This window comes from Streptomyces sp. So13.3 (genome assembly GCF_005860785.2).
In the GTDB taxonomy this organism is placed as follows: Bacteria; Actinomycetota; Actinomycetes; order Streptomycetales; family Streptomycetaceae; genus Actinacidiphila; species Actinacidiphila fildesensis.
On sequence record NZ_CP048835.1, the window covers coordinates 8151928 to 8209598 of the forward strand.

The following is a 57671-nucleotide window of genomic DNA, read 5'->3' on the forward strand; positions in this document are numbered from 1 at the left end:
TGCTGATGGCCCTCGGGCTGGCCCATCTCCTCAACTACAAGCTGCGCGGCAGGACGTTCCTGCGGGTCGCGGTGCTGCTGCCGTACGCGACCTCCGTCGCGGCGGCGACCCTGGTCTTCGCCCAGCTCTTCGGCCGTGACTTCGGCCTGATCAACTGGGTTCTCGGGCTGGTCGGCCTCTCCCCGGTCGACTGGCAGTCCGGCACGGTGGCCTCGCAGATCGCCGTGTCCACCATCGTCACCTGGCGCTGGACCGGCTACAACGCGCTCATCTATCTCGCGGGCATGCAGTCCATCCCCGGTGAGCTGTACGAGGCCGCGCAGATCGACGGGGCGTCGCGGTGGCGGCAGTTCCTGCATGTGACGTTGCCCGGCCTGCGTCCGACCATCCTGTTCACCGTCGTCGTCTCGACGATCGGCGCGACGCAGCTGTTCGGCGAGCCGCTGCTGTTCGAGGGCAGCATCTCCGGCGGTATCTCGCACCAGTACCAGACGCTCGGCCTCTACATGTACGAGCAGGGCTGGGGCTACTTCCACCTCGGCCGCGCCGCCGCCATCGCCTGGATCATGTTCGTCCTCATCCTGCTGCTGGTCAGCGTCAACGCCGCCGTCGCCCGCCGGCGCACCCGTAAGGAGGCCGTCCGATGACCTCACTCGCCGCACCCGCGCGCCGACCGGGCCCCGAGGACGACAAGGACCGCCCGGCCGCCGGACGGCGCGGACACGCACGGCGCCACCGGTCCACCGGCGCCGGCCGCCAGCACCACGCGGGCCGGCTCGCCTACGCGATCCTCATCGTCGCCGCCCTGCTGTCGGCCTTCCCGTTCTACTGGACCATCGTCGCGGCGACCCGCTCCAACGCCGAACTGGCCCAGAGCCCGCCCTCGTTGCTGCCGGGGCCGAACCTCATGCACAACTTCCAGCAGGTGCTGGACCAGGCGGACATCGGCAAGGCGCTGCTCAACTCCTTCATCGTGTCCGGCTCGGTGACCATCGGGACCGTGCTGTGCTCCACGCTCGCCGGTTTCGCCTTCGCCAAGCTGCGCTTCCGGGGCCGCAACCCACTGCTCGCCATCACCGTCGGCACGATGATGATCCCGCCGCAGCTGGGCGTCATCCCGCTGTTCATGCTGATCGCCAAGTTGCACTGGATCAACCAGCTGCAGGCGGTGATCCTGCCCGGCCTCGTCTCGGCCTTCGGGGTGTTCTTCATGCGGCAGTACCTGGTGCAGGCGCTGCCGGACGAGCTCATCGAGGCCGGCCGGGTGGACGGCGCGTCCACCGCGCGGATCTTCTGGAGCATCGTCGTGCCCATCGCCCGGCCCGGGATGGCGGTGCTCGGCATGCTGACCTTCATGGCCTCCTGGAACGAGTTCTTCTGGCCGGTCATCGCCCTCACCTCCCAGGAACCCACCGTGCAGGTCGCGCTGCGCCAGCTGGGCGGCGGCTATGTGCACGACCAGTCGGTGATCATGGCCGGCACGCTGCTCGGCACCCTCCCCGTACTGCTGGTCTTCGGGCTGCTGGGACGGCAGATCGTCGGCGGCATCATGCACGGCGCCGTCAAGGGGTGAGCCGCCCGCCGCCCCGCCCTCCGCTCCGTGCCACCACCCCGAATCCTTACGACCGTGTTGGGAGTCTTTCCTGATGACCGCCATCGACGCGCGCCCGGAAGCCGCCACCGCCCTCACCTTCCCTCCGGGTTTCCGATGGGGCGCGGCCACCGCCGCCTACCAGATCGAAGGCGCGGCTCGGGAGGACGGCCGTACCCCGTCCATCTGGGACACCTTCAGCCACACCCCCGGCAAGGTCCGCAACGGCGACACCGGTGACATCGCCGCCGACCACTTCCACCGGATGCCGGAGGACGTCGCCCTGATGTCCGGCCTCGGCCTGACCGACTACCGGCTGTCGGTGTCCTGGCCGCGCGTCCAGCCCACCGGGCGCGGCCCCGCCCTGCAGAAGGGCCTGGACTTCTACCGCTCCCTCGTCGACGAGCTGCTGGGCAAGGGCATCCGACCCGTCCTGACGCTCTACCACTGGGACCTGCCGCAGGAACTGGAGGACGCGGGCGGCTGGCCGGTCCGCGAGACCGCCGAGCGGTTCGCCGACTACACGGCGATCGTCGCCGGCGCCCTCGGCGACCGGGTACCGACCTGGACGACCCTCAACGAGCCCTGGTGCAGCGCCTTCCTGGGGTACGCGGAGGGCGTGCACGCGCCCGGCCGCGCCGAGCCCACCGCCGCGCTGCGCGCCGCGCACCACCTGAACCTCGCGCACGGCCGGGCCGTCGGAGTGCTGCGGGACCTGCTGCCGTCGACGGCGGAGGTCTCCCTCACGCTCAACCTCGCCGCGGTCCGGCCGCTGACCCGGTCGGCGGCCGACCTGGACGCGGCGCGCCGTATCGACGCGCTCGCCAACCGGGTCTTCCTCGACCCGGTGTTCCACGGCAGCTACCCCCAGGACCTGCTCGACGACACGGCCGCGCTCACCGACTGGCACTTCGTCCGCGACGGTGACCTCGCCGCGATCTCCCGGCCGCTCGACTCGCTCGGCCTGAACTACTACACCCCCACCGTCGTCGCCGCCGGCACCAGCGCCATCCCGTCGGCCTGGCCGGGGGCCGAGAAGCACGCCCGGTTCGTGGCCGCTCCCGGCCCGCGCACCGCGATGGACTGGCCGGTGGACGCGGGCGGGCTGCACGAGATCCTCACGCGGCTGCGCGCCGAACTGCCCGACGTGCCCATCCTCATCACGGAGAACGGCGCCGCGTACGACGACTACCGGGACCCGTCGGGCGACGTCCACGACCCGGAGCGCATCTCCTACCTGCGTGCCCACCTCGCCGCTGTCCACCGGGCCATCGCCGAAGGCGCGGACATCCGCGGCTTCTTCCTCTGGTCGCTGCTGGACAACTTCGAATGGGCGTACGGATACAGCAAGCGTTTCGGCATGGTTCACGTCGACTTCGCCAGCCAGCAGCGCACCCTGAAGGACAGCGCGCGATGGTATGCCGAGGTCATCCGCGCCGGCGGGCTGCCGGCCGACGGGGACGAGGAGGCACCGGCAGCCCGGTGACGCGGGGCGCGCGGGACGGCGTGAGTTACCTGCCGTAGACGGCCACGAAGTCGCGCGTCGCCTTGACGTAGTAGCGGTCCGCCGGGTTCTCGAAGTCGAGGAGATTGGTGGGGGTGGGGTTGGCCGGGTTGCGGCTGCCGTTGTAGGCCATGAAGGAGGGCCAGGCGCGGTTCATGTCCAGCGGCATGGCACGGACCGCGCCGGCCCGCTGCATCAGATCCGCCAGCGTGCGGGCGGTCAGCGCCTGTCCGACGACCATGATGATGTCGCCCGAGGAGGTGACCCCCACACCGGACCGCTCCACGTACATCCTGCTCTGGTCGGTGACGCCCCACTTGGAGTCGTTGCCGATGTCCGGTACGACCTGGCCGCTGTCGACCATCAGCTCCAGGCACTGCCGGACGCCGACGACATCCGGAGTCATGGAGACGTCGCGGCCCCACACACCGATCCTGATGGAGCCGTCGCGGTAGAAGACCTCGGAGGCGGCGCCGTCCCGCAGTTCGCCGGCGGTCCGGCCGTTGAGGTAGAAGCCGCCGTTCGACCCGCCGTCGGTGACCCGGAAACCACCGTTCCAGGTCGCGAGGAGTCCGGTGCGCTGGCCAGGGGGAATGGTCGGCGGAACGGAGAAGGTCCCGCCCGGCTCGCGGAAGCCCGGGTGGAGCTGGAAGCGCGCGTGCTTCGCGCTGATCCAGGCGATCGCCGCCTGGTACGAGGTGTGTGCGTCGTCGGGGCGGACATACGTCGCCTGCACGATCGGCAGCCCGTGGGAGCTGGCCACCGCGCGCCAGACGCCCTCGCCCGGCAGCCCGGGGCTGACGACGGGCTCCATCGGCTCGCGCAGCGGCAGCCCTGGTTGATGGGCGGTCGCGGGAGTGGTCGCCTTCATACGGGCCAGCGCGTCGGGCGGCAGCGTGCCGCCGACCTCCGGCGGGTCGAGCTGGTACTGGAGGTCCTCCAGCTTGTCGACCACCACGCCCATCCGGTGGTCGCGGCTCCATTCGGCGAGCCGCGCCATCACGCTGTCCTTGCCCGGGTAGGTGAGGGCCTGCCCCACCGACCAGCCCACCGTGCCGACACACACCAGCCCGACGGCGAGGCTGCCCCGGGTGACGGCCTGTCTCCGGCGCAGCTGGGCGGGCGTCAGATCCCGCTTGTGCTTCCACGGCAGCAGACGCCGTCGGCGGGCACCGTTCGCGGCCACGTCGTCACCGGCGATGTCACCGTGCTCCGTCGTTTCGTGAAGGTCCGTGATCTGTCCGCCCGCCCCTTGCGTCATGACGCTCCTTCTCCCGGCCGTTCCGTGCGGATCGCGTCACGCCGGAACGGTCACGTTATGAGTAATTTAATACGCTTTAACCTTTCGCTGGTCGGCCTAACCGCAACGGCGGGGAGAAACACCCGCCCGCCTGCGTCGGCCCACGATCGGCCCAGTAACGAGGGGCGCTGACCCGGCGTCATGCGGTGGGCACCGCGCGCCCTGACCGCGACCTTCTCCGGAGTGGGTACGAACATCGCACAACCACTGGCACAGAGTGTGTATGGACCACTACTCTGAGCGCCTGAACGGCAGGGACGTGATCATCAAGAGGGCCACATGACCTACCCGGAACCCACCATGCCGCGAGACGACTTCAACGACCGGACCCCGTCCGACCACCTCGACGGGTTACTGGCCCGCGCGGGCCGGCCGGCACCGGTCACCGCGGCACTGCTCGCACGGCTGCGCACCGCCATCGTGCACCGCACCGAGCTGGTCTCGAACCGCTGCAGCAGGGAGCCCGGCCGGCTGCTCAGCCGCCGCACCCTGCGGCATGTCTTCCTGCTGCCGGACGGCACGACGCCGGTCCTCTGGGAGCTGGAGCACGACACCGGCCCCCGCGAACACCTGGTCCACGAGGTGTTCGCGGACGAGCCGGCACTGCTCTCGGCCGAGCTGGCGGTGGACATCCGGTTCGGCGACCTGGAGCACAGCCGTGCTCTCGGGGACCCGCCGGAGAGCCGGTTCGACCTGCACTTCACGCCCTCCGCCACACGCCGCCGGCGGAGGTACGAGGCGGCCGACTCCGCCGACCACGCGGTGCGGCTGCTGCGCCGGGCGGTCAACCCCGACCTCCCCGGCGAAACGGTCCGCCTGCGGGTGCTCTCCGCCGTCGGCCACGACATAGCGTTCGCGGGCAACAACAGCAGGATGATCGAAGAGCGCTGCGCCGGCTGGACCCTGTACGAGCACGCGTTCCTGCTCCCGGGCGGCGAGGAGATCAGCCTCTGGGAGGTGGACCACTCCATGACGCCGGACCGGCACCCCGTCTGCGAGGTCTACGACCGCAGGGACACGGCCCGCGACTCGGCGGAACGGCGCCTCGAATCGCTCTGATCCCACCGAAGGGCCGGACAGTCCCTAGCGGGTGGGCTCCTCCTCGTCGACGAAGAAACTGTCGTGCCGGACCAGGAAGTCCGCGAACTCCTGGCCGCCGCGCTGCGCCATCTCCGCGACCCGCTCGAAGTACTCCTCGCGTGGAGCGCCGGGGGAGAAGAGCAGCAGCATGGACGAGGGCTCGTCGGAGTCGTTCTTGAACGCGTGCAGCCCGCCGACCGGGACGTACAGGAAGTCACCGGCGCCGGCCGTGATCCATTTCTCGCCGTTGTACAGGCCCACTTCGCCGGAGAGCACGAAGAAGGACTCCGAGATCGACTTGTGGAAGTGAGTCTTCGGGCCGGGCGACTTCGGGCCCATGTCCACCTTGTAGAGCCCGAACTCACCCCCCGTGGTGGCGTGCGTCGCGAGGTAGTGGGTGCGGTTCCCCGAGGCGGAGGTCAGTTCCGCCTCGGTGTCCGAGGGCCGGAACACCGCGTTGATCTCACCCTTGTCCCCGAGGTAGCGGGGCTCCGGGTACGACATGGTCAGCTCCTTCGAGAGTGGATCACAGCATTGTCACCCCGGAGTCCGCAGCTCCGGGGCCGGATCGCCGCAACATCCCCACCCGCACACACGAGTGCCGCCGGGAGCGGTCAGGTCTCCCGGCGGCACTCGCGTCCAGCTGACTGGCTCTCTGCTCCTTACGGGTTCTGGACGATGGTGAAGGTCGAGGTGGTGTTCTTGATGTTCTGGAAGTTGTCGCTCATCCGAAGGTTGTTGAAGGTGACGGTGCCGACGGCCGGGCCCTGGCCGGGCTCGGGCAGTTCATTGGCCCAGATGCCGTAGCCGGACTTGGCGTCGAAGGCGTCGCCGCTCTTATGGGCGCCGGTGATGGAGATGTTGGTGAAGATGGTGTCCTTCACCGGGAACTGCGGCTGTCCGCCGACATAGTTCGTCTGGAACATGATGCCGCTGTAGGTCGGATCCACGATGTCCACATCACTGACGCGGATGCCCTGGAAGATCTTCGAGGCCGAGAAGACCCAGATGGCCGGGAAGACCTGACTGCCCCAGAAGTGCCCGCCGGCCCGCACGATCGAGATGTTCTGCAGGTTGGTCGGGTCGGTGCCGAAGCCGTTCATCGGGTAGCCGAAGTCCAGCGAGCTGATCGTGATGCCCGAGTAGACCAGGGTGTCGGCGATATAGATGTTCCTGAAGGTGTTGGCGAAGCCGCCGTAGACCGCGACACCGGCGGCGCGCCAGGTCAGGATCGACGTCAGGTTCTCGAAGACGTTGTTCTTCTCGTCCGCCCCGCCGGCGTCGATGGCGGAGAAGAGCGCGAAGCTGTCGTCGCCCGTCGACCTGGCCTCGATGTTGTTGAGGTGGTTGTCCGTGCTGCCGTTCGTCATGTTGATGCCGTCGGCGAACGTGTCACGGATACGGCTGTTCGTGATGGAGATGTTGTCGGTGTTGGCGCCCCAGTACAGGCACACCGTGTGCTCGTTCCAGACGTTGTCGATGGAGATGTTGGCGACGTTGGAGAAGTCGAACACCTTGCCCGGGCCGTCGATCCGCGACGTGTAGTTCCCGAAGTAGGCGAAGCCCGAGAACGAGGAGCCGTTCGCGGAGGCCTCCGCCCGGAAACCGATGTCGGTGTTGGCCTGGGTCGAGGGCGCGTTGAACCGGGTGAACCAGGGACCGGCGCCGACCACCTTCACAGCCTTGCCGTACACCTGGAACTTGCTGGCCGTCTGGTACTCGCCCGGGGGCAGGTAGACGCCGACCAGGGTGCCCGTGGTGTCCATCCGGACCTTGTCGAGCGCGTTCTGGACGTCCTGATGCGTGACGCCCGCCGGCACCGTGTACTTGGCGGGGTCCGGGTTGGCGATAGCGGTGGCCTGCTCGAGGTTGATGAAGTCGATCGCGTAGGTGCTGGTGTTGGCGGCATCCTTCTGGAGCTTGATCTTCGCTCCGGCCGGGACGGTCGTCCCGAGCATGATGTTGGCCTCGTCGTAGATGTGCCGCGGGCCGCCGGCGCCGGGCGAGTTGCCGGGACCTGTCTCGTTGCCGTACAGCCAGGCGTACTTGGACGTCAGGTCGATGGCCTTGAGGAAGCTGCCGTTGACGTAGATGTCCAGGGTGGAGTTGATGCCGTCGCCGCCCGCGGCGTCCGGGATGGAGAAGCGGGTGACCAGGGTGTTGGTGCTGGCCTTGGTGGTGAACTCGACGGATGAGCCGGTCGAGTTCAGGGTGACGGCCTTGCGGCCGGATGCCTCGCCGGCCACGTCGCCGACGGTCCGGTTCGGTCCGACGACTGCCGCGCCGCCACCGAGGACGCCGTCCTCGGCCTCGTACATGTCGTACGGTATGTTGGCGCCGCGTCCGACGAACAGCGACTGGGTGCTGGTGTTGTTGGCCTGCTTGACCGGCAGCTCGTTGGCGTCGTTGGCCAGGACGGTTTTGACGCTGTACTTGCCGTTGCCGGCCGTCCACGTGCCCAGGTTGACCGGGCTCGCCGTGGCGCCGGCCGCGATCGCCCCGTTGTACGCCCCGGTCAGCGTCTTGACGACGGATCCGGACGTGGTGTCGGTGACCGTCAGGGTGATGCCGTGGGCGCCGCTCGCGGAGGCCACGGTGCCCTGGTTCTTGATGGCCACGGAGAAGGTCACCGTGTTGCCGGCCGCCGGGTTGCCCGGGGTCCAGCTGACGGGCGACGCGATCAGGTCGGAGCTGGCCACCGGGGTGACGACCAGCGGGCTCGGGCTGCTGAAGCTGTTGTTCGCCTCGTTCTGCTCGATGACCGTGTTGGCCTCGTCGACCTTGGCGCTCAGCGGGTAGGAGCCCGCGTTGCGTACGCCGATGTTGGCGGAGACGGTGGCGGACGCCCCGGCCGCGAGTGCGGCCACCGGCGCGGTACCGGCGAGCGTGGTGCCGAGGTAGAGGTTGACGTTGGTCGCGCCGGCGGCCGCGGGGCCGATGTTCTTGACCGTCGCGGACAGTGTGATCGGGTCCGTCTCGACCGGCGAGGCGGGCGAGGCGGTGAGTGCCGACACGGTCAGGTCCGGGTTGGGAGCCGGTGTGCCGATCACCTGGAACTCGGCGACCTGGCCGCCGCCCGCGCCGGAGTTGGATGTGATCTTGAGCTGGACGTCCGCGACCCGTCCGCCGACCGGGATCGTCACCGTGTTGCCCGAGGCCGGGTTGAACGTGTAGACGGTCGGTGAGGTCAGGCTGGTGAAGGTCGAGGAGCTCTGCTCACGTCCGAGGACCTGGATGGTCTGGGTGCGCGTCGACCAGGCGCCGTCAGGGTTGAGCTTCACCACGACCGAGTTGACGTCGGCGTTGGAGCCCAGTGCGACGGTCAGCGTGTTCGGGTAGCTGCCGCCGTTCGCCTCCCAGTAGGTCGCCACGTTGTTGTCGTTCGCGTTCGTGGCGACGAAGTTCTGGATGGTGGACGAGGCGGTGATGTCCTTGCCGACCGCCAGGTTCGAGCCGCCGCCACCGGTCCCCGTGCGGGTGACGGTGTTGCTGTTGCCGGACTCGTTGCCGGCCGCGTCCTTGGCCTTGACGTAGTAGGCCACGGTCGCGGAGTCGGGCTGGCTGTCGGTGTAGGTGAGTACGTTTCCGGCCACGCTGGTGCGCAGCACGTTGTTGGCGTACACGTCGTAGCCGGTGACGCCGACGTTGTCCGTCGAGGCGTTCCAGGTCAGCTTGATCTGGCCGGACGCCGGCTGTGTGTAGGCCAGGCCCGTCGGCGCGGTCGGCGCCTGCGTGTCACCCGTCGTCGGTCCGTACAGCTCGAACTCGGACAGCTGGGCCGCGGGCCAGGCGGTGTTGGCGGTGATGTTCAGCCGTACGTACCGGGTGTTGATCGTGTTGAAGTCGACCGTCACGGTGTTACCGGCGGACGGATTGAAGACATAGCCCTTGGACGCGGCGATGTCGGTGAAGGACGAGCCGTTGGTGCTGCCCTGGACCGACAGCGTCTGGGTCCTGGTCTCCCACCCGGCCGGCAGCTTCAGCACCAGCTGGTTCACGCCGACGGTGGCGCCCAGGTCGGCCTGGATCCACTGCGGGAAGGCGTTGTTGTTGCTCTCCCAGTAGCTGGCCTGGTTGCTGTCGTTGGCGTTGCCCGCCACGTAGGGGGAGTTGGAGCTGCTCGCCGTGGTGGTCTTGGAGATGGCGAGGTTGACGGTCGAGGCCGCCGCCTCCGAGACCTGCAGTTCGGAGATCTGAGCGGCCGGCTTGGCGGTGTTCGCCGTGACGGCGACGCGGACGAAACGGGTGTTGGCCGCCGGGAACGTGATCTTCACGGCGTTGCCGGAGCTGGGAGCGAAGACGTACTTGGCGGAACTGACGATCGTCTCGTAGCTCGTGCCGTCCGCGCTGCCCTGCACGGCGAGCGTCTGGGTGCGACTCGACCAGCCGGCCGGGACCTTAAGAGTCACCTGGTCAATGGTTCTGCTGCGCCCGAGGTCGACCTGCGCCCACTGCGGGAGGGCGCTGCCGTTGCCCTCCCAGTACGTGGACTGGTCACCGTCGTTGAGGTTTCCGGCCGTGCTGCCGCCGCTGGAGGCGCTGGCCGAGGCCGTCTTCCCCGCCGCCACATTGGGGGCGGCCTCGGCCGCCGCGGCCCGGAGCACCGGCCCGCCGAGAAGCATCAGACTGGCCGCGAGCGAGCCCGCGACCAGCTTGGGTATCCGCTTCGATCTCACTGCGTTCCTCTGTCTCTCGTCCGGAGTGTCAGGAATGGGGGGCGAGTGAGGCCACGGCCACGCTCTCGCCGTCGAAGTTGCGGAGAATGGTAAGGAATGAACATCACTCTGCAATGAATTTGCGTTGGGTTAGCAGAGTGTTACAGACGTGCTACAGCCACGTCTACGCCCCCGCAAGATCGGCTTGTGGGTGTCCGGAACCGAGTGGTCCGGCAGGGACCGGTGGGGCGGTCGAGGGGTAAACGCTGGACGGAATGCTGCACTCCACCCGTTGCGAGCTGCAAGTGGGCCTAATTTGCAGATCTCTTCACATATATTGCTCATCCTGCGTGCTCTATTGCGGCAGTGTTTCGCCGTGGCTACGATCTGCCGCTGACCGGTCAACGGCGCGCAACCGTGCACAACGGGAGGAGTCCACATGGGGATCTCACGCCGGGTGTTCATCGGATCGGTGACGGCGGGAGTCGCCCTCGGCGCCCTGCCGGCCACCGGGACGCTCGGGGCGGCGGCCGTTGCCGCGAGCCCTCCAGGAGACGTGGTCGGGAAGATCACCGTCGGCTATCAGGGCTGGTTCGCCGCCCCCGGTGACGGAGCGCCCATCAACGGCTGGTGGCACTGGAGCCAGAACTGGTCCCAGCCGCCGTCCCCGTCCAACAACGCGATCAGGGCATGGCCCGACATGCGGGACTACACGGGCGCCTACCGGACCGCCTACGGCAACCTCGGCAACGGGCAGCCCGCGACGCTCTTCTCCTCCTACGACCAGCAGACGGTCAACGCCCACTTCCTGTCGATGCGGCAGAACGGCTGTGACACCGCGGCCCTGCAGCGGTTCAACCCGAACGGCGGCGAGGGCGCCACCCGCGACGCGATGGCCGTCAAGGTCAGGGCTGCCGCGGAGGCCAACGACCGCAAGTTCTACGTGATGTACGACGTCAGCGGCTGGGCGAACATGCAGCCGGAGATCAAGGCCGACTGGACCGCCAAGATGTCGGCGCTGACGTCCTCCGCCGCGTACGCGCGGCAGAACGGCAAGCCGGTCGTGGGCATCTGGGGCTTCGGCTTCGCCGACGACAACCACCCCTGGTCCCCGGCGGCCTGCCTCGACGTCGTCAACTGGTTCAAGAGCCAGGGCTGTTACGTCATGGGCGGCGTCCCGACGTACTGGCGGACCGGGGTCAACGACTCAAAGCCCGGGTACCTCGACGTCTACCGCGCCTTCCACATGCTCTCCCCGTGGATGGTGGGCCGGATCGGCAACGCGGGCGACTCCGACCACTTCTACGACCTGTGCACCGTGCCCGACCAGGCCGACTGCAACGCCCACGGCATCGACTACCAACCGTGCGTGCTCCCCGGCGACGTCGGCGGACGGCAGCGGGCGCACGGCGACTTCATGTGGCGGCAGTTCTACAACGTGGTCCGGGCGGGCGCCCAGGGCATCTACATTTCGATGTTCGACGAGTACAACGAGGGCAACCAGATCGCCAAGACGGCCGAGACGTCGGCGACCGTCCCGGTCGGCTCCGGCCTGCTGGGGCTGGACGAGGACGGGACGGCCTGCTCGGCGGACTACTATCTGCGGCTCACGGCCGACGGCGGCAGAATGCTCAAGGGGCAGCTCGCGCTGACCCCGGTCCGCCCGACCGCCCCGGTCACCAGCGGCGGGCCCCCTCCCGTCGACACCAACCTGGCGCTGCACCGGCCGACGTCGGAGAGCAGCCACACGCAGGGCTACGGTTCGGGCAACGCCGTCGACGGTGACGCCAACAGCTACTGGGAGAGCGCCAACAACGCGTTCCCGCAGTGGCTCCAGGTCGATCTCGGTGCCGCGACCGGCGCCAAGCGCGTCGTTCTGTCCGTGCCGCCGGCCACCGCCTGGGGAGCCAGGACCCAGACGCTCTCCGTCCTGGGCAGCACCGACGGTTCGAACTTCGCCACGGTGGCCGGCCCGGCGGGCTACACCTTCGACCCGGCCACCGGCAACAAGGCCACCATCACCTTCGCGGCCACCGCGACCGTCCGCTATCTGCGGCTCAGCTTCACCGCCAACACGGGGTGGCCGGCCGGGCAGGTCGCCGAATTCCAGGTCTACGGGTCCTGAGGGCCGGCTGACGGCTCATCCCGGTTCCAGGTCTACGGGTCCTGAGGGCGGCTGGCGGCTCATTCCGGCGCGTTCACCGGAGGCCGTCAGGCGAACACTCCGTCGATCCAGTTCTGCCAGGTGGCTTCGGTCCCCTTCACGCCCGGTTCGGCGTCGGCGTCATGGCCGGTGCCGAACCGGTGCACCACGACACCGACCGTTCCGCCGAAGGCGTTCCTGCCGAAGAAGCGGTAGAGCGAATCGGCGGTGCGCAGGCCGATGAAGTACTGGTTGCGGTAGTCGATCACGGCGTCGACCGCGTCGGGGCCGGGCAGCCCGACCCGTACCGCGGTGCCAGCCGCCGCGTCGTCGGGCAGCCCCAGCGCCCTGCCGAGCACGGTGAACGCGTCCGGCGCACCGGACGCCGTCGGGCCCTCGACCGCGGCGTAGACCGGGGTCAGTCCGGGGAAGTGCTCGAGGTACTGCCGCAGCGTGTGCAGATAGAAGTCCGTGTGCTTGCTGGCGCCGTCGTACTGGTTGTCCCAGTCGTCGACGAAGATGCCGCTGTGCACATAGCGCACCCAGGCGCGGCCGCCCTCACGCGGTTCGATGACGTGGTCCAGCTGATTGAACGTCTGGTTCTCCACGCCCTCCGGGCTCTCCACCCGGCCGGTGAGCCGGTGCGGCGGATCCCAGGCGGTCACGGTGCCGCCGAACGGGGCCGCGCCGCCCTCGCGGTGCTCGTACTCCATCGGCCACAGCCAGCCGGCCGTACCTTCGGTGAGCGCTTCCCAGACCTGCTCGGGGGTCGCCTGGACCTCGAACTCCCGGATGATCTCGAATTCCTTGGACATGGTGACTCCTTGTACGGGTTATGCGGGCTATACGGGCTTGTCGGTGGGGGATGCGGCCGTGGTGCGTTCGTCCGCGGCGGGCAGCGACTCGGCCGGGCCGACCGCCGGCATCTTGACGGTCGGGTGGACGGCGACGACCACACGGTGGTCCCGGCCGCCCTCCGCCGACGCGTCGTGATACTTCAGAACCAGCGCGCCGACTCCGGCCGCCAGTTCCTCGATGAACGCCGCCCGGTCGGCGGCGGAGGCGAAGCGCACCTCGCCGTCCAGCGCGAAGGTCGCGAGCGGCCGGCGAGCCTTGGCCGCGCCCGTGAGCAGCGTGCCGACGTCACGCACCAGGCGCGCGGCGACCGCGAGCAGCCAGCGGGCGGAGAACTGGTCACGGGAGCGGGCCGGATCGGGCTGCACCGCGGCCAGCGCGAGCGGCGAGATCACGTACGACGCCGCCGTCGCGCGCATCATCCGCTCGGTCACATTGCCCTTCCTGCGCTCATCGACCAGCTCGATCAGGCCGTGCCGCTCCAGCGCCTTGAGGTGGTAGTTCACCTTCTGCCGGGGCAGGCCGACCCGGGCCGCAAGCATGGTCGCCGAGGCGGGCTCCATCAGCTCGGCGAGGAGCCGGGCCCTTATCGGCGCAAGCGAGACCTCGGCGGCTGCCGGGTCCTCGATCACTGTCACGTCCAACATGGCTCCAGGCTCTCACCGACAAATATTTTTGTCCAGACGTATCTTCTTGTCGGAGGAGTCCATAAGCCATGAGTCTGGACGGTGCTACTGCTAGCGTTCCGGGTTATGGAACTGCGCCAGCTGGAATACCTCGTGACGGTCACCGAAGAGGCGAGTTTCACCAAGGCCGCGGCCAAGCTCCATGTGGCGCAGCCCGGGGTGAGCGCCCAGATCCGGCAGTTGGAACGGGAGTTGGGACAGGACCTGCTGGACCGTTCCGGCCGCACGGTCCGGCCCACCGACGTGGGCGCCGCGGTGCTGCCGTACGCGCGGGCGGCGCTCGCCGCCGTCGCCGGCGCCCGGCAGGCCGTCGAAGAACTGGCCGGCCTGGTCCGCGGGCATGTCGCGGTCGGCACCGTGACCTCGCTCGGGCAGGCCGTCGACCTGGCCGGGCTGCTGGCCGACTTCCATCACAGCCACCCCGCGGTGGAGATCGGCCTCATCGAGGACACCTCGGACAACCTGCTCCAGGCGCTGCTCACCGGGCGGCTGGACGTTGCGGTCGTCAGCCTGGCGGGCGAGCTCCCGCCGGGGATCGGGGTGCAGGTCGTCGTCGACGAGCCGTTCGTCGTCGCCGTCGCCCCCGGCGATCCGCTGGCCGCCCGGACCTCGATCACGCTCGACGCCCTCGCCGGCCGTCCCCTGATGTGCCTGCCGCGCGGCACCGGGCTGCGCACCGTGGTCGACCTCGCCTGTGCGGCGGCGGGCTTCCGGCCGCGGATCGCGTTCGAGGCGGCGGATCCCACCGTCCTCGCGCAGTTCGCCATCCGGGGGCTGGGCGTGGCGATCCTGCCCGAGTCGCTCGCCCGTTCCTACCCGGGTGAACTGCACGCGGTGAACCTGGTCCGGCCGAAGCTGCGCGGGCGCCTCGCGCTCGCCTGGCGCGCGGAGGGGCCGTCGGGCCCGGCGGCCCGCGCCCTGGTCCGGCAGGCCCGCGCCGCGCTGCCGGAGCGGACGGAGGATGCTCCGGCCTGAGCCGGCGGAGGATGCTCCCGCCTCGACCTCGTGGCCCACGAGGTGGCCGCCCCCCTCTATGCAACTTGTTGCATAATCGGCTCGACTCGTCTAGAACTTGCGCTAAGAGTTCGCGCGAGGAGGCCCCCTGATGAGCGACTACCCCCACCTGCTGAGCCCGCTGGACCTGGGCTTCACCACCCTGCCCAACCGGGTGCTGATGGGTTCGATGCACGTCGGTCTGGAGGAGGCGCCCCGCGGCTTCGAGCGGATGGCCGAGTTCTACGCCACCCGCGCCCGTGGCGGCGTCGGCCTCATGGTCACCGGCGGGATCGCCCCCAACGACGCGGGGCGCCCGTACGAGGGCGGTGCGAAGCTGACGACGGAGGCCGAGGCGGAGCAGCACACCGCGGTGACCGCGGCCGTGCACCGCGAGGGCGCGAAGATCGCGATGCAGATCCTGCACTTCGGCCGGTACGCGCACCATGCCGATCTCGTCGCGCCCAGCGCCCTCCAGGCGCCCATCAGCGGCTTCACCCCCCACGCGCTGACCGAGGACGAGGTCGAGCAGACCGTCGAGGACTTCGTACGGGCGGCCGCGCTCGCGCAGCTCGCCGGCTACGACGGCGTCGAGATCATGGGGTCCGAGGGATATCTGCTCAACGAGTTCATCGCGGCACCCACCAACCAGCGGCAGGACCGCTGGGGCGGCGAGTACCGGAACCGGATCCGCTTCCCGGTCGAGATCGTACGCCGGGTCCGCGAGCGGGTCGGCCCGGACTTCATCCTCATCTACCGGCTCTCGATGCTCGACCTCATACCGGGCGGATCCACCCTCGCGGAAGTGATCACTCTCGCCCAGGAGATCGAGGCGGCCGGCGCGACCATCATCAACACCGGCATCGGTTGGCACGAAGCACGTATCCCGACGATCGCGACCTCCGTCCCGCGCGGCGCCTTCACCTGGGTGACGAAGAAGGTCATGGGCTCCGTGGGCATCCCCCTGGTGACCAGCAACCGGATCAACACCCCTGAACTGGCAGAGCAGTTGCTCGCCGAAGGCTGCGCGGACATGGTGTCGCTGGCCCGCCCGCTGCTGGCCGACCCCGACTTCGTCGCCAAGGCCCGGCGCGGGCAGTCGGCCACCATCAACACCTGCATCGGGTGCAACCAGGCCTGCCTGGACCACACGTTCAGCGGGAAGATCACGTCCTGCCTGGTCAACCCCCGCGCCTGCAACGAGACCGAGCTGATCCTGCAGCCGACCAGGCGCCGCAAGAGCGTCGGGGTGGTCGGCGCGGGGCCGGCCGGACTCGCCTTCGCGGTCTCGGCCGCCGAACGCGGGCACGCGGTCACCCTCTTCGACGGCGCGACCGAGATCGGCGGACAGCTCAACATCGCCCGCAAGGTCCCGGGCAAGGAGGAGTTCAACGAGACGCTGCGCTACTACCGCGAGCAGCTGGAGCTCCACGGCGTCGACGTCCGGCTGAAGACCACCGTCACCGTCGACACCCTCACCGCCGAAGGGTTCGACGAGATCGTGCTCGCCACCGGCGTCGTCCCCCGCACCCCGGACATCGAGGGAGTCGGCCACCCCAGCGTCCTCAGCTACCTGGACGTGCTGCGCGACGGGGCCCACGTCGGGCAGTCCGTCGCGATCCTCGGCGCCGGCGGTATCGGCTTCGACGTGGCGGAGTTCCTCAGCGACGGCGGCGACGCGGCGAGCCTCGACCCCGAGGCTTTCTTCCGCCAGTGGGGGATCGACCCCGGCTACGAGACGCGGGGCGGAGTGCGCAAGCCCGAGCGGGCCACCTCGCCGCGCAGCCTGCACCTGTTGCAGCGCAAGGAGAGCAAGGTCGGCGCGGGGCTGGGCAAGACCACCGGCTGGATCCACCGCACCGAACTGCGGCACCGCGGCGTCACGATGGTCGCCGGCGCCACCTACCACCGCATCGACGACGCCGGCCTCCATGTGACGGTCGACGGCAGGAGCGAGGTCCTCGGCGTCGACACCGTCGTGCTCTGCACCGGCCAGGAGCCGCGCCGCGACCTGTACGAGGCGCTGCGCGAGGCGGGGCACTCGGCGCACCTCATCGGCGGCGCCGACGTCGCCGCCGAACTCGACGCGAAGCGCGCGATCCGCCAGGGCACCGAGCTGGCGGCGGCGCTCTGACGGCGCGCCGGCGGCGCCGATCCTAGGATGCCTCCCAGTACGTCCATCGTCCGGCCGGGATGCCCCGGCCGGACGACCGGGTCCCAGAGAGGCGCCGTAAGACCATGTCGCTGCCGCACGCCATCCTCACCGCTCTGCTGGAGAAGCCGTCCTCGGGGCTGGAGCTGACGCGTCGGTTCGACCGCTCGATCGGCTTCTTCTGGTCCGCCACCCACCAGCAGATCTACCGCGAGCTGGGAAAGCTGGAGCAGGGCGGCCTCATCCACGCACTCGCCCAGTCGCCGTCCCGTGGCCAGAAGCGCGAGTACGAGGTGCTGCCCGCGGGCCGTGCGGAACTGACCACCTGGGTGGCCACCAGCCAGGATCCCAAGCCGATCCGCGACGCCCTGCTGCTGCGCCTGCGCGCGGCGGCGGTCGTCGGCCGGGACGGCCTCGAACCCGAGCTGGAACGTCATCTCGCGGACCACCGACGGCAGTTGGCCGAGTACACCGCGATCGAGGAACGTGACTTCGCCGCCGGGGACCCCAGCGGCGAGGACCGATTGCGGCATCTGGTGCTGCGCGCGGGGATCGGGCTGGAGACGTTCTGGATCGAGTGGCTCACCGAGTCGCTGGCGGAGTTCCGTGGGCCGGACACCGCGGACGAGGTCGACGAGGGCTGACGTCGACCACGGCCCGGTCGGGCCGTAATGATCCGGGCTGATGCCGATACACCTTCATCGTCAGCGCCGGCACCGGCCAGGTGCTCGGGCAGGAGGAGACCCTGACCACGACGGCCGGGAAGCTCAATGTGCCCATCCCCGCCGTCATCAGTTACCGGTCTTACCTGACGACCAGCTCCTCCTTCTGACGCCCTGATGGGCCTCAGCCAGGGATGCCGGTCGGAGATCTCAATCGGCGCGGATGTCGTTGAGCTTCCAGGTGTGGTCGAAGTACGGCTCCAGGGGGCCGTAGAGGCGGAAGTAGCAGAACCAGTGGCGGCCGGGGACGGTCTGTACCCAGTTGGATTCGCGGCCGGCCGGGGCCTCCGGTCCGAAGTGCAGGTCGACCGATCCGTCCTCGTTGTACTCGAGCTCGGGGTCGCGCGATCCGCGGTCGCCGCGCTCCTGTGGGTTGTCGATCAGACAGCGGGTGTCGGCGGAGTAGACCGTCGCCGACCAGAACAGCTTCGCGGGCGGGTCGGCGGGCACGCGGAGGGTGTACCGGCGGGCGCCGTCGAGCCAGCGGCCGTTCGCGTCGGTGTAGGTGCCCAGGTAGGCCTGGCCGAGCCCAGGGGTCCGGCTCTTCATGGCCGCGGAGAAGCTGACCGCCTCGTAGAACCAGGCCGTCCGCTCCAGCAGCTGGTCGTAGCCGGCGGCGCGTTGGTCGGAGCGGTCGAGCATGAGGACGAGGTCCCACTGCCGGTCGGGCCAATGGAGGGAGCCGGGGAACCGCTTGGCGAACGCGTTCGCCTGCGCCATCAGCTCGCCGGCCGCCGCAGCCTCGGTGAGAATGCGTGTCATCCGCTCGTCCGGGGTGAAGAGCTTGTCCTGCTCGATGCCCAGCTGCCGGAGCATGGCGAGGAAGAAGCGGTCGCGTTCGTCGACGATCTCGGACTGGTAGATCTCGTGCAGCCGCTCCCAGTACTCCAGCCTCCTCGGCTGGACACCGGACCACGTCCGGCCGGCAGGCGAGAGCACTCTGGTCGGCGGGGGCGCGTCGCGGTGCGCGTAGGGGTAGAGCCCTACGGCGTCCACCAGCTGCTGGGCCTGCGCGGCGTCGGTCCCCAGGGTGCGGAAGCCGAACATCACGTTCATGCCCGTCGCGGTGAGGACGTGGTAGCCGTCGGCGTCGTCGGGCACCTCCTGGCCCGGGGGGACGATGAGATAGCGCCCGCCCTCGCCCTGGTCGGGGCCCATCTCACCCATCGCGCCGATCTCGCGCTGCCAGAAGTCGGACACGCCGCCCGCCGTGGGCCCGGCCGGCAGGTCCACCACGAGCGGTCCGGTGATGCCGAGGTCGATGAAGCCGAGGACGTAGGGAGTGGTGGCGTTGGCGGTCAGCAGGCCCAGCCGGTCGCGATAGCTCTCGTAGTGGACCAGATCGCTGGGTCCCGCCCCGAACTCGTCGGTGTGCACCCGCTGCCACTGCGCGTACGAGACCAGGGGCAGCGCCCACAGATACGCCTGGGTGGCCATCTGGTGGTCGAGCTCGTCGAAGACGATGCCGAGGTCTTCGCGGCGCGGGAGCTCACCGTCCATGACTACGGAGCCGAGCCGTCCTGGGTGGGCCGCAGGCGTGTCCATGGACCGAGCCTAGGGGCGGAATCCGCAGGTCGCAGCCGGAGCCCGCGCCACCCCGGCGCGCCGGAACGGCCCGGTCCCGATCCCGATCCCGGTCCCGGTCCCGGTCCCGGTCCCGGTCCCGATCCCGGTCACGCCGTCGCGTGACCGTGACCGTGACCAGGACCGGTGTGCCGTCAGAAGCCCGTGGTCCGGGCGAGGGTGGTCCGGAAAGCGGTGGCGGGTGATGCGGTGGTCGGGGAGGTGGCGGAAGAGGACGGGCAGAACTCCGGCACCACGGGAGCGACCGGGCTCTCGACCCAGTCCGCGTTGACGTTGGAGGACAGGCTGTGCCGCCCGTCGCGGGTGGTGGCTGCGGACGAGGAGGAACCGAAGATCCCGCCGTCATGGCCCCAGACGGTCACCCCGCAGGGCAGCCGTACGGACATCATGGCCAGGCCGTACCGGAGATCGGGGGTGTCCGGGCCGGTCGACACCGTGGTGAGCATCTCGTCGAGCTGGTGGGCGGGGAGCAGCCGGCCGCGCAGAAGAGCGCTGAAGAAGCGGTTCAGGTCCGCGGTCGTGGAGATCATCTCGCCCGCAGAGCCGGCCAGCGACGGATTGAACTCGGTGACGTCGTAGAGCCGGTCGGGTGTCTGGGCGAAGAGCACGGAGTAGGCGCGGCCGTGGCGTCCGGGAATCGTGGGCGAGGTGCCGGGAACGCTGGTCGAGCGCAGTCCCAGCGGCCGCAGGATCCGCCGTTCGATCTCCTGGGCGTAGGAATGGCCGGTCACCTTCTGCACCACCATGCCGGCGACTATGTAGTTGGTGTTGGAGTAGCTCCAGGACGTGCCCGGTGCGAAGTTCGGCGGATGGGCGAGGGCGATCGCGACGATCTGCTGCGGCCGGTATGTCTCATAGCGGTGGTCGAGGAATCCCTGACCGCCCATCCGGGTCCGGACCGCGGAGTCTTCCGTGTAGTTGAAGAGACCGCTGGTGTGGTTGAGCACCTGACGGAGCGTGATGTGCCGGCCGTCGTTGCCGTTCCCCTGGACCACGCCCGGCAGCAGCCGGTCCATCGTGTCGTCCAGGCTCAGCTTCTTCTCGGCTTCCAGCTGCAGCAGCACCGTCGCGACGAACGATTTGGTGATGCTGCCGATCCGGAACTCGTCACCGGGGCGGAACGGACGCCCGGACGACAGATCCGCGGTGCCCGCAGCACCGAACCAGGTGTCCCCGCCCACCTGCGCCTGAGCCTGTACACCGGGAGCGCCCGCCGCGACGGTGCCGTCGAGGGCGGCCTGGGTGGCGGCATGCCCGGTATGGAGCCCCGGCGCCGAGTGCGGTGCGGGGGAGGGCGCGGCCGTGGCGGCGGTCGCGGGCCCGGCCAACAGGGTCGCGCCCGCCGCGAGCGCGGCCGTCAGGCCCAGTACGCCCCGGCCGAAGTGGAGTTTCGACATGGAGTTCCTCTCCATCGGTACGGAATCAGTTGCAGTGCGCGGCTTGTGTGCCGCGTGGGGCAGGACGCCGTCGATGGCTCCACTCGTTGACAGACCCCGAATGTCACCGGCAGGATTCGGCCAACCGGTTGGCGAGGACATTTCGGCGCGCGATCCGCGGGATTAATGCGTGCCTGCGCCGTGACGTGTATCCGCAGCACGGGTTACGGGCCAGACGTCGAAATTACGCGTGTCGCCTCGCTACCGTTGTTCCACAGGCCCGGCAGGCCGCCACCCCCGTGCGAACCTGCCGGGCCTGCTGCTGTCCCAGGGCGCACCGCCCACAGCGCCGGACGAGCCCGGAGAACAGGCTCGGAGAACGGGCCCGGAGAACAGGCTCGGAGAACGGGCCCGGAGAACGGTCCGGGAGTGCGGGCCCGGAGAACCAGCCCGGACAGCGGGCCCGGGTCCCTGCCGCTGCCGCTGGATGCCGGGAATCAGACCAGGTGCAGATCGACGAAGCACCAGCTCCAGCTCTCGCCCGGCTCGAAGCTCCGCATCACCGGATGCCCGGTCTCCTCGAAATGCCCCGTGGCATGCCGGTACGGCGACGAGTCGCAGCAGCCGACATGGCCACAGACGAGACATAGCCTGAGCTGCACCGGATGGCTGCCCACGGCCAGGCACTCCAGGCAGGTGTCGCTCAGCGGAGCCGGCTCGAGGCGCGGCAGGTCGGGAACATGCGGGCACTCGCTCATGATTGCCAGGTTAGAGCGAGTGAAGAGCATTCGAAGAACGCGAACGAGATGGGAACGGGCCGAAGCTGATGGATGCCATGCCACTGCTGATGTTGATCGCGTGCAGTGCGGTGATCGCGGCCGCGGCCCGCCGCACGCCCGTGCCCGCGCCGCTGCTGCTGGTCGCCGCCGGGCTGCTCGCGTCCTATGTGCCGGGCATCCCCGACTACACCCTCGACCCGGAGATCGTGCTGCCGCTGCTGCTGCCGCCGCTCCTGCACACGGCCGCCCTCGACAGCTCCTACCTCGATCTGCGGGCCAACGCGCGGCCGGTCGCGCTGCTCTCCGTCGGCTATGTGCTGTTCGCGACGATCGCCGTCGGATACGTCGCCTATCTGGTGGTGCCCGACCTGCCGCTGACCGCCGCCCTGGTGCTGGGCGCCGTGATCGCCCCGCCCGACGCGGTCGCCGCCACCGCCATCGCGCGGCGCCTCAAGCTGCCCAACCGGATCACCACGATCCTGCAGGGCGAGTCACTGGTGAACGACGCGACCGCGATCACCGCGTACAAGGTCGCCCTGGCCGCCGTCGTGGGGGAGGGAGCCACCTGGGGCGAGGGCATCAGGGAATTCGGCGTCGCCGCGGCCGGCGGTGTCGTCGTCGGCCTCATCCTTATGGTGCCGCTGCACTGGCTGCGCACCCATCTGAAGGAGCCGCTGCTCCAGAACACCCTGTCGCTGCTCATCCCGTTCGTGGCCTACGCGGCGGCCGAACGCGTCGGGGCTTCGGGGGTGCTCGCCGTCGTGGTCGTCGGGCTCTACCTGGGACACCGCTCCTGGCAGGTCGACTTCGCGACGAGGCTCCAGGAGGCGGCGGTGTGGAAGATGGTCGGCTTCATCCTGGAGTCGACGGTCTTCGCCCTCATCGGGCTGCAGTTGCGCGTGGTGCTCGGGGGGCTCGGCGAATACGGGGTGGGGGAGGCCATCTGGTACGCGTTCGCGGTCTTCGTCGTCGTGGTGGCCGCCCGCTTCGCCTGGGTCTTCCCCGCGACGTTCCTGCCTCGCAAGCTCTCGTCCCGCATCCGGGAGCGCGAAGCGGACACGAACTGGACCGGGCCCGTCATCGTCGGCTGGGCCGGGATGCGCGGCGTCGTCTCGCTCGCCATCGCCTTCTCGATCCCGCTGACGATGGACAACGGCGAGGCCTTCCCCGCCCGCAACCTGGTGCTCTTCCTGACGTTCACCACCGTGATCGCCACCCTCGTCGTGCAGGGCCTCACCCTGCCGCCGCTGATCCGCTGGCTGAAGATCCCGTCCCCCGACGTACGCGCCGAGACGCTCGCCGAGGCGCAGGCCCAGAGCGAGGCCTCGGCCGCCGCGGAACGCCTGCTCAACGAACTGCTCGCCGAGGGGCGGAACGACCTGCCGCAGCCGCTCGCCGACCGGCTGCGCACCGTCATGGACCGGCGGCGCAACGCCGTGTGGGAGCGGCTGGGAGCGGTCAACGAGACCACCGGGGAGTCCGCGGACGACACCTACCGGCGGCTCGCCCGGCAGATGATCGGGGCCGAACGCGAGGTGTTCGTGGAACTGCGCGACGCCCGGCGCATCGATGACGAGATGCTCCGGACGCTGCTGCGCCGACTGGACCTGGAGGAGGCCGCCGCCTACCGCGAGGAGACGGGCTGACGGCGGCCGGGGGGCGGCGAGTGCTGCGGGTGCTGGGGTGCTGGGGTGCCGCGCAGGTCAGCGGCGTGCGCGCGAGTCGCCGAAGAAGATCCGGTAGAGGATCAGCAGGACCAGCGAGCCACCGATGGCCGCACCCCACGTGGCCAGGTCGAAGAACTGGTGCCCGACGGGCTTGTCGAGGAGGCGGGCGGAGAGCCAGCCACCGACGAACGCGCCCGCGATACCGATCAGCGTGGTGATGATGATGCCGCCGGGATCACGTCCGGGCAGCAGGACCTTGGCGATGACCCCGGCGATGAGTCCGAGGACGATCCAGGCGAGAATGCCCATGGTGCGTTCCTTCCTTTCGACGTACCACTTCCGCGGGGCCGACCCACTCCCCTCCCCGCACTGAAAGGGACGCAGCCCAGGTGCGAGGGGTTCCCGGGTGCCACTTCGGACAACGGTCTTCCCTGATGCGTTCCGCCTGCCCCGATCGCGGGGCAACATGTTCGAGTGTTGATACGCAGACGGACGCCCGCCCCGCCACCGGCTCCCGACGACCCCGTACTGGCCTACGCCCTCACGGACTTGGACTGGTACGCGCGCACTCGTGACGGCGCCCGCAGATGGCACTGGACCACCGAACTGGGCGCGCTGTCGGCGGGCTCCGCCACGGTGGTCGCGGCCGGAATCCAGGCACCCGCCGCCGTCACGGCGACCGTGGCGGGAATCGCCGTCTTCATCGGCGGGTTCCGCCAGGTCTTCAACCACACCGAGCGCTACGTGCTGGCCGCGGAGTCCTGGTCGCGGCTGCGCCCAGCCGTCGAGCGGTACCGGCTGCTGCCGGAGGACGAACGGGACGCCGACGCCCGCCGGGTGCTGGTGGAGGCGATCGAGGCCGTCTCGGCCGCGGAGATCCAGAGCTGGGCCGTCCACCGGCGTGGAGCGCGGTCGGGTTCGGACGCGGGCCCGGGCATCGTGTGAGCCCGGGTGGCGTGATCCCGGCCCGCCGGAACGGTGGTTGACGTGCGTCGGAGGCACTGAACACCGCGGGAACGGCCCTCGCAGGGCAGCCCGGAGCCGGTGTTAGAGTCGGCCCCGGCCGATGGGGGCGCAGTGGCGGAGGAAGCCGGCGAGAGCCGTGCGGGGGAGCGGGATCCGGCTGTACTGGCCCTGCTGGTGGCGGGCGCGCAGCGCGGCGACCGGCTGGCGATGGACGAACTGCTCACCGTCCTCACCCCGTACGTCGGCCGGATCTGCGGCCCGGTGGCCCTGGAGGACGGGGACGACGCGGCGCAGGAGGCGCTGATCGCGGTCTTCCGTCACATCCGGCAGTTGAAGGAGCCCGCGGCGCTCTTCGGCTGGGTACGGGTGATCGCCGTCCGTGAAGCCGTCCGCCTCGCCGGACAGCGGCAGCGGACGGTGCCGGCGGAACTGTCAGAACTGCCCGCGCGGGGCGACCCGGAACTCGCCCAGGACATCGGGGATGTGCTGCGCAGACTCTCGCCCGAGCAACGCGCCGTCCTGATGCTCCGTCACGTCGAGGGGCTGGACGAGCAGGAAGTGGCGCGGGTGCTCGCGGTACCGCTGGGGACCGTCAGATCCCGGCTGTTCCGTGCCAGAAGGTCATTCCGGGGCGCCTGGGGCGGCGCCGGGAAGTGACCGTGCGTCGATCCGCCCCTGCAGTGCGGCCATCAGGGCGGCGCCGCGCGCCCGCGCCCCGGGCCGGCGCAGCCACTGGAGTGCGGCGCCGGCTGGGGAGCGGTAAGCGCTGAAGAAGGCGAACCGGGTGCCCGTCCCCTCGGGCACCGCGGCCATGCCACCGGCCAGCAGCCGGCTCTGCATCAGACACCAGCCCGGCCGCAGCACGACCTCGAACCGCTCCCGGTGGCCCAGAACGCTCACCGCCCGGAAGGACAGCCGGTCGTCGGACGGTCGGTCGTCGGCTGCCCGTCGGTCGTCGTCGGCCCGCCGATCCGCAGTCCGCCGGTCCGCTGCCCGTTCGGCGGTGAACGAGCGCAGCCCAGGGATGAGGTGCGGCAGTTCGCCCTCGAGGTCGGCTGCCACCGCCCACACCTGGTCCGGGGCGGCGTCGAAGTGGTGCTCGACGTAAAAGGCGTGTTTCGAGGCCCCCGCGACCACCTTCAGACGCCGCAGCGGATCCAGACCGGCCTGCGGCCAGCCGGCGTCGTCGCTCATCGGGCATCGCCCATCGGATCGGCTCCCCTTCGCACGGTCTGCGGGAGAGCGTCGCATCAACTCAGCTCGCGAACAAACGCCTGGCCGCCGCCACGACCAGCTCGGGCCGCTCGTGCTGCGGGCAGTGCCCGCACCCTGGGAGCACCTCGACGGCCAGTGCGTCGGCGAAGAGCTCACCGCCCGCCAGCAGCCCCGGCGGGATGACCACGTCGCGCTCTCCCGCCAGGATCACGGTCGGGACCGTCAGCCGCAGGGAATGGAACTCCTTGCGGCGCAGGGCCGCGATGTCGTGCGCCACGAACGCGCGGTGGATCCCCTCACCGGCTCGCGCGCTGTGCGGTTGCCGGGCCGCGGTGGCGAACTCCTCGATCTCGCCCGCGCGCCAGGCCGCGCGGTCGGCCACCCCGCGCCGCAACAAGTAGCGGGTGAAGGCGGGCCAGCGCCGCAGGACCTGACGGCCGAGCGGTGGCCACTCCAGCAGCACGGTGTACCAGAAGCGCCAGGCGTGCCGGAGGGTGTTCCGGCGGGTCGGCCAGGGGTGGACCATGTTCAGCGCCAGGAAGTGGCTGAAGCGTTCGGGAGACCGGGCGCACGCGAGGAACCCCGCCCAGGCGCCCCAGTCATGGGCGAGCAGCCGCACCCGCTCCAGCCCGAGCGCGTCCAGCACCGCGACGAGGTCCGCCGCCCGCCGGTCCGTGCCGTAGCCGCCGGATGACGCCTGCGACCAGCCGAAGCCGGGCATGTCCAGGCAGATCAGCCGGTACTCGCCGGCCAGTCCCGGCAGGAGGTGCCGCCAGGTGTACCAGTGCTGGGGGAAGCCATGGACGAGCAGCACCGGAGGTGCGCCCGGGTCGCCGGCCTCGGCGTAGTGCAACCGGACGCCGTCGACCGTGACGTGGTGATGGCGCACTCCCGGAACGGGAGGGTAGGGCCGGGGAGACGACGTCCCCCCGGCCGTCTCCTGCGGTGTCGCTGTTCCGGCCGTCCGCGGTGTGCGGGCTCCGGGTGTCCTCTGGACCGGCATGGGACCGCCTTCCGTGTGTTGTGCCTTTGTCCCTGTGCCGGTGGAGAGGGCGGCGGCGGTCCGTGCAATCCCCGGGCCGCCCGGATTTCCGTGTGCGGTGGGTCACACGCGGGGCGCCGGGTGGCGGCTGGAGGGGTGAGAAGGGAGGCGAACCCCTTCCAGCCGCCGGTCAGGGCGTCCCGTGGTTCGGCGTCGTGGTCAGCTCACGGCGCCCAGGGCGGGTCGACGGCCCAGGTGGTGTCCTCGGTGAAGGTGGCCGGGTTGTCCCAGGTGTGACCGCCGCCCGGAGTGGCCAGCCAGACCTCGGCGTTGATGTGCCGGATATAGCTCCCCGGGTAGTTGGCGGCCGAGAACCGGACGCCGCCGTTGCCCTGGACGGCGCAGAAGGTGGCGTCGGCCTTGAAGAGCGCCGATCCGTCGTCGGGATCCCGCCGGACCCGGAAGTTCTGGTGGCGGAGGAACTCGCCGGGGAAGTTGCGGGATTCGAAGGAGTAGCAGGCGCTGTTGGCGAGGCCGGTGACGATCTTCCACGTCGCGTCGCTCTTCAGCACCGCGCTGCTGTTGCCGTCGACGACCTCGGTGTAGGCCAGTGCGTTGGTGTGCCGCAGATACCGGTTGGTGAAGCCCGGTGTGGTGACCCGCAGGGACTTGTACTGGCCGACGGGGAGGACGACCGGTGGCGGCGGGTTGAGGGACGCGTTGATCAGAGCCTGGTTGGCGGCCTTCACCCGGGCCGCGTCGACCTTCATCACCTGGCGGTCGTAGGTGAGCAGGCCGTTGACCTCGTTCTCGACATCGGTGATCTCGGTGTAGACCGACGCGGAGAGGCCGGCGGGCAGCTGGTTGAGGCGGATGGCGTCCAGCAGCCCGGTGAACCGGTCGTTGAGGGCCGTCAGGGTCGGCTGGTCCTCGTAGCTGAAACCGCCACCCGGATACCACTCATGGCCCGCCACCTTGAAGCCGAGCCCGCCGTACTCACCCAGCACGGCGGCACGGGTGGGGCTGGGAGCGGTGTTCCCCGGCCCGACGTAGTTGTGGTTGTCGACGACGTCCCCGTTGCCGCCGTCGACGGAGCCGCAGCAGTTGACGCCGCTCATGTTGTCGACGAGGCGGGACGGGTCGTAGGCCTTGACGTCATTGGCGATACGGGCCTGGTCGTACTGGCCCCAGCCCTCGTTCTGGTCCACCCACTGGATCAGCGCGGGGGAGCTGCGGTGCTGGTCGATGACGGCGTGGAACTCGGTCTCCCACTGGGCACGCGCCGCGCTGTCCGGTGACTTGCCGGTGTCCATGGCGGGCATGTCCTGCCACACCAGCAGCCCGAGCCGGTCGGCCCAGTAGAACCAGCGCTGCGGTTCGACCTTGATGTGCTTGCGGACCATGTTGAAGCCCAGGTCCTTGTGCGCCTGCAGATCGGACCTGAGCGCGGCGTCGGTCGGCGCGGTGTAGATGCCGTCGGGCCAGAAACCCTGGTCGAGGGTGCCGCTCTGGAAGACGAACTTCCCGTTCAGGACGGGCCGCATGATGTTGTCGACCTTGGCGAGCGCGATCGAGCGCATCCCGGTGTAACTGCCGACCGAGTCGACGGTCGCGCCGCCGCTGGTGAGATCGGCGCGCACGTCGTACAGGAACGGATCGTCCGGGCTCCACCGATGCGCGTTGGGAACGGCGACGGAGAACTCGGTGCCGACGGGTCCGGTCGCGGTGCCGACCGTGCCGCCCGCGGCGGAGACGGTGACCCTGGCACTCTGGCCGCTGATGCCGTCGCCTCTGACGGTGACGCGCAGCGTGTTGTTCGCCAGGTTCGGAGTCATGTCCACGCGGGTGATGTGCGCGGCGGCGACGGGCTCCAGCCAGACGGTCTGCCAGATTCCGGAGGCCGCGGTGTAGAAGATCCCGCCGCCCGGGTGCGGGGCGACATCGTTGATCCGCTGTTTGCCGACGGCCTGGCCGCCGGTCTGGGTCGGGTCGTAGACGGAGACCACGACGGTGTTGGAACCGCCGGTCAGCAGCGAGGTGATGTCGTAGCTGAAGGCGTCGTAGCCGCCCTTGTGCACCGCCCCGGCCTGACGGCCGTTGACCCACACCGTCGTCTGCCAGTCGGAGGCGCCGAAGTTGAGCTGTACGCGGCGGCCGTTCCAGGTGGAGGGGACGGTGAACGTGCGCTTGTACCAGAGCTTGTCGTTCTGGGTGATCTTGCGCTGGATGCCCGAAAGTGCGGACTCGGCGACGAACGGGACGCGGATCTGCTCGCCGAACACTGCGGGCTGGCCGGCGTCACGGCCGGTGACGGCGAAATCCCAGATGCCGTTGAGATTGGCCCAGTCGGGCCGGGTGAGCTGGGGGCGGGGGTACTCGGGCAGCGGGTTGTCGACCGAAACCTGGTTCGTCCAGGGGGTGGTCATGGGGGAGGGCTTCGGCGACCAGGTGGCGGCACTGGCCGGCGCCGGACCGAGCGCGGCCAGCGCGCCGGTGGCGAGCGCCAGGACCGCGAACGCGGAGACGAGCCGGCGCCGCCAGGGCGGGTTCCCGGTGCCGGGTGGGCGTTTCATCAGAGCGGCTCCTTCGTGGGGGTGGGCCGTGCTGGGTCCGTCGGTGCCGTGCAAGTCCTTCTGTGGCAGGGGGTGTTGGAAGCAGTTCTTCTAACGTTGGAAATGCCATGTCCAGCGGAATGACAGCACGCCGCCAAGTCACTGTCCAGACCTCCGGCAGCAATCAGCCACTGCGGTACGGGGGTTGTGGGGGACCCGGCAAGGGTGCGGCACCGGCGCGGCCTGGAGTTTTACCGTCGGTACAGGGGCGGGATGGTCCGTCGTTGTCATTTAACGATGTAAAGCGCAACGCCACCCCGTCCGACCGGAACCGCGAGGGTCCGGTCGGACGGGGTGGCGTTGGTGGTGGCCGGGTGCGGGGAGATGCGTTGAGAACGCCGGGGGGGCCTGGAGGCACGCGGTGCGGTCCGGTCAGGTGTGCCGCACCGCGTACCGGTTTACGGCCGACCCAGGTTCCAGGTCAGGGCTGGACGGGCCCGTTCCGCCAGACCGTGGGCCTGGTCCGCCCACCAGACGCCGGCGGCCGGGTCGGTGATGCCGTACTCCGGATCGGTGGTTCCCGAAGTGCCGCGGGTGCAACTGCCGTCGGACTCCCCGGGGACCTTGATCCACAGGAACGCGTCGAGCAGCGGGACGCCGGTGTTGCTGGTCGGACGGGTGCCCAGTCCGCGTCCTGGAGGGTTGCACCAGGTCTGCGGGTCGCTGTAGTCGGCGGTCGGGGTCCACGGGCCCTGGCCGTTGCGGCTGCTGTCGATCACGAAGTGCGGGAGCACGGCCGCGGCGGGCACATGGCTCGCGTGCCAGGCGTCCGCGTCGGCGGCCGGCCAGTACTGGTTCGCGCAGTCGCCGCCCGTCGCACCGGGAACGTTGCGCAGGTACCAGGTGCACTGCGCGACCTGGGTGCCGTAACGGATCAGGTCCGCGTCGGTCTGGTAGTTGGAGACGTTCAGGAAGAAGCCCTGTGCCTGGGCGATACCGCCTTCGACCAGCAATCCGGCCATCACCCCCACGTTCTGCCAGGCGCTGTGCCCGGCGTCGAGATAGACGACCGCGCCGGACTGCCGCTCCAGTCGTTGGACGGCGGCACGGATCTCGGCGATGCGGTCCGTCTGCTGGGCGGCGGTGCCGCCGCAATAAGCCGGGCTCAGTGCCAGACCGTCCGGTTCCAGGATGACGACGGTGCGGTGGCTGCCGATGCCGCGGGCGAGAGCGTCGATCCACGCGGCGTACTCGGTGGAGTTCGACGCGCCGCCCGCCGAGTACTGCGAGCAGTCGCGGCCCGGCACGTTGTAGGCCACCGCCACCGGCACCTGGCCCTGCAACGCGGCCTTGGCCTGCAGCTTCGCCATGTCGGCGGTCGTCTGTTGGGGCGTGCTCGTGCCGTTGAACCACTGCGCGACCGGCCAGGAGGCCAGCTTCGCCATGGACAGGGCGCCGGCGTAGTCGTGCGCCCTGAGGTCGGCCACCGCCTGGTGCGCCGCCTTGCTGTCGAGGTCGGTGTAGAAGCGGGTGGCGGCCGGGACCGAGTGGTCGGCGGTCGTGGTGGTGGCGCCTGAGGCCGGAGTGGACAGGACACAGAGCGCGGTCGCTGTGGCGGCCGCCGTGGCGGTGAGGAACGTGGTCCAACGACGGATATATGGGAGCGCTCCCACATTTTTTCGGTTCATCGTGCCCACTTCTCTTCGATTCGCATCAGGAATGTTCGTTCAAGAAATGAACGCTGTTCGGCATCTTGACGCCGTCTGCAGGCGTCGCTTCTATGGCGCGGGGCCACTGTGGTCGTTCGTTGCTATGAAAACTGAAGGAATCGTGCCGCAGATCCCTTCTCCTGACCAGTCCCTTGACGCGGATTGCGGAGGTGAAGTTCCGAGATAAGTGGAAGCGCTCCCACACGTGAATGATCAGAGCCGCACCACCAGGGCCGCACCATCCCGAGCTGAAACCGTCAGAGCTGAACTGTCAGAAGAGCTGAATCGTCAGAGAGGACCAGGGACGTGTTCCATCTCTTGCGCCGACTGCGCACGGCCGGCACCGCCGTCGCGGTCATGGCCGCGCTGCTCATCCCGCTCGCCGGAACCCAGGGCGCGCAGGCCGCCGACACCGCCTTACCCACCCGTACCGAGCCCGCCGCACCCTCAGCCGCACCCGCAGCCGCCGTCGGAGCGGGCTACTGGCACACCAGCGGACGGCAGATCCTGGACGCGGCCAACCAGCCGGTCCGGATCGCCGGAGTGAACTGGTTCGGGTTCGAGACCGCCAACTACGTGCCGCACGGCCTCTGGTCGCGCGACTACAAGAGCATGATCGACCAGATGAAGTCGCTGGGCTACAACACGATCCGGCTGCCGTACAGCGACGACATCTTCAAAGGCACCGTCCCGAACGGCATCAACACCTCCGGCGGCATGAACGCGGATCTCCCGGGTCTGACGTCGCTCCAGGTGATGGACAAGATCGTCAACTATGCCGGGACGATCGGCCTCAAGGTCATCCTGGACCGGCACCGTCCCGACTCCAGCGCCCAGTCGGCGCTCTGGTACACCGGCGCGGTCCCCGAGTCGACCTGGATCGGCGACCTCACCGCCCTCGCGACCCGCTACCGGGGCAACCCCGCCGTCATAGGCATCGATCTGCACAACGAACCGCACGATCCGGCCTGTTGGGGCTGCGGCGACACCTCCGTCGACTGGCGGCTGGCGGCCGAGCGCGGCGGGAACGCGGTGCTCGCGGCCAACCCGTCCCTCCTCGTCTTCGTCGAGGGCATCCAGACCTACAACGGCGACTCGTACTGGTGGGGCGGCAACCTGCAGGGCGCCGGCCAGAACCCGGTCCGGCTGAACGTCGCCAACCGGCTCGTGTACTCCGCGCACGACTACGCGACCAGCGTCTTCGCCCAGACCTGGTTCAGCGACCCCACCTTCCCCAACAACATGGCGGGCATCTGGAACAAGAACTGGGGCTATCTCTTCCAGCAGAACACCGCCCCGGTCTGGCTGGGGGAGTTCGGCACCACCCTGCAGTCCTCCGTGGACCAGACCTGGCTCAGGACGCTGGTGCAGTATCTGCGGCCCACGGCCCAGTACGGGGGCGACGCCTTCCAGTGGACGTTCTGGTCCTGGAACCCCAACTCCGGTGACACCGGCGGGATCCTCAACGACGACTGGACCAGCGTCAACACCGCCAAGGACGCCTATCTGAGCAGCATCAAGGCGCCCTCCTTCGGCTCCGGCGGCGGAGGCGGCGACACCCAGCCGCCGAGTGCTCCCGCGAACGTCGCGGTCACCGGAACCACCAGCAGCACCGCTTCCCTCTCCTGGGGCGCGGCCACCGACAACGTGGGCGTCACCGGCTACGACGTCTACCGTGGCGGCGCGCTGGCCGGCAGCAGTACCGGGACCACCTACACCGACACGGGTCTGACCCCGTCGACCGCGTACGTCTACACCGTCAAGGCCCATGACGCGGCCGGGAACGCCTCGCCCGCGTCCGGTGCCGTCACCGCCACCACGGCCTCCGGCGGAGGTGGCGGGGGGTCCGGGTGCGTGGCGGGCTGGCATGTCGACAGCCAGTGGACCCCGGGCTTCAACGCCACCGTCACCGTCACCAATTCGGGGACAGCGCCGAGTAGGTCCTGGACGGTCAACTGGACCTGGCCCGACGGGCAGCACGTGTCCAGCTTCTGGAACGCGGCCGTCCAGCAGTCCGGTACGGGGGTGAGTGCCGCGAACCTCGCGTACAACGGCGTGATCGCTCCCGGCGCGTCGACCTCCTTCGGAATCCAGGGCACCTGGAGCGGCACCAACACGTCGCCCACGCTGACCTGTACCGCGTCCTGACCGGTTCAGCGCTCCTGACCGGCTTCCGTGGGGCGGCACACCGCCGCCCCACGGGACCACCGACGCACGCTCAGAGCAGGTGGGGGAAGCGGAATTCGGTGCGGCTGCGGAAAGCGGAGCCGGGACGCAGCACGGTCGTGGGGTAGGAAGGCCGGTTCGGTGAGTCGGGGAAGTGCTGGGTCTCCAGGCAGACGGCTCCGTGCCGCTCATGGCGGTTGCCTTCGGCGTCGGTGAGCGAGCCGTCGAGGTGGTTGGACGTATAGACCTGGAGGCCGGGCTCGGTCGTCCAGACCTGGAGTTCCCGGCCGGACGCGGGATCGCGCAGCAGGGCGGCGGCCCGCAGACCGTCAGGACCCTCCGGCGGGCGCAGGACCCAGCAATGGTCGTATCCGTTGGCGTCCTTCAGCTGCGGATGGTCCGTCGCCAGGCCGTCGCCCAGCCGCCGAGGTGCGGTGAAGTCGAAGGGCGTGCCGGCCACTTCCCGGGCCGGGCCGAGCGGGATCGCGTCCGCCGACACCGGGAGATAGCTGTCCGCGCCGACGCTCAGCCAGTGGTCCAGCACAGCGCCCGGCCCCGACCCAGCCCCTGCCCCCACCCCCGCTCCCGTTCCCGCCAGGTTGAAGTAGGCGTGGTGGGTGAGGTTGATGACCGTCGGCCGGTCGGTGACGGCTTCGAAGGTGACGGAGAGCGTGCCCCGGTCGTCGAGCGCGTACGTCGCCGTCACCGTCAGCTCACCGGGGAATCCCATGTCGCCGTCGGGGCTGCGCAGCGTCAGCCGTACGTCGGCGCCGTCGCCGACCGGTTCCGCCTGCCACACCCGGCTGTTGAAACCCTCGGGGCCGCCGTGCAGGGCGTGCCCGTGGTCGTTGGCCGGTATGTGGTGTTCCTGCCCGTCGAGGGTGAACCGGCCGCCCGCGATGCGGTTGGCGTAGCGCCCGACCAGGGCTCCGACATACGGGTTCGGTGCGGCGTAGCTCTCCAGGTCCGGCAGCGCCAGGACGACGGAACAGCTGTGGCCCGCGCGGTCCGGGACCGTGAGGGCGTGCAGGATGCCCCCGTAGGTGAGGACCTCGGCGGTGACTCCGGTCGCCGACCGCAGCGTCCAGCGGTCCACGGCCCGGCCGTCCGGGGTGACGCCGAACGGTTCACGGTGCGCTGCGGGTCGGGGCATGGTGAGTCCTCGGGAAGGGTGCGGTGCTGGACGGATACGCGGCGGTCGGTGCCCATGGAGGGCGGCCCGGATCAGCCCGGCCGGCGGGCGGTGGACTCCCTGGCCACCAGCGTGTAGCCGGGCTGGATCCGCTCCGGCACCAGGTGGGGGGCGCCCGCGAGCCGGGCCACCACCCGCTCGACCGCGAGCCGGGCGATGGCCTGCTTGTCGGGGGAGACCGTGGTGAGGGCGATGGTCGAGAACCGCCCCTCCTCGATGTCGTCGAAGCCGACCACGGCGACATCGTCCGGTACCCGCAGCCCGCGGTCGGTCAGCGCGCGCATCGCGCCGATCGCGATCAGGTCGTTGTACGCGAAGACGGCGTCGGGCCGCTCCCCGCGGTCCAGCAGGGCGTTCATGGCGGCGGCGCCGTCGACCCGGCCGTAGCCGTCGGTGGCGGCCACCAGCGAGTCGTCGCAGGGCAGTCCGGCGGCGGTCAGCTCCTCCCGCCAGCCGCGCAGCCGCAGATGGGCGGGTTGCCTGGCGCTCTCCCTGCGGGCGCCGAGGAACGCGATCCGGCGGTGCCCGAGCCCGGTGAGATGGCGTACGGCGGTGCGCGCGGCGGAGACGTTGTCGATGGCGATCTGGTCGTAGGGCGCGTCGTACTCGCGCTCACCGAGCAGCACCAGCGGGGCGTCATCGGTCCGGCCCAGCAGGTCGGCGGCCTCCAGCTCGATGGGGCTGAGGATGAGGCCGTCGATGACATGGGCGCGGAAGCCCTGGGAGACCAGGATCTCCTTCTGCCGTTCGCCCGCCGTGTGGTCGAGCAGGACGGTGTAGTCGTGCCGGGCGGCGGCGTCGACGACGGCGCCCGCGAGTTCCGCGAAGTACGGGTTGCCCAGTTCGGGGACGGCGAGCGCGATGATTCCGGTGCGGCCCTTGCGCAGATGCCGGGCGGTCAGGTTGGGGCGGTAGCCGAGCTCGTCGATGGCCCGTTGCACCTTCGCGCGCATTCCGGGAGTGACGTGCGGATAGTTGTTGACCACGTTCGAGACGGTCTTGATGGAAACGCCCGCCAGCTGCGCGACGTCCTTGAGGCTGGCGCCCACGAATGTCCTTCCTTCGGCCGAGCTGTCGAGATCCGGGCTGTTGGGGCCCGGCTGTTGAGACCCGGCGGTTTCCGGCCCCAGTGTGCTGCGTCCGGCTCCGCCCGGTCCACGACCGGCGGCGGAGCCGGGCGGGTTCAGGTACTGCGGCGGGCCGTGGACAGATAGCGCTGGGCGACCACCACGAGGATCAGGAAGCCGCCGCTGACGACCGACTGGTAGGAGGAGTTCAGCGAGCCGATCTGGTTGATCAGATTCTGGATCACCGCCAGCAGCAGGACACCCCACAGCGTGCCGGAGACCGACCCCGCGCCGCCGACCAGCAGCGTGCCGCCGATCACCACGGCGGCGATGGCGTCGAGTTCCATCCCTACCCCGATGATGGTGACGCCCGAGGAGAGCCGGGCGGCGTTGAGCGCGCCGGCGAGCCCGGCCAGCAGCCCGCTCAGCACGTAGACCAGGACCTTCGTCCTGGCCACCGGCAGACCCATCAAGGTGGCGGCGTCGCTGCTGCCGCCGACCGCGAACAGGGTCTGGCCGAACGAGGTGCGTTGCAGCACCAGACCGCCGCCCGCGAACAGCGCCAGCGCGATGAACACCGGGTACCCGAAGCCCCCGAGGCTGCCGCCGCCCAGTTCGGCGAAGGCCGAGCCGCGCGGCACGAGATAGGTGGTGGCGCCTTCGTGGGTGAGGGCGAGCAGCAGTCCACGGGCGCCGAGCAGCGAAGCCAGCGTCACGATGAACGGCGCCATGCCGGCCCGCGCGACGAGCAGGCCGTTCACCGCCCCGATCGCCCCGCAGACGGCGAGCGGCACCAGGAGCGCGGGCAGCACGCCCCACTGCGAGGCCCAGGCCGCGAGCACGCCGCCGAGCGCGAAGACGGAACCGACGGACAGGTCGATCCCGCCGGTGATGATCACCAGCGTCATCCCGAGGGCGACGATCGACAGGAAGGACGCCTGGACCGTCACGCCGCGCGCGTTGTCCAGGCTCGCGAAGGACGGGAAGACGAACGAGGAGACGAGAACCACCAGCAGCAGGACCACGAGGACGCCCTGGCGCTGCAGCAGTTCGGCCGCGCGCCGCCGGCCGGTGGGGCGGGCGGCGTACGCCGGGGCCGCCTGTCGGGGGACGGTGGGTGCGGAGGTGGCTTTGACGAGGGATTTCATCGGGATCGACGCTCCCGGGCGACATAGACGGCGACGAGGATGATGGCCGCCTGGGCCATCTGGGCGGTGGAGTCGTGCAGGTTGTGGGTGACCAGGGTGGCGTGCAGCAGCTGCATCAGCAGGGCGCCCGTCACCGTGCCCAGGACCCGTACCGAGCCACCGGTCAGCGGGGTGCCGCCGACGACCACGGCGGTGATGGCGGACAGCTCCATCAGATTGCCGAGCGCGGAGGGATCGCTGGCGGTCAGCCGCGCGGTGGCGAGGACACCGGCCAGCGCCGCCAGGACACCGCACACCACGTACACGCCGATCAGCACGCGCTTGACGGGCAGACCGGCCAGCGCGGCGGCGGCCCGGTTGCCGCCGACCGCGACCAGCTGCCGCCCGAAGGTGGTGCGCTGGACGAGGAACGCGATGACGATCGCGAGCACTCCGGCGATCAGGACGACCAGCGGGATGCCCAGCAGGCTGTCGGTGCCCAGGCCCAACAGGTCGCGGTTCTGAATCTGTTTGAGCTGTCCGTCCGCGATGACCAGCGCCAGACCGCGGCCGCCGACGAACAGCGCGAGGGTGGCGACGATGGGCTGCAGTCCCACGAGGGCGACCAGCGAGCCGTTCACCAGGCCGACCACGACCCCGGCGAACAGCGCGAGCAGCAGCGCCGGGGCCAGGCCGTAGCCGAGGTAGAGCGGCAGCAGCGCGCTGGCGAGCGCCATCGTGGACCCGACCGACAGATCGACGCCCTCGGTGCCGATGACCAGCGCCATGCCGAGCGCGACGATGACGATGGGGGAGACCTGGACGAGCTGGGTGCGCAGATTGCCGACGGTCAGGAAGTGGTCGGTGAAGACCGCGTTGAAGACCAGGAGCGCGGCGACGGCGCCGTAGACGCCGTACCGCTGGAGCAGTCCGGTGACCCGGGACCTGTCGAGGCCGCGGGCGGAGAGGGTGATGGGGACATCGGTCATCGCCGGTCCTCCTTGGGGGCAGCGGGTTCTTCGGGGGCCGCGGATCCCTTCGTCGCACCGACTGTCGCATCAGCTGTCTCATCAGCTGTCTCGTCGGCCAGGACGGCGAGGAGTTCGCTCTCCTCGACCCGGTCGCCGGTCAGTTCGCCCGCCACCGCGCCGCCGCGCAGGACGAGGATGCGGTCGGAGCCCTCGATGAGCTCCTCGATGTCGGAGGAGATCAGCAGCACCGCCAGACCCTCCTGCGCGAGGTCGTCGATCAGCGCCTGCACCTCGGCCTTGGCGCCCACGTCGATGCCGCGGGTGGGCTCGTCGAGCAGCAGGACCTTGGGCTCCAGGCAGAGCCAGCGGGCCAGCAGCACCTTCTGCTGGTTGCCGCCGGACAGTTCGCCGACCTTCTGCTCCGGGCTGGACGTCTTGATCCGCAGCCGCTTCATGAACACGTCGACGATGCGGTCCTGCCGCCCGCGCGAGACGATCCCGGCGCGCGAGAGCCGGGGCAGCGCGGCGAGCACGATGTTCTCCCGGACCGACAGACCGGGGACGATGCCCTCGGCCTTGCGGTCCTCGGGCAGCAGGCTGATCCCGGCCCTGATCGCCGCGGCGGGGGTGAGCCGGCGCAGGGGGCGGCCGCCGACGCTGATCTCGCCGCCGTCCAGCGCCAGCGCCCCGGCCACGGCCTTGGCGGTCTCGCTGCGACCGGAGCCCAGCAGCCCGCCCAGCCCGAGCACTTCGCCCGGATGCAGTTCCAGGCCGACGTCACGCAGTACCTGCCCGCTGGTCAGCCCGGTCGCGGTGAGTACGGGCCGACGTTCGGCCTGGTGCCCGTCGCCGAAACCGGTGGTGCCGTGCCGGCGGACCTCCGCGATCTCGCGGCCGAGCATCATCGACACCAGCCGCATCCGGTCGAGCTCGCGCAGCTCGCCGGTGTGCACATGCCGGCCGTCCCGCAGGACCGTGACGCGGTCGCAGATCCGGTACAGCTCGTCCAGCCGGTGGCTGACGTAGACGATCGCGATGCCGCGGCCGTGCAGCTCGCCGATCACCCGGAAGAGCGTCTCGACCTCGCGGGGTTCGAGCGAGGACGTGGGCTCGTCCATCACGACCACCCGGGCCCGCACGGACACCGCCCGCGCCAGGGCCACCATCTGCTGGGTGCCGACGCCGAGCGTGTGCAGCGGCCGGCGCGGATCGGCCCTGACCCCGAAGCCGGTCAGCAGCTCGGCGGCCTCGCGGTGCATCCGGGGGAAGTCGATCAGACCGAACCGGTTCTTGGGCTCACGGCCGAGGAAGATGTTGCGGGCCACGCTCATCAGGGGGACGAGGTTGACCTCCTGGTAGATGGTCGAGATCCCCGCCTGCTGCGCCTCGTAGGGGCGGTGGAACGAGACCGGGGCGTCGCCGAGCCGCAGCTCCCCGCCGTCCGGGCGGTGGACGCCGGTGAGCAGCTTGATCAGCGTCGACTTGCCGGCGCCGTTCTCCCCGACCAGTGCGTGGATCTCACCGGCCCGCAGGGCGAAGGACACCTCGTCGAGCGCCACCACGCCGGGGAAGCGTTTGCTGACGCGGACGGCCTCCAACACGGCCGGTGCGCCGGGTGGTTCCGCGGTGCCGGCCGGCACGGACGCCGCCTCGACGGCTTCGGATGGTGCCATGGTCGTGGCCTTCCGGGGGAGAGCTGGTGGGGGTCCGGACCGCCCGCGCCGGTGCGGGGGCGGCCCGTCGCGCGGCCTGCGGCCTCGGGCTCGGGGCTGTGGGCCCGGGTCAGTACGCCCCGCCCAGCGACGCCTTGGCGTTGCTGTCGTCGTACGCCCGGTCGGAGATGATCACGTTCTCCGGGATGCCCTCGCCGCCGAAGAACTTCTGGGCGGTGGCGAACGCCAGCGGCCCGAAGCGCGGGTTGGACTCGATGACGGCGTTGTACTCGCCGTTGACCAGCGCCTGGACGGCGTTGCGGGTGCCGTCGACCGACACGATCTTGATGTCCTTGCCCGGCTTCTTGTTCGCGCCCTTGAGCGCGGTGACCGCGCCGAGGCCCATCTCGTCGTTCTCGGCGTAGACGGCGGTGATGTCCGGCTTGGACTGGATGAGCTGCTCCATGACCTGCTGGCCCTTGTCACGGGCGAACTCGCCGGTCTGCTGGGCGACGATCTCCAGTCCGGGCGCCTGGGCCTTGAGCTGGTCCACGAAGCCCTTGGTGCGGTCGGTGGTGACGTTGTTGCCCGACGCCCCGAGCAGGATCGCCACCTTGCCCTTGCCGCCGGTCGCCTTGATCATCGCGTCGGCCGCGCGCTTGCCCTGCTCGACGAAGTTGGAGCCGAGAAAGGCCACATAGTCCTTGCAGGCGGTGGCGTTGAGCTTGCGGTCGATGGTGATGACCGGGACGTGCTTGGCCGCGGCGGCCTGCAGCGCCGGCTCCAGCCCGTCGGAGTTGAGCGGCGCGACGATGAGCAGCTGCGCTCCCTGGGAGAGCATGTCCTGGATGTCGCTGATCTGCTTGGGCAGCTGGGACTGGGCGTTGGTGGTGAGCAGCTTCTTCACACCGAGCTTGGTGGCCTCCTCCTTGATCGACTGGGTCTCCGCGATCCGGAAGGGGTTGGCCTCCTTCTCGGACTGGGAGAAGCCGACCACCGCGTTCTTGAGGTCCAGCTTGGTGGCGCCGTAGCTCTGCAGCGTGCAGCCCGTGCCCGCGGCACCGGTGGTGGGCGCGACGGTCTGCGCTTCCGCGCCGGTGTCGCCGGTGGCCTTGTCGGTCGTCTCCTGCTTCGAGCAGCCGGCGGTCGCCAGCCCGGCCATCACGACGAGTACACAGGCGGCGGCGAGGGTGCGGGATCTCTGGATGGTCATGCTCACGACACTCCTTGGGTACGACGGCGATGCCGCCGAGCAGTACGTGGTCCGGTCCTGGAGTTCTGCGGGGCGCGCACGCCGGCGGACCGCCGCGCGAGGGGAGCGCGGTGCCCGGGCAGCGAGGTGACGTGCGCCGATACCGGTGATCCGGCGGCTGAGGAGGCTCTCCCGCCACTCGGCTTTACAACGTTATATACGCGCTGCGCGGCGCCGACAAGCGTTCGGTTCCCGCATTTCCAAAATGTGTCCGGCCTGGAACTCGCCATCCGGCACCCATCGTTGATGTCCTGCGTGGACTGCGTGGACTGCGTGGACCTTCTTTCCAACGATGCATGCCGAAATGCCGGTCGGGCCCCGTCCAGGTGTGGACGGGGCCCGACCGGCAGCCGGCGCCCGAGCGGGCGTGGCGGCGGCGTCCTACTGGGAGACGCGCACGTAGTCGATCTGCATCTTCTGCGGGAGGACGGTCGTGGCGTCGGGCGCCCCGGGCCAGTCACCGCCGACCGCGTTGTTGAGGATGAGGTAGAAGGGGTGGTCGTACACCCACGGGCCCCTCGTCGACTCCACCACCGCCTTGTCCGCGGTGAAGAAGGCGTGGCCGTCCACCGAGAACGTCATGTGGGTGGAGTCCCAGTCCACGGCGTAGATGTGGAAGGCCGAGGCGAAGTCGCTGCCCGCGAGGGTGTACGGCGAGCCGTAGCCGTTTCCGCCGTTGTAGGCCGGGGCGTGCAGCGTGGAGTAGACCGAGTCGGCGACCTTGCCGACATGCTCCATGATGTCGATCTCACCGGAGTTCGGCCACGGCGTACCGGTCTTGAAGTTGGACCCGAGCATCCAGAACGCGGGCCACAGGCCCTGCGTGCCGCTCACCTTGATCCGCGCCTCGACGTGGCCGTAGGTGAAGTTGAAGTGGTCCGAGGTGTTGATCCGGCCGGAGGTGTACTGGCCGCTGGCCTCCTTGCGCGCTTCGATGACGAGGTTGCCCGCGCCGTCCATGGCGGTGTTGTCACCGTTGGTGTAGTACTCGAGCTCGCCGTTCTGGCCGTTGCCGACGTCCTGGGTCCACTTGCCGGTGTCCGGCCTGGTGCCCGCGGCGCCGTTGAACTCGTCGCTCCACACCAGGTGTTCGGGGTTGCCGGGGTTCGGCGGCAGGGCGGGCGGCGCCGTGGGGCTGCCACCGGTGCCGTAGACGTCGAAGGTCCACAGCGAGTAGCCGTAGCTGCTGCTGCGGGCGGTGCCGTACATCCGCACATAGCGGCCGTTGCCGTCGACGGTCAGGGTCTCCTTGAAGCCCTTGCCGGTGGTGGTGGAGTAGATGCTCGCCCAGTTGGTGCCGTCGGGCGAGACCTGGATCTGGTAGGCGGTGGCGTAGGCCGGGTCCCACTGGAGCACGACCTTGGTGACGTGCGCGGTCGCGCCCAGGTCGACGGCGATCCAGCCGGGGTCGACCCAGCCGTTGGTGTCGCTGGTCGCCCACCGGGTGGCCGGGTCCTCGTCGAGGGCCTTGGCCGGGGTGCAGCCGGTGCAGCTGTTGGCGTTCTGGTAGGTCGAGGCGGTGGCCGGCTTGTTGTACGAGAGCAGCGCCGAGCCGTCCTGGGGCGGCTGCGTGCCGCCGCCGGTGGTGAAGACCTGGAACTCCCAGAGCGAGTACCCGTACGCGGTGGCGCGCTGGGTGCCGTACACGCGGATGTAGCGGCCGGTTCCCGACAACGTGATCAGTTCGGTCGCGCCCGGTCCCGTGGTGGTGGAGTGGATCGTGGTCCAGTTGATGCCGTCCGCCGAGGTCTGGATCTGGTAGGCCCTGGCGTAGGCGGTCTCCCAGCTCAGCTGCACTCCGCAGATGCTCTGGCCGGTGCCGAGGTCGACCTGGAGCCACTGGGGGTCGGCGGCGGCGCTGGACCAGCGGGTCCCGGCGTTGCCGTCCACCGCCGCGGTCGCGGGGGTGCCGGCGTTCTCGGTGGAGGACGCGGTCGCCGGCTGGTTCAGCGCGGCGTCGGCGGTGCCGCAGGCGGGAGTGGTGGGGCCGGTGGTGCCGTAGACCTGGAACTCCCACAGGGAGTAGCCGTACTGGGTGTGCCGGACGGTCCCGTTGATCCGCACGTACCGGCCGCTGCCGGTGACGTTGAGGGTCTCGGTGCCGCCCGCGCCGGTGGTGGTCGTGTACACCGTGGTCCAGTCGGTGCCGTCGGGCGACGTCTGGATCTGGTACGCGGAGCCGTACGCGGTCTCCCAGTTGAGCACGACCTTGCTGATCGTGGCAGTCGCGCCGAGATCGACCCGCAGCCACTGCGGATCGGCGGCGGCGCTGGACCAACGGGTCCCGGCGTTGCCGTCGACGGCCGCGGAAGCGGGAGTGCCGGCGTTCTCCGTGGACGACGCCGTCACCGGCTTCCCCTGCGACAGCAGCGCGTCGGCCGCTTGCGCGGGGGCTCCGGCCGCAGTCAGGGAAAGGGCTGCCACCAGTGCGGCGACCAGGGTCAGGACGAGGGGCCGCCAGGGGTGTCGATGGGGCTTCCGGCGGGGCCGGATGGTGCCGGGACTGCCTGTCATGGCATCTCCTATCGGTGGAAGCGCTCTCTGCGCAGGGATGAGTGCGGCGGTGCCGCCATCACGTCAGAAGGGGGAGAGCGCTCCACCGCGGTGAGCGCGAACCGGCCTGGCCGGGTGAATTGAAGAATTCTTCACTTCCGTACATCATGTCCTCATCAAGGGGGGCGGCATGCGGGAGGTGCGATGACGGAGATGACACCCGAGGCGGTCCGTGGGCAGGTGGCGGAAGCGCGTGCCGCCCTGGCGGCAGCGGTGGACAGCGGCGAGTACGGGGCGATCTCCGGGGCCCTCGACGCGCTGGAGGAATCGCTGGGGCTGGCCAGGCTCCATGGTGTCGAGCTCCCCGCGGCCGACGGGGGCGAGAGGACGTGAGGACCGTGCCGGTTCCGCTGTACCAGGCGAAGGCGGAGCTCTTCCGGATGCTGGGGCACCCGGTCCGCATCCGGGTCCTGGAGCTGCTGCAGGACGGGCCGATGCCGGTCCGCGAGCTGCTGGCCGCGATCGAGGTGGAGCGCTCCAACCTCTCGCAGCAGCTGGCGATCCTGCGCCGGTCGGGGATCGTCACCTCGACCCGTGAGAAGGACACCGTGGTCTACTCCCTGTCTGCCGGGGATGTCGCCGATCTGATGCGGGCGTCACGCCGGGTCCTGAACGGACTGGTCGGTGAAGTGGCCGCGGGCCACGTCCCAGGCCCTAGGCTCAGCCCGTGACCACAACCGGCGATGAAGAACTCGACAGCCAGCAGCTCGGCCCGCGATGGCAGGACGCGACACCGCGGGAGCGGCTCGCCCTGATCCGCGACTTCCGTCATCAGCCGCTGACTCCCCGGCAGGCGCGCCGGATCCGCATCGTCGTCGCCGCGTTCTTCATGGCCGTCGCGGCGGCCGTGCTGGTGGTGCGGCTCGGCGACCAGCCGTCGGTCCTGGTCGTGGGCGTGTACGGGGCGGCGCTGATCGTGTGCGGCGTGGTCATCGAGCTGAGCCGGAAGGGCCGGACCCGGGTGGCCATGTGGCTGCTGGGCGCCGGTCTCCTCGCGGTCGCCGGCGCCGAACAACTGCTGCGGACCCTCTGAACACCTGCTGAGGCATACAGAGGGAGAGCGCTCTCCTCCTGCTGTGACACGGGGCGGCCCACTTCCGTGCCGCCCCGCGCCCCGTACTCATGCCGTCAGCGGGTTACGGGTACGACGTCACCGTGGACGGCACCGTCGAGGTACCCGACGTCGGCGACCCGACGTCGTTGATGACGTGGGCGTACTGGCCCATGCCGCCGAGCGACACCACCAGCAGGTCGTGGAACCTCACGCCCGGCTTGTTCGGTGCCTCGAAACCGTGGTCCTGCACGATCGTCGGATCCGCGGTGAAGTTGCAGTAACTGCCGAGGCCCCAGCCCTCATGCGTCGTGACGTTGTCGTCGACCTTGTAGGCGGCGAAGCCCCTGATGCTGCCGTTCTGGATGGCGGCCTGGTTCGGCGGGTCGTAGGCGATCTCGTTCTGGAAGAAGATCGTCCTGCCGTTCTCGCCGCTCCACTCCACGTCGTACTTCTTGAAGTGCTCGACGAAGAGTCCGGTCGCCAGCACATTGGCGCCGTTGACCTTCAGCCCGTAGTCGGACGGGTTGGTGTTCCAGCCGACGCCCGCGCCGTGGTCGGCGCGCCACAGCCAGGTGTGGTCGATGATCGTGTCGTTGCTGTTCACCTCGACCGCGGTGGTCGCCTGGCCGGGGCCCGCGCCACCGATCCGCACGAACACGTCCTGCATGGACGTGGGGTCGGCGGCGTGGCCGGCGGAGGATCCGGCCGGGCCGATCTGCAGCAGCACCGGCGAGTTGACCGTACCGGCGTCGATCAGGAAGCCGGCCAGCTTGACGCCGTTGACGTCGGCGACCTTGACCGCTGTCACGCCGTTGTCCGGAACGATGGTGGCCAGGCCGAGACCGAGCACGACGGTGTCGGCGCGGGTCACGTTGATCGCCTGGTCGACGTGGTAGACGCCAGGAGTGAAGAGCAGATTGAGACCCTGGGCGAGCGCCGCGTTGATGGTCGCCGCGGAGACCCCCGGCTTCGCCACGTAGAACTGGCTCAGCGGAAGCGAGGTGCCCGGCGTGTTCGGCCAGGACGTACCGACGGCGTTGACGCGCTTGGACGGGACGAAGACCTTGTAGTCGTTGCCGTCCAGGTACATGTACGGCTTCTCGCGCGACACCGGGGTGGTGGCGAGCGTCGTGTACACGGGGTTCGGGAAGCCCTGCGCCGGAGCGCCCTGGACACCCGAGAACACCATGTTCCAGACGCCGTTGGTCCAGCCGCCGACCGAGCTGTCACGGGTGTACCACTGCTGCTGCGAGTACGGGCCGACGGTGCCGTCGATCTTGCTGTCGGCGATGTAGCCGCCGCTCGCCCAGCCGTAGCTCGCGGGCGCCAGGTTCAGCCCGCCCTTGACGTGGATCCGGCGGAAGGGCGCGGCCTGCGCGACCGCCCACCGGTCGGTGCCGTTGGACGGCGTGATCGCCAGGTTCTCCGCGGAGCGCCAGAAGTTCTGGGTGGCGTTGCCCGCCATCCAGCCGGCGTCGACGGTGATGTCACCGTTGATCTGGGTGTCGTCGGGGTTGAGGCCGAGACCCGAGATCGAGGTGTAGAAGCCGATCTGCGCGTTCAGGCCGCTGTACGTGCCCGGCTTGAAGAACAGCTGGTACCGGCCGGTGCCGAACTGGGCCGACTCCTGCTGCGTGAAGATCTGGTCCAGCGTCCCCTGGATGTTGGGGGTGGACGGGTCGAAGACCTTCACGTTGGGACCGAGGTCACCGCCGCCCTCGATCGGGCCACCGGGGTCGGTGGTGCCGCCCGGGGTGCCGTAGACCTGGAACTCCCACAGCGAGTAGCCGTATACGGTCGCGCGGGTGGTGCCGTAGACCCGGACGTAGCGCCCGGTGCCGGTCACGTTCAGCGTCTGGTTGCCGCCGGTGCCCGTGCTGGTGGAGTAGACGTCGGTCCACGTCGACGCGTTGTCGGACGTCTGGACCTTGAAGGCTTTGGCGTACGCCGCTTCCCAGTTGAGGGTGACGGAGCTGATGGTCGCGGTGGCGCCGAGGTCGACCTGGAGCCACTGCGGGTCGGTCGCGGCGCTGGACCAGCGGGTGCCGGTGTTGCCGTCGACCGCGGAGGCGGCGGGCGTGCCCGCGTTCTCGGTGGACGACGCCGTGGCGGCCTTGCCCTGCGAGAGCAGCGTGCCCCCGGTGGGCGGCGTGGTGCCGCCCGGGGTGCCGAAGACCTGGAACTCCCAGAGGGAGTAGCCGTAGCCGGTGGCGCGGACGGTGCCGTACATACGGACGTAGCGCCCGGAAGCGTTGACGTCCAGCGTCTGGCTACCGCCGGGGCCCGTCGTGGTGGAGTACGCGTCGGTCCAGGTGGTGCCGTTGTCGGAGACCTGGATCGCGAAGGCCTTGGCGGACGCAGTCTCCCAGGTGAGGGCTATCCGGCTGATGGTGGCGGTGGCGCCGAGGTCGACCTGGATCCACTGGGGATCGGCGGCGGCGCTGGACCAGCGGGTGCCGGTGTTGCCGTCGACCGCGGCCGCGGCGGGGGTGCCGCCGTTCTCGGTGGACGACGCCGTCGCGGTCTTGCCCTGCGACAGGAGGGTGCCCGCCGCGTGCGCGGAGTGCGAGGGGATGAAGAGGAGCAGCGAGGCGATCAGCGCCGTGATGACCGCCACGGCCGTGTTGCGCAGGTTCACCGGCGCCGTCGGTCTCGGCGCAGGTGGACCGGTGGGGGGTGCGAGCATGAGCAACTCTCCTGTTTCCACGTGCGAGGGCAGGACTCGGTGGCCGTCCGGCCGTGCGGTGGCCGGACGACGCGATGCGGGCAGCGACATGCGGGTGCGTCCTCACGGGTGAGTCCTCACGCGTGAGAGAGCGCTCTCCCGGTACACCGCGATGGTTCTCCCTGTGTTTCCTGCATGTCAAGAGTTGTGCACGCAGTGCGAACGGGGACCGGGAGAAGCTCGGCGAACAACGGTAAATGGCCCGGAAATTGCGACAGATGTTGAAGCGGAGCGATGACCAGCGGGTATCCCGGAAAGTAGGTGTCTTCGGGTTCTGAACACGGGCGAGACCGTGACGGGGGTCATCGCCGCGCTTCGCCGGGCATGTCCTACGCTGTTCGCTGACGGCGCGCACCCTTCAGGGGCGCGACCTTTCACCGCCAGGAGTCGCAGCCATGCAGCGCACCATGTTCAAGTCCAAGATCCACCGTGCCCGGGTGACCGAGGCCGACCTGCACTACGTGGGCTCGGTGACGATCGACGCCGACCTCATGGAGGCGGCCGACCTCCTGCCGGGTGAGCTGGTCCATATCGTCGACATCGACAACGGCGCCCGGCTGGAGACGTACGTCATCGAGGGCGAGCGCGGTTCGGGTGTGATCGGGATCAACGGTGCCGCGGCGCATCTCGTGCACCCTGGCGATCTGGTCATCCTGATCAGCTACGCCCAGGTCGACGACGCCGAGGCGCGCGCCCTGAAGCCGAAGATCGTGCATGTCGGCGAGGGCAACCGGATCGTCGCGCTGGGCGCGGACCCGTCCGAGCCGGTTCCCGGCAGTGCGACCGTACGTGGCCCGCACGCCGTGGGCTCCACCGCGTAGCCGGTCGGGCCGCGCGGGTCCTTAAGTGGTGGCAGTGCGCGGGCGACCCTGCACGTCACGCTACGTATCGGCTGTGTGACATACCCGCATTCCGGGGGATCCGCGCGCCGACTCCGGCTAGTGTGCCCGATCATGACCGAACGTCCGTTTGAGGCCCTGGGGTTGAGCGCCGATGCGGACCGGGCCTACGGGTTACTGGTGGCCACGCGCGGTGTGGCGGCGGCCGGGCTGGCCCGGGACCTCGGGGTGCCGGTGACGCGGGCCGAGGCGGTCTGCGCGGAGCTCGGGGCGCGCGGGCTGGCCAGGTCCGGCGGTGACGGGCGCTGGTATCCGGCGCCACCGCGGGTCGGACTGCTGCCGCTGGTGGCCAGGACCCAGGAACAGCTGCGGCAGGGGCGGCAGTTGCTGGACCGGCTGGCGGTGGAGTACCAGCGGGTGCACGAGGGGTACCGGTCCGAGGAGATCGTCCAGGTCGTGGAGGGCTACGGCGCGGCCGGCCTGTGGGCCGAGCAACTGCGGCGCTCCGCGCGGACCGAGGTCGCCTCGTTCGTCCGCGGCCCGTTTCCCGCGGACGGCGAGTGGCACGACCCGCTGGACGTGGCGGAGCGGCTCGACGAGGGCGTCCGCCACCGGGTGGTGCGCGACCGGACGGCGTTGGAGACCCCCGGCGCCCTGGGCGGCGCGGGCGGCAGGCGAGCGGCCTGCGAGGAGGTCCGGGTGGCGCAGAGCCTGCCGATGCGGCTCTGCATCGCCGACCGGTCGCTGGCCCTGCTGCCGCTGGCCCCCGAGGTCGAAGTGCCGGGCCCGGCCATGCTGTTGGTGCGTCCCAGTGGTCTGCTGGACGCTCTCGTCGCGCTCTTCGAGGCGGTGTGGGCGTCGAGTACGCCGTTGCGGGAGCGGGGTTCCAGTGGGCGCAGTGCCGTCCAGTTGCGGATCCTGGCGATGCTGGTGAACGGCAGCACCGACCAGGCGATGGCCCGCGCGCTCGGGGTCGCCGTCCGTACGGTGCAGCGCCATCTCGCGGTGATGGAGCGTGCGGCGGGCGTGGAGAACCGCGTCCAACTCGTCTGGCACGCGGCCCGGCACGGCTGGCTCGACGAGCCGGGCGCGGCGAAGGGCGCCGGGGTGGGCGGTGCCGCCGGTGGGCAGGCGAACAGGGCCGCGAACGAGGCCGCAGACGGAGCCGCGGCGTCCGATTGACAGGAACGTGACGCCGAATGCCGGGTCGATGACTGTCAGGTATCCGACAACCTTGTCACGTTCCGCTGATACGGCTGAGGCGTAGGTATACGCAAGCGGTCCATTGGACCCGCCGTCGGCCGGTCGACCCCTGTACCGGCCGGCTCCGGTCAGATTCCAGGAGTCCTGCTTTGCGTATACCCATACAGCGGCGGCCCGGAAGACGCAGAGGCGTGGCGTCGGTCATCGCCGCCGCCTCTGCCACCGTGGCCCTGCTCGGCCTCCAACTGCCTGCCGCTGCAACGGCGTCGGCCGTCCCCTCCGCCGCCCGGCCCGATGTCACGGCCCAGTGCGGCGCGGCCAAGCCCGGTCAGTTCAGCTGCTTCGCGCTGCGCCGCACCGACCTGCGCGGCACCGTCGGGATCAACGCGGCGACCCCGAACGGCTTCGGCCCCGGGGACCTGCAGAGCGCCTACGCGCTCCCCGCCGACGGCGGCGCCGGCCAGACCGTGGCCATCGTCGACGCCTACGACAACCCGACCGCGGAGGCCGACCTCGCGGTCTACCGGGCGCAGTACGGACTCCCGGCCTGCACCACCGCCAACGGCTGCTTCAAGAAGGTCAGTCAGCGCGGCGGCACCGACTACCCGGCGCCCGACCCCGGCTGGGCGGGTGAGATCTCGCTGGACGTCGACATGGTGTCGGCGGCCGCCCCCAACGCCCACATCCTGCTGGTTGAGGCGGACGACCCCAGCTTCGAGAACCTCGGCGCGGCGGTGGACCAGGCGGTCGCACTCGGCGCCAAGTACGTCTCCAACTCGTACGGCACGGGCTACAACTCCACGCCCGGCAGCGGCGAGGACCCGTCGGAGACCACGGCGATGGACCCGTACTACAACCACCCGGGCGTGGCCATCGTGGCGTCCTCGGGTGACAGCGACTACGGCGTCAGCTACCCGGCGGCCTCCCAGTACGTGACCTCCGTCGGCGGAACCGCGCTGGCCAGGGACGCGGGCAGCGGCCGTGGCTGGACGGAGTCGGTCTGGCACAACTCGTACGGCGGGCCCGGTTCCGGGTGCTCGCTCTACGAGCCCAAGCCGGCCTTCCAGACGGACACGCCCTGCGCCAAGCGCGCGGTGGCGGACGTCTCGGCGGTCTCCGACCCGCTGACCGGTGTCGCGGTCTACCAGACCTACGGAGCCTCCGGCTGGTCGGTGTACGGCGGCACCAGCGCCGCCTCGCCGATCATCGCGGGCGTGTACGCCGCGGCCGGCACCCCCGGCGCCGGCACCTACCCGAACGCGTACCCGTACGCGAAGCCCGGTTCGCTCAACGACGTGACCACGGGCATCAACGGCACCTGCACGCCGGCCTACCTGTGCACCGCGGGCACCGGCTACGACGGCCCGACCGGCCTCGGCACCCCGAACGGCCTCGACGCCTTCCGCAGCGGACCGCACGGCGTGATCTCCGGTACGGTCACCGACCACGCCACCGGCGCGCCACTGGCCGGAGCGCAGGTCAAGGCAGGTGACCACAGCGCCGTCAGCGACGCCGCCGGCGGCTACAAGCTCGACATCCCGCCGGGCAGCTACGACGTCTCGGCGAGCGCCTACGGCTACGCCACGAAGACCGTCGCCTCGGTCGTCCTCGCCGACGGCGGTACGGTCACCCAGTCGTTCGCCCTGGACGCCGTGCCGCGCCAGACCGTCTCCGGCAAGGTCGCCGACGGATCCGGGCACGGCTGGCCGCTCTACGCGAAGATCACCGTGAACGGAGTACCGGGCGGCCCGGTGTTCACCGACCCGGCCACCGGCGCGTACCAGCTGACGCTCCCGCAGGGTGTCTCCTACACCCTGCACGTCACCGCGGCCTACACCGGCTACCAGTCGGTCGACAAGGTCGTCGCCGTCGGCACCGCCGACCAGACCGTGAACGTCGCCGTCCCGGTCGACGCGATCGCCGCGCAGGCTCCCGGCTACGCCGTCCACCTCAACGGCGCGACCGAACCGTTCGACTCCACCACCACCGCGCCCGCGGGCTGGAGCGTGACCAACGCCGACGGCACGACCGGCGGCTGGGGCTTCGACGACGCCGGCAAGCGCACCAACAAGACCGGTGGCACCGGCGGCTTCGCCATCATCGACAGCGACCACATCGGCAGCGGCAAGCACCAGGACAGCCAGCTGCTCTCCCCGTCGTTCGACCTGACCGGGAAGACCACCCCGGTGGTCGGCTTCGACACCGAGTACAAGGGCTACTCCAACTCGACCGCCGACGTGGACGTCAGCGCCGACGGCGGGACCACCTGGACCACGCTGTGGCACCAGACGACCACCTCGCTCCTCGGCCCCCAGCACGTGGACCTGCCGCTGACCGCCTACGCGGGCAAGAGCGACGTCCGGCTGCGCTTCCACTACTCCGGCACCTGGGCCTACTGGTGGGAGCTGGACAACGTCTTCGTCGGCCAGCGTTCCTACGACCCGGTCCCCGGCGGCCTGGTGGTCGGCAACGTGACGGACGCCAACACCCACACCGGTGTCAACGGTGCGACGGTGACCAGCGCCGACGCCCCCGCGGAGAAGACCACGACCGCGGCGACCCCGGACGACGCGGCGCTCAGTGACGGCTTCTACTGGGTGTTCTCGCACCTGACCGGAAAGCACCCCTTCGTGGCAGCGGCCGCCGGCTACTCCAAGGCCAGTGCCACCGCGAACGTGCCGCCGGACGGCACCGTCCGCGCCGACCTCGCGCTCAAGGCGGGCCGGCTGCAGGTCACTCCCGGCGCCATCAGCAAGACGGCCGCCTGGGGCGGCACCGCCACCCAGAAGGTGACGGTGAAGAACACCGGCACCGCTCCCGCCACCCTGAACGTCGGCGAGACCGCGGGTGACTTCGTCATCGCGAAGACCGGCGGAGCCCCGCTGAACCTCGTGAGGACCAGCACGTCCAAGCTGGCGCTCACGTCGGACAAGGCGCCCCGGGTCACCCCCGCGGCGCAGGGTGCGGCCGGCACCGCCTGGCAGACGATCGCCGACCTGCCGGTGACCACGGGCGACAACGCCGTGGGCGTCGCCAACGGCACCGTCTACTCGGGCTTCGGCTTCACCGGGGCCGCGGACACCAGCGACCTGTACGCCTACGACACGACCGCGGGCACCTGGACCAAGAAGGCCGCCGCGGCCGACACCCGTGAGGCACCCGCCCACGGAGTCATCGGCGGCAAGTTCTACATCGCGGGCGGCTGGGGAGCCTCCGGCGCTCCGGACGCCAAGCTGGAGATCTACGACACCGCGGCCAACACCTGGTCCACCGGCGCGGCGACCCCGAAGCCGTACGCCGGCTCGGGCAGCGCCGTCGTCAACGACAAGCTGTACGTCGTCGGCGGCTGCACCGCGACCGCCTGCGGCACCACCGACGTGTCGGTCTACAACGCGGCGTCCAACAGCTGGTCCGCGGCGGCCGCCTACCCGGAGGCCATCTCCTGGGAGGCGTGCGGCGCCATCAGCGGCAAGCTGTACTGCTCCGGCGGGACCACCGACGCGGGCACCGTCAAGCACGGCTACGGCTACGACCCGGCCACGAACGCCTGGTCGCCGATCGCCGACCAGCCCACCGACCAGTGGGGCACGTCGTACACCTCCGCCAACGGCCTGCTGCTGATCGCCGGCGGCGCCATCAACAGCGGTGCGGCCATCACCAACCAGGCGTGGGCCTACAACCCGGCCGACAACACCTGGAGCGCACTGCCCAACGCCAACGCGTCAGTCTACCGCGGCGGCGCGGGACCGGGCTTCTACGCGATCGGCGGCCTGGCGGGCCAGACGCCCGTCAAGACGGCTGAGCTGCTGCCCGGCTACGACCAGTCGGACAGCGCCGACGTCAGCTGGCTGAGCGAGAGCACGGACAAGCTGACTGTGGCGGCCGGCGCGACGGTCTCGTTCACCGTCACGCTGGACGCGTCGGTCCCGGAGGTCACCCAGCCCGGCACGTTCCACGCCTCGCTGGCGCTGACCAGTGACACCCCCTACCGGCTGGACCCGATCGGTGTCACGTTCACCGTCAAGCCCCCGGCCACCTGGGCCAAGATCACCGGTACGGTGACCGGCGCCGGCACGCCGCTTGCGGGTGCGACCGTCCAGATCAACACCTGGGCGACGCACTACACGCTCAAGACGGGCACGGATGGTACGTACGCCCTGTGGCTCGACGTCCGCAACAACCCGCTCACCCTGATCATCGCCAAGGACGGCTACCAGCCGACCACCACCACCGTGAAGATCAAGAAGGGAGCGGTCACCACCAGTAACTTCAATCTCCTGAAGGATTGACGAAAGGTGAGCTGACCCGCTGAGATCCGTGGAGGGGACCGGGCGAACCGGTCCCCTCCACGCGGGTGGCGGCAGCGCCACCCCAAGGGAAGGCCGCTTCATGAACACCGCCTGGTCCGGACTGATCGACGACGCCGCACTGTTCCCGCCCGGGGACGTACCGCTGCCGCGGGCGCTGCCCGCGCACCTCGGCCACCGGACGGCGTGGTTCGCGGACCTCGTCGGCCCCTTCGTCTTCCCGGCCCCCCGGCTCGGCGAGCTCGCCGCCGCCATCGCGGCGCTCCCCGGCGACGACGTCATCGGCATCGGCCTGACCGTGCCCGGCGGCACCCCGGCCCTGCCGCCCGCGCTGGACCTGCTCGCGAAGGTGTCCGGCGCCCGTCTCGCGGCCGTGGAGATCGCGCTGCCCGACGGCGCCGCGATCGGTGCGGCGCTCGCCGTCCTCGACCGCGAGCTGCCCGCGGACGTCACCGCCCATGTGGAGGTACCGCGCGGCGCCCTCGGCCCGGACGTGGCCGACGCCCTCGCGGCGAGCCGGCACCACGCCAAACTGCGCACCGGCGGCACCGCCGCCGCGGCGTTCCCCGGCGAGGCGGAACTGGCCGGGGCGATCATCACCTGCGCGAGCCGCGGACTGGCCTTCAAATGCACCGCGGGACTGCACCACGCCCTGCGGCACACCGACCCCGCGACCGGCTTCGAGCACCACGGGTTCCTCAACGTCCTGCTGGCCACCGAAGCGGCGCTGGACGGGGCCGGCAGCGACGCGGTGGCGGCGCTGCTCGCCGAGCGGACGGCCGGCACGGTCCGTGACCGCGTCGAGCGGCTCGGCGCCGAAGGCGTCGCGCGGGTGCGCTCCGCCTTCACGTCCGTCGGCTCCTGCAGCGTCCACGAGCCCGTCGACGACCTGACCGCGCTGGGCCTGCTGACCGCACCGGCCGAGCAGGGCTGAGGGCTACCCCGGCGGGGAGGACAGCAGCCGCCCGCCCTGCGGAGTGCGCAGATACAGCACTTCCCGGCCCGACCGCGTGCTGCTGACCAGCCCTGCCCTGCGCAGGACACCCAGGTGGTACGAGACCGTCGCGGGACTGAGGAAGCGGGTGGCGGCCAGCGCCGTGGTGGTCGCCGGCCGGTCGAGCGAGGCGAGCAGATCGGCGCGGGTCGGGCCCAGCAGCCGGGCCAGTTCCGCGCTGGGCGGCGCCCTGTCCGCCGCCGGCGGCCGCGCCGGGTAGATCAGCGCCGGTGGCCGGAGCGGCACCCCCCGGACCGGGTCGATGGAGACGCCGATCGCGTAGGCCACCAGGGACGGCACGAGCAGCACCATCGGCACGGGCAGGGTCACCTCGAAGCGGCTGTCGACGCGGAGGGTTCCGCCGTCCCAGCGGATCGACGGATGCAGCGAGTCGAAGAGGCGGGCGGCGCCGTAGCGGGCCAGGGTCAGGGCCCGCTGGTCGACCTCGGCCTCCAGCACCGCCCGGGCCTGCGGCCAGTGGGCCGCGAAGCCGCTCTCCCAGTAGCGGCCCAGCTCGTCCGCGGCGCGCTCGGCCAGATACCGGCCGCCGCGGTCCAGCGTCTCGCGCACCACGTCCGGCAGTTCCCGTCCCGCCAGCCCGTTCGCGGGGCGGCCGACCCGCACCGCCTCCATTTCGGCGACGACCCGCTCCGGCGGGGTGGTGCGCACCTGCTCCAACTCGTCGGCGACATCGGGGGAGGGGACACTCGGATACGGAGTCAGGAAGTCCGGCAGATAACCGGCCCGGTCCACCGCGAGCGCGGTCAGCAGCGGCAGGTCCTCCCGGCGCAGCAGCCGCCGGGCCCGGTACACCCAGGGGTCCGCGCTCAGCGGTCCCCGCACTCCCCACGGCATCAGGGTGCCGGCCGCCTCGATCAGCGGTGAGACGGCGAACCGGGACCTGGCCAGCCCGGTGGAGTCCACTGCCAGTCGGATCATGCTCTCCCCCGGGGCCCCGCGGCCCGCTCACCCTTTGAACCTCATCGAATCCTGGCACAAACGCTCGCGGTACGGCGGGGCACATAGCAGCCTGTGCGGTGCGGGGGCGCACCGTCGGACGGACGGGGGAGTCCGGGCGGCGCGCCCCCGTTCAGCCGTACAAAACGGCGGAACAACGGGGATTGGGGACGGGTCCATGGTCGCAGTGCGGTTCCGCAGACGGACGATGACGGGGCTGGTGGCCCTGGCGGCCGCCGGCGCGCTCACAGCAGGGGCGGCCCCCACGGCCGTTCCCGCCGGGGCGCCGGCCACCGCGCCCCAGCGCACGGGTCACCTCACCGGGCAGGCGCCGTGCCCGGGGCAGGAGAAATTCACCTGCGCCACCCTCGCCGTCCCGCTCGACCACTCCGGGCGCACCCATGGCACCCTGGCGCTCAGCGTGGCCATGACCGGCAACACCCGGGCACCCAAGGGCGATCTGATCTTTCTCGCCGGAGGACCGGGGCAGCCGGGCGTGCCCCTCATGACCAGGATCGCGGGCATCATGGCGCCCGTACTCGGCCAGTACCGGATGATCATGATCGACCAGCGGGGCACCGGCGCGGGCGCGCTCCAATGCCCGCAACTCCAGAAGGAGATGGGATCCTCCGACCTGACGCCGCCCACTCACCAGGCCGTCAAGGACTGCGCGGCCGCCATCGGCCCCGACCGGCGCTACTTCAGCACCGCCGACACCGTCGGCGACCTGGACCTGCTGCGGCAGGCGCTGGGCGCCCGCAGGATCACCCTGGACGGCGTCTCCTACGGCACCTTCGTCGCCGAACGGTACGCACTGGCGCACCCGGACCGGGTCAACCGGCTGGTGCTGGACTCGGTGGTGCCGCAGCAGGGCGACAACCTGCCGGACCTGACCACCCTCACCGCCACCGCCCGGGTGCTGCGCGCCGCCTGCGCGGCCACCGCGTGCACCACCGACCCGGCCCGTGACCTCGCCCAGGTGGTGCGGACCTACCACAACGGGCCCGCCGTCCTGGACATGATCACCACCTACGAGTTCGTCGACCCCGACTTCAAGGGCGTCCCCGAGGCGCTGCACCTGGCGGCGGCCGGCCAGCCGCAGACCTTGCAGGGGTACATCGACGGCACCCGGGAAGGGTCGGCGGCCACGGCCGAGCAACTCAGCCAGGGTCTGCACGCCAGCACGCTGTGCGCCGACTACCACTACCCGTGGGGCACGTCCGACACTCCGGTCGACGGCCGGGCCGCGGCGCTGGACAGGGTCGAGCGCAAGCTCGCACCGGCCCGCACCTGGCCCTTCGACGCGGCCACCGCCACCCGTAACGGCTTCATCCTCAGCTGCCTGGACTGGCCGCGCGAACCCGTGCCGGCGGCCCCGCCCCGTCACCGGAAACTGCCCCGGGTGCCGGTGCTGCTGCTCGGCGGCGACCGGGACGTGTCCACCCCGATGGAATGGCTCCGCCAGGAGGCGAAGATGGCCCCGCTCGGCCAGGTCGTGATCGTGCCCGGAGCGGCGCACTCCGTGCAGAGCCGGGCCACCAGCGACGCCGGACGCCAGGCGGTCTACGATTTCCTGCTGCGCGGCTGACAGCGGCCCATCGAACGCGAGGCCCCCGCCGGCCCTTCCCCGGGCACCGGCAGGGGCCTCGTCGCTCGTGGCCGTGCTACAGCCCGTCACGAGCCCCGCTCAAGACCGGGCATTGAAGATGGGACCAGGCCAACGACCAGCCCGACCCACCAGGTTGCGCCGCCTGCTGGGTCGGGCCCTTCACCCGCCGTCGGGGCGGGTGAGGGTGTGACAGCGTCGGCCCCGGGATCCGCGGCCAACTCCGGGTCCCGGGGCCGACGTCTACACGCGCGGACCCTGCGCTCCGGCGCCGGTGGGGTGATTCGATTTCGCGCAGCATCTTTTCCATCGAACCGATCTACTGCGAGGCCGCGACGGCCTTCTCGTAGAGGGAACCGATCACGCTGTCGAAGGCCGGGCTGTACGAGACGTCCGGAGTGTCGCCGCCCTCCTCGTAGCCGCCGATGACACCGATGACCGTCCCGGTACCGGTGTCCGGGTCCAGGCCGGTGACCCAGGGGCTACCGCTGGTCCCGCCCGTGTAGTCGGTGCAGGCGATCCGCAGTTGGTCGGCGGTGTACGCCATGGCGTCGTTGTAGCAGGTGAGCGGTGCGTCCGCGGTGGACGGGTAGCCGGTGATCCGTACGGTGGTGGCCGTCGTCCCGTCGTTGTCGCCGCTCCCGCTGGTGCCGATCGTGTAGCCGCCGACCACGTCCTGGATCTCACGGCCGTTCACAGGCGCCACCTCGGCGAACGCCACGTCCAGGTCCTGGTCCGCGCCGCTCGTCCACCCCGGGGCGAGCGTCACGCTCTCCAGCGGCCAGACACCGTACGGTGCTTCGCCGTCGTGGTAACCCGGTACGAAGACCGTGTCGCCGGTACCCCCGGACAGGCAGTGCGCCGCGGTCACGACGACGTTCTTGCCGGCGCTCTGCACCACGCTCGCCGTGCAGTAATGGCCGCCGGACAGCCCGCCGTCGAAGAGCGCGCCGACCTGCTTGATGCTCGCCGTCGCGTGCACGGTGTTCGACACCCCGGGAAGCCCGGCGAACACAGCGGGCCCACTCACCGCTTCGGAGGCCGCGAACGGCGACTCGCCCGTCGCGACGACCACTCCGGTCCCCGCGACCGTGACGGTCAGCCAGGCCACGACCAGGACACCGGTCCTGCCCAGCAGACGGGACAGGGTATGAACCGTTCCGCGCATGGGCTGCAGACGCTTTTTCATACGGCGGGCCCTCTCTCGTCGCCCCGGTTGACCTGATCATCCCGAGCCAGTGTGAGAGTCCTGTGAGAGCGCTGTGTGAGCGTTCTGAGAAGAGCCGGCAGCGCGGCCAGGTGGCGGTATCGAATGCTTCGCTTGCACGGGCGACTCCTTGAACAGATGAGCGATGTCTTACATCTGTACTTGGGCCGGGCGTCCAAACGCGTTACACGCCTTCTTCCACCACCAGCCGCGGAGCCGGGGCGCCCTGCGCCGCACCGGGACGGTCCGCCAGCTCGCGGGCCCAGCCGACGAGGCCCGCGATGTCGA

44 protein-coding genes (2 of these 44 only partly in view) are annotated in these 57671 nt (G+C 70.5%); 20 read left to right on the plus strand and 24 right to left on the minus strand.

Annotation, left to right across the window (positions count from 1 at the left end):
• From C8250_RS36395 to C8250_RS36405, 3 genes are all read left to right on the plus strand, one after another.
• On the plus strand, positions 1-647 hold the 3' portion of the coding sequence (locus tag C8250_RS36395; RefSeq protein ID WP_138354241.1) for a sugar ABC transporter permease. Its footprint begins 316 nt before the window's first position; the window shows 647 of its 963 coding nt (coding positions 317-963); its start codon lies off the left edge, out of view; its stop codon occupies positions 645-647.
• The gene (locus C8250_RS36400; protein WP_138354240.1) at positions 644-1573 is read left to right on the plus strand and encodes a carbohydrate ABC transporter permease; all 930 of its coding nucleotides are present in this window, start codon (positions 644-646) and stop codon (positions 1571-1573) included. Before C8250_RS36395 ends, C8250_RS36400 begins: the two co-directional genes overlap by 4 nt.
• 73 nt (positions 1574-1646) lie before the next feature.
• Positions 1647-3077 (plus strand): GH1 family beta-glucosidase, encoded by a 1431-nt coding sequence (locus tag C8250_RS36405; RefSeq protein ID WP_138354239.1) that lies wholly within the window; start codon positions 1647-1649, stop codon positions 3075-3077.
• Positions 3078-3102: 25 nt separating this feature from the next.
• Here the strand turns inward: C8250_RS36405 and C8250_RS36410 are convergent, their stop codons facing one another.
• Entirely contained in the window at positions 3103-4356 is a 1254-nt protein-coding gene (locus C8250_RS36410; RefSeq protein ID WP_138354238.1) for a phosphodiester glycosidase family protein, read from the minus strand.
• 318 nt (positions 4357-4674) lie between these two features.
• Here C8250_RS36410 and C8250_RS36415 point away from each other — a divergent pair, with 318 nt between their 5' ends.
• The gene (locus C8250_RS36415) at positions 4675-5454 is read left to right on the plus strand and encodes a DUF6227 family protein (protein ID WP_138354237.1); all 780 of its coding nucleotides are present in this window, start codon (positions 4675-4677) and stop codon (positions 5452-5454) included.
• A gap of 24 nt (positions 5455-5478) precedes the next feature.
• Here the strand turns inward: C8250_RS36415 and C8250_RS36420 are convergent, their stop codons facing one another.
• Both C8250_RS36420 and C8250_RS36425 read right to left on the minus strand, forming a co-directional pair.
• Complete coding sequence (locus C8250_RS36420; protein ID WP_138354236.1) at positions 5479-5979, minus strand: cupin domain-containing protein; 501 nt, start codon at positions 5977-5979, stop codon at positions 5479-5481.
• A gap of 158 nt (positions 5980-6137) precedes the next feature.
• On the minus strand, positions 6138-10097 hold the full coding sequence (locus tag C8250_RS36425) for a discoidin domain-containing protein (RefSeq protein WP_138354255.1): 3960 nt from the start codon (positions 10095-10097) through the stop codon (positions 6138-6140).
• 472 nt (positions 10098-10569) lie between these two features.
• Here C8250_RS36425 and C8250_RS36430 point away from each other — a divergent pair, with 472 nt between their 5' ends.
• Entirely contained in the window at positions 10570-12255 is a 1686-nt protein-coding gene (locus C8250_RS36430) for a discoidin domain-containing protein (protein ID WP_138354235.1), read from the plus strand.
• Positions 12256-12341: 86 nt separating this feature from the next.
• Here C8250_RS36430 and C8250_RS36435 read toward each other — a convergent pair whose 3' ends face one another.
• Both C8250_RS36435 and C8250_RS36440 read right to left on the minus strand, forming a co-directional pair.
• Entirely contained in the window at positions 12342-13088 is a 747-nt protein-coding gene (locus tag C8250_RS36435) for an SRPBCC domain-containing protein (protein ID WP_138354234.1), read from the minus strand.
• A gap of 27 nt (positions 13089-13115) precedes the next feature.
• Positions 13116-13775, minus strand: a complete 660-nt coding sequence (locus C8250_RS36440) for a helix-turn-helix domain-containing protein (protein ID WP_138354233.1) — start codon at positions 13773-13775, stop codon at positions 13116-13118.
• 105 nt (positions 13776-13880) lie between these two features.
• Between C8250_RS36440 and C8250_RS36445 the strand changes: the two genes are divergently transcribed.
• The 3 genes from C8250_RS36445 (at position 13881) to C8250_RS36455 (ending at position 17603) form a co-directional block, all read left to right on the plus strand.
• Positions 13881-14789, plus strand: a complete 909-nt coding sequence (locus C8250_RS36445; RefSeq protein ID WP_138354232.1) for a LysR family transcriptional regulator — start codon at positions 13881-13883, stop codon at positions 14787-14789.
• Between the two features lie 130 nt (positions 14790-14919).
• Positions 14920-16941 (plus strand): NADPH-dependent 2,4-dienoyl-CoA reductase, encoded by a 2022-nt coding sequence (locus C8250_RS36450; RefSeq protein WP_138354231.1) that lies wholly within the window; start codon positions 14920-14922, stop codon positions 16939-16941.
• A 104-nt stretch (positions 16942-17045) separates the two neighbouring features.
• Positions 17046-17603 carry a PadR family transcriptional regulator gene (locus tag C8250_RS36455; RefSeq protein ID WP_138354230.1) on the plus strand — a complete coding sequence of 186 codons (558 nt, stop codon included), beginning with the start codon at positions 17046-17048 and terminating at the stop codon, positions 17601-17603.
• A 228-nt stretch (positions 17604-17831) separates the two neighbouring features.
• On the opposite strand, the gene C8250_RS36460 is transcribed toward C8250_RS36455, so the two are convergent.
• The 3 genes from C8250_RS36460 to C8250_RS36470 all read right to left on the minus strand — a co-directional run bounded on the left by C8250_RS36460 (position 17832) and on the right by C8250_RS36470 (position 21399).
• Entirely contained in the window at positions 17832-19226 is a 1395-nt protein-coding gene (locus C8250_RS36460) for a DUF1254 domain-containing protein (protein WP_138354229.1), read from the minus strand.
• Between the two features lie 173 nt (positions 19227-19399).
• Complete coding sequence (locus tag C8250_RS36465) at positions 19400-20662, minus strand: serine hydrolase domain-containing protein (RefSeq protein ID WP_187145131.1); 1263 nt, start codon at positions 20660-20662, stop codon at positions 19400-19402.
• A 476-nt stretch (positions 20663-21138) separates the two neighbouring features.
• Positions 21139-21399: a UBP-type zinc finger domain-containing protein gene (locus C8250_RS36470; RefSeq protein WP_138354227.1), complete on the minus strand. Its 261-nt coding sequence runs from the start codon at positions 21397-21399 to the stop codon at positions 21139-21141.
• A gap of 68 nt (positions 21400-21467) precedes the next feature.
• Between C8250_RS36470 and C8250_RS36475 the strand changes: the two genes are divergently transcribed.
• Entirely contained in the window at positions 21468-23066 is a 1599-nt protein-coding gene (locus tag C8250_RS36475; RefSeq protein WP_138354226.1) for a Na+/H+ antiporter, read from the plus strand.
• Positions 23067-23123: 57 nt separating this feature from the next.
• On the opposite strand, the gene C8250_RS36480 is transcribed toward C8250_RS36475, so the two are convergent.
• Positions 23124-23396, minus strand: a complete 273-nt coding sequence (locus tag C8250_RS36480) for a GlsB/YeaQ/YmgE family stress response membrane protein (protein ID WP_138354225.1) — start codon at positions 23394-23396, stop codon at positions 23124-23126.
• 165 nt (positions 23397-23561) lie between these two features.
• Between C8250_RS36480 and C8250_RS36485 the strand changes: the two genes are divergently transcribed.
• Positions 23562-24032 (plus strand): SLATT domain-containing protein, encoded by a 471-nt coding sequence (locus C8250_RS36485; protein WP_244809593.1) that lies wholly within the window; start codon positions 23562-23564, stop codon positions 24030-24032.
• A 228-nt stretch (positions 24033-24260) separates the two neighbouring features.
• Entirely contained in the window at positions 24261-24710 is a 450-nt protein-coding gene (locus C8250_RS36490) for an RNA polymerase sigma factor (RefSeq protein WP_138354254.1), read from the plus strand.
• Here the strand turns inward: C8250_RS36490 and C8250_RS36495 are convergent.
• The 4 genes from C8250_RS36495 to C8250_RS36510 form a co-directional block, all read right to left on the minus strand.
• Positions 24675-25247: a hypothetical protein gene (locus C8250_RS36495; RefSeq protein WP_138354223.1), complete on the minus strand. Its 573-nt coding sequence runs from the start codon at positions 25245-25247 to the stop codon at positions 24675-24677. The two genes, C8250_RS36490 and C8250_RS36495, sit on opposite strands and share 36 nt — an antisense overlap.
• 61 nt (positions 25248-25308) lie before the next feature.
• On the minus strand, positions 25309-26157 hold the full coding sequence (locus C8250_RS36500; protein WP_187145132.1) for an alpha/beta fold hydrolase: 849 nt from the start codon (positions 26155-26157) through the stop codon (positions 25309-25311).
• 317 nt (positions 26158-26474) lie between these two features.
• Positions 26475-28823, minus strand: coding sequence for an AbfB domain-containing protein (locus C8250_RS36505; protein WP_138354221.1), 2349 nt, complete (start codon positions 28821-28823; stop codon positions 26475-26477).
• Between the two features lie 437 nt (positions 28824-29260).
• Positions 29261-30490: a glycoside hydrolase family 6 protein gene (locus tag C8250_RS36510; protein WP_138354220.1), complete on the minus strand. Its 1230-nt coding sequence runs from the start codon at positions 30488-30490 to the stop codon at positions 29261-29263.
• A gap of 378 nt (positions 30491-30868) precedes the next feature.
• Here C8250_RS36510 and C8250_RS36515 point away from each other — a divergent pair, with 378 nt between their 5' ends.
• Positions 30869-32659: a cellulase family glycosylhydrolase gene (locus tag C8250_RS36515; RefSeq protein ID WP_138354253.1), complete on the plus strand. Its 1791-nt coding sequence runs from the start codon at positions 30869-30871 to the stop codon at positions 32657-32659.
• Between the two features lie 70 nt (positions 32660-32729).
• Here C8250_RS36515 and C8250_RS36520 read toward each other — a convergent pair whose 3' ends face one another.
• From C8250_RS36520 to C8250_RS36550, 7 genes are all read right to left on the minus strand, one after another.
• The gene (locus C8250_RS36520; RefSeq protein ID WP_138354219.1) at positions 32730-33830 is read right to left on the minus strand and encodes an aldose epimerase family protein; all 1101 of its coding nucleotides are present in this window, start codon (positions 33828-33830) and stop codon (positions 32730-32732) included.
• A gap of 71 nt (positions 33831-33901) precedes the next feature.
• The gene (locus C8250_RS36525; RefSeq protein ID WP_138354218.1) at positions 33902-34918 is read right to left on the minus strand and encodes a LacI family DNA-binding transcriptional regulator; all 1017 of its coding nucleotides are present in this window, start codon (positions 34916-34918) and stop codon (positions 33902-33904) included.
• A 134-nt stretch (positions 34919-35052) separates the two neighbouring features.
• Positions 35053-36084: an ABC transporter permease gene (locus C8250_RS36530; protein ID WP_138354217.1), complete on the minus strand. Its 1032-nt coding sequence runs from the start codon at positions 36082-36084 to the stop codon at positions 35053-35055.
• A complete protein-coding gene (locus C8250_RS36535) occupies positions 36081-37052 on the minus strand; it encodes an ABC transporter permease (RefSeq protein ID WP_138354216.1) in 972 nt (323 codons plus the stop codon). Before C8250_RS36535 ends, C8250_RS36530 begins: the two co-directional genes overlap by 4 nt.
• Positions 37049-38707 carry a sugar ABC transporter ATP-binding protein gene (locus C8250_RS36540; RefSeq protein ID WP_138354215.1) on the minus strand — a complete coding sequence of 553 codons (1659 nt, stop codon included), beginning with the start codon at positions 38705-38707 and terminating at the stop codon, positions 37049-37051. Before C8250_RS36540 ends, C8250_RS36535 begins: the two co-directional genes overlap by 4 nt.
• 109 nt (positions 38708-38816) lie before the next feature.
• Complete coding sequence (locus tag C8250_RS36545) at positions 38817-39899, minus strand: ABC transporter substrate-binding protein (RefSeq protein ID WP_138354214.1); 1083 nt, start codon at positions 39897-39899, stop codon at positions 38817-38819.
• Positions 39900-40319: 420 nt separating this feature from the next.
• Positions 40320-42452, minus strand: a complete 2133-nt coding sequence (locus C8250_RS36550; RefSeq protein ID WP_138354213.1) for a discoidin domain-containing protein — start codon at positions 42450-42452, stop codon at positions 40320-40322.
• A 183-nt stretch (positions 42453-42635) separates the two neighbouring features.
• On the opposite strand from C8250_RS36550, the gene C8250_RS36555 reads away from it, so the two are divergent.
• Genes C8250_RS36555 through C8250_RS36565 form a run of 3 tightly spaced genes read left to right on the plus strand, consistent with a single transcriptional unit; the run spans position 42636 to position 43524 of the window.
• A complete protein-coding gene (locus tag C8250_RS36555; protein WP_138354212.1) occupies positions 42636-42824 on the plus strand; it encodes a hypothetical protein in 189 nt (62 codons plus the stop codon).
• A 5-nt stretch (positions 42825-42829) separates the two neighbouring features.
• On the plus strand, positions 42830-43162 hold the full coding sequence (locus C8250_RS36560) for a metalloregulator ArsR/SmtB family transcription factor (RefSeq protein WP_138354211.1): 333 nt from the start codon (positions 42830-42832) through the stop codon (positions 43160-43162).
• Positions 43159-43524, plus strand: coding sequence for a hypothetical protein (locus tag C8250_RS36565; protein WP_244809595.1), 366 nt, complete (start codon positions 43159-43161; stop codon positions 43522-43524). The genes C8250_RS36560 and C8250_RS36565 overlap by 4 nt, the downstream gene beginning before the upstream one ends.
• 103 nt (positions 43525-43627) lie before the next feature.
• Here C8250_RS36565 and C8250_RS36570 read toward each other — a convergent pair whose 3' ends face one another.
• Positions 43628-46231 carry a discoidin domain-containing protein gene (locus C8250_RS36570; RefSeq protein WP_138354210.1) on the minus strand — a complete coding sequence of 868 codons (2604 nt, stop codon included), beginning with the start codon at positions 46229-46231 and terminating at the stop codon, positions 43628-43630.
• Between the two features lie 434 nt (positions 46232-46665).
• On the opposite strand from C8250_RS36570, the gene panD reads away from it, so the two are divergent.
• From panD to C8250_RS36590, 4 genes are all read left to right on the plus strand, one after another.
• Positions 46666-47091 (plus strand): aspartate 1-decarboxylase, encoded by a 426-nt coding sequence (gene panD, locus C8250_RS36575; RefSeq protein ID WP_138354209.1) that lies wholly within the window; start codon positions 46666-46668, stop codon positions 47089-47091.
• 132 nt (positions 47092-47223) lie between these two features.
• Positions 47224-48291: a LuxR family transcriptional regulator gene (locus C8250_RS36580; protein ID WP_138354208.1), complete on the plus strand. Its 1068-nt coding sequence runs from the start codon at positions 47224-47226 to the stop codon at positions 48289-48291.
• A gap of 212 nt (positions 48292-48503) precedes the next feature.
• Positions 48504-52601: a carboxypeptidase regulatory-like domain-containing protein gene (locus C8250_RS36585; protein WP_244809597.1), complete on the plus strand. Its 4098-nt coding sequence runs from the start codon at positions 48504-48506 to the stop codon at positions 52599-52601.
• Between the two features lie 100 nt (positions 52602-52701).
• Positions 52702-53553: a hypothetical protein gene (locus tag C8250_RS36590; RefSeq protein WP_138354207.1), complete on the plus strand. Its 852-nt coding sequence runs from the start codon at positions 52702-52704 to the stop codon at positions 53551-53553.
• A gap of 3 nt (positions 53554-53556) precedes the next feature.
• Here the strand turns inward: C8250_RS36590 and C8250_RS36595 are convergent, their stop codons facing one another.
• Positions 53557-54552: a helix-turn-helix domain-containing protein gene (locus C8250_RS36595; protein ID WP_138354206.1), complete on the minus strand. Its 996-nt coding sequence runs from the start codon at positions 54550-54552 to the stop codon at positions 53557-53559.
• Between the two features lie 196 nt (positions 54553-54748).
• Between C8250_RS36595 and C8250_RS36600 the strand changes: the two genes are divergently transcribed.
• Positions 54749-56158: an alpha/beta hydrolase gene (locus C8250_RS36600; protein ID WP_187145133.1), complete on the plus strand. Its 1410-nt coding sequence runs from the start codon at positions 54749-54751 to the stop codon at positions 56156-56158.
• Positions 56159-56495: 337 nt separating this feature from the next.
• Here the strand turns inward: C8250_RS36600 and C8250_RS36605 are convergent, their stop codons facing one another.
• Positions 56496-57365, minus strand: a complete 870-nt coding sequence (locus C8250_RS36605) for a trypsin-like serine protease (RefSeq protein ID WP_244809599.1) — start codon at positions 57363-57365, stop codon at positions 56496-56498.
• Positions 57366-57567: 202 nt separating this feature from the next.
• Positions 57568-57671, minus strand: the 3' portion of a protein-coding gene (locus C8250_RS36610; protein ID WP_198357601.1) for a DUF309 domain-containing protein. It continues 418 nt past the right edge of the window; only the last 104 of its 522 coding nucleotides appear in the window; its start codon lies off the right edge, out of view — the gene reads right to left on this strand; the stop codon is at positions 57568-57570.

Excerpts from the sequence above, each read along its gene's own strand:
- C8250_RS36400 (WP_138354240.1), top strand. The coding sequence starts at position 644 with ATGACCTCACTCGCCGCACCCGCGCGCCGACCGGGCCCCGAGGACGAC.
- C8250_RS36405 (WP_138354239.1), top strand. The coding sequence starts at position 1,647 with ATGACCGCCATCGACGCGCGCCCGGAAGCCGCCACCGCCCTCACCTTC.
- C8250_RS36410 (WP_138354238.1), bottom strand. The coding sequence starts at position 4,356 with ATGACGCAAGGGGCGGGCGGACAGATCACGGACCTTCACGAAACGACG.
- C8250_RS36415 (WP_138354237.1), top strand. The coding sequence starts at position 4,675 with ATGACCTACCCGGAACCCACCATGCCGCGAGACGACTTCAACGACCGG.
- C8250_RS36420 (WP_138354236.1), bottom strand. The coding sequence starts at position 5,979 with ATGTCGTACCCGGAGCCCCGCTACCTCGGGGACAAGGGTGAGATCAAC.
- C8250_RS36425 (WP_138354255.1), bottom strand. The coding sequence starts at position 10,097 with ATGCTTCTCGGCGGGCCGGTGCTCCGGGCCGCGGCGGCCGAGGCCGCC.
- C8250_RS36430 (WP_138354235.1), top strand. The coding sequence starts at position 10,570 with ATGGGGATCTCACGCCGGGTGTTCATCGGATCGGTGACGGCGGGAGTC.
- C8250_RS36435 (WP_138354234.1), bottom strand. The coding sequence starts at position 13,088 with ATGTCCAAGGAATTCGAGATCATCCGGGAGTTCGAGGTCCAGGCGACC.
- C8250_RS36440 (WP_138354233.1), bottom strand. The coding sequence starts at position 13,775 with ATGTTGGACGTGACAGTGATCGAGGACCCGGCAGCCGCCGAGGTCTCG.
- C8250_RS36445 (WP_138354232.1), top strand. The coding sequence starts at position 13,881 with ATGGAACTGCGCCAGCTGGAATACCTCGTGACGGTCACCGAAGAGGCG.
- C8250_RS36450 (WP_138354231.1), top strand. The coding sequence starts at position 14,920 with ATGAGCGACTACCCCCACCTGCTGAGCCCGCTGGACCTGGGCTTCACC.
- C8250_RS36455 (WP_138354230.1), top strand. The coding sequence starts at position 17,046 with ATGTCGCTGCCGCACGCCATCCTCACCGCTCTGCTGGAGAAGCCGTCC.
- C8250_RS36460 (WP_138354229.1), bottom strand. The coding sequence starts at position 19,226 with ATGGACACGCCTGCGGCCCACCCAGGACGGCTCGGCTCCGTAGTCATG.
- C8250_RS36465 (WP_187145131.1), bottom strand. The coding sequence starts at position 20,662 with ATGTCGAAACTCCACTTCGGCCGGGGCGTACTGGGCCTGACGGCCGCG.
- C8250_RS36470 (WP_138354227.1), bottom strand. The coding sequence starts at position 21,399 with ATGAGCGAGTGCCCGCATGTTCCCGACCTGCCGCGCCTCGAGCCGGCT.
- C8250_RS36475 (WP_138354226.1), top strand. The coding sequence starts at position 21,468 with ATGGATGCCATGCCACTGCTGATGTTGATCGCGTGCAGTGCGGTGATC.
- C8250_RS36480 (WP_138354225.1), bottom strand. The coding sequence starts at position 23,396 with ATGGGCATTCTCGCCTGGATCGTCCTCGGACTCATCGCCGGGGTCATC.
- C8250_RS36490 (WP_138354254.1), top strand. The coding sequence starts at position 24,261 with ATGGACGAACTGCTCACCGTCCTCACCCCGTACGTCGGCCGGATCTGC.
- C8250_RS36495 (WP_138354223.1), bottom strand. The coding sequence starts at position 25,247 with ATGAGCGACGACGCCGGCTGGCCGCAGGCCGGTCTGGATCCGCTGCGG.
- C8250_RS36505 (WP_138354221.1), bottom strand. The coding sequence starts at position 28,823 with ATGAAACGCCCACCCGGCACCGGGAACCCGCCCTGGCGGCGCCGGCTC.
- C8250_RS36510 (WP_138354220.1), bottom strand. The coding sequence starts at position 30,490 with ATGAACCGAAAAAATGTGGGAGCGCTCCCATATATCCGTCGTTGGACC.
- C8250_RS36515 (WP_138354253.1), top strand. The coding sequence starts at position 30,869 with ATGGCCGCGCTGCTCATCCCGCTCGCCGGAACCCAGGGCGCGCAGGCC.
- C8250_RS36520 (WP_138354219.1), bottom strand. The coding sequence starts at position 33,830 with ATGCCCCGACCCGCAGCGCACCGTGAACCGTTCGGCGTCACCCCGGAC.
- C8250_RS36530 (WP_138354217.1), bottom strand. The coding sequence starts at position 36,084 with ATGAAATCCCTCGTCAAAGCCACCTCCGCACCCACCGTCCCCCGACAG.
- C8250_RS36535 (WP_138354216.1), bottom strand. The coding sequence starts at position 37,052 with ATGACCGATGTCCCCATCACCCTCTCCGCCCGCGGCCTCGACAGGTCC.
- C8250_RS36540 (WP_138354215.1), bottom strand. The coding sequence starts at position 38,707 with ATGGCACCATCCGAAGCCGTCGAGGCGGCGTCCGTGCCGGCCGGCACC.
- C8250_RS36545 (WP_138354214.1), bottom strand. The coding sequence starts at position 39,899 with ATGACCATCCAGAGATCCCGCACCCTCGCCGCCGCCTGTGTACTCGTC.
- C8250_RS36550 (WP_138354213.1), bottom strand. The coding sequence starts at position 42,452 with ATGACAGGCAGTCCCGGCACCATCCGGCCCCGCCGGAAGCCCCATCGA.
- C8250_RS36555 (WP_138354212.1), top strand. The coding sequence starts at position 42,636 with ATGACGGAGATGACACCCGAGGCGGTCCGTGGGCAGGTGGCGGAAGCG.
- C8250_RS36570 (WP_138354210.1), bottom strand. The coding sequence starts at position 46,231 with ATGCTCGCACCCCCCACCGGTCCACCTGCGCCGAGACCGACGGCGCCG.
- panD (WP_138354209.1), top strand. The coding sequence starts at position 46,666 with ATGCAGCGCACCATGTTCAAGTCCAAGATCCACCGTGCCCGGGTGACC.
- C8250_RS36580 (WP_138354208.1), top strand. The coding sequence starts at position 47,224 with ATGACCGAACGTCCGTTTGAGGCCCTGGGGTTGAGCGCCGATGCGGAC.
- C8250_RS36590 (WP_138354207.1), top strand. The coding sequence starts at position 52,702 with ATGAACACCGCCTGGTCCGGACTGATCGACGACGCCGCACTGTTCCCG.
- C8250_RS36595 (WP_138354206.1), bottom strand. The coding sequence starts at position 54,552 with ATGATCCGACTGGCAGTGGACTCCACCGGGCTGGCCAGGTCCCGGTTC.
- C8250_RS36600 (WP_187145133.1), top strand. The coding sequence starts at position 54,749 with ATGGTCGCAGTGCGGTTCCGCAGACGGACGATGACGGGGCTGGTGGCC.
- C8250_RS36605 (WP_244809599.1), bottom strand. The coding sequence starts at position 57,365 with ATGAAAAAGCGTCTGCAGCCCATGCGCGGAACGGTTCATACCCTGTCC.